This window comes from Arthrobacter sp. 05T444 (assembly GCF_056395905.1).
Map to the genome: position 1 here is coordinate 1 of NZ_JBFTKK010000003.1, position 57,671 is coordinate 57,671.

The 57,671-nt window shown below is 60.2% G+C and carries 46 protein-coding genes and 1 pseudogene (1 of these 47 running past the window's edge); 23 read left to right on the forward strand and 24 right to left on the reverse strand.

All coding sequences use genetic code 11. From position 1 onward, the window contains the following. Positions 1-136: 136 nt before the first annotated feature. The 10 genes from AC1DD3_RS04210 to AC1DD3_RS04255 all read left to right on the forward strand — a co-directional run bounded on the left by AC1DD3_RS04210 (position 137) and on the right by AC1DD3_RS04255 (position 10,933). Entirely contained in the window at positions 137-664 is a 528-nt protein-coding gene (locus AC1DD3_RS04210; RefSeq protein WP_476881127.1) for an ATP-binding cassette domain-containing protein, read from the forward strand. Then, positions 661-1,740: an ABC transporter permease gene (locus AC1DD3_RS04215; RefSeq protein WP_476881003.1), complete on the forward strand. Its 1,080-nt coding sequence runs from the start codon at positions 661-663 to the stop codon at positions 1,738-1,740. The genes AC1DD3_RS04210 and AC1DD3_RS04215 overlap by 4 nt, the downstream gene beginning before the upstream one ends. A 219-nt stretch (positions 1,741-1,959) precedes the next feature. Beyond that, on the forward strand, positions 1,960-2,358 hold the full coding sequence (locus tag AC1DD3_RS04220) for a carboxymuconolactone decarboxylase family protein (protein WP_476881004.1): 399 nt from the start codon (positions 1,960-1,962) through the stop codon (positions 2,356-2,358). Beyond that, complete coding sequence (locus AC1DD3_RS04225; RefSeq protein ID WP_476881005.1) at positions 2,351-3,238, forward strand: NAD(P)-dependent oxidoreductase; 888 nt, start codon at positions 2,351-2,353, stop codon at positions 3,236-3,238. The genes AC1DD3_RS04220 and AC1DD3_RS04225 overlap by 8 nt, the downstream gene beginning before the upstream one ends. 64 nt (positions 3,239-3,302) lie before the next feature. Then, complete coding sequence (locus tag AC1DD3_RS04230) at positions 3,303-4,622, forward strand: MFS transporter (protein ID WP_476881006.1); 1,320 nt, start codon at positions 3,303-3,305, stop codon at positions 4,620-4,622. Between the two features lie 13 nt (positions 4,623-4,635). After that, entirely contained in the window at positions 4,636-4,941 is a 306-nt protein-coding gene (locus tag AC1DD3_RS04235) for an EthD family reductase (protein WP_476881007.1), read from the forward strand. A 343-nt stretch (positions 4,942-5,284) separates the two neighbouring features. Further along, positions 5,285-6,721: an aldehyde dehydrogenase family protein gene (locus AC1DD3_RS04240; protein WP_476881008.1), complete on the forward strand. Its 1,437-nt coding sequence runs from the start codon at positions 5,285-5,287 to the stop codon at positions 6,719-6,721. A gap of 1,192 nt (positions 6,722-7,913) precedes the next feature. Next, on the forward strand, positions 7,914-8,999 hold the full coding sequence (locus AC1DD3_RS04245; protein ID WP_476881009.1) for an LLM class flavin-dependent oxidoreductase: 1,086 nt from the start codon (positions 7,914-7,916) through the stop codon (positions 8,997-8,999). Positions 9,000-9,344: 345 nt separating this feature from the next. Beyond that, the gene (locus tag AC1DD3_RS04250) at positions 9,345-9,911 is read left to right on the forward strand and encodes a flavin reductase family protein (RefSeq protein ID WP_476881010.1); all 567 of its coding nucleotides are present in this window, start codon (positions 9,345-9,347) and stop codon (positions 9,909-9,911) included. An 8-nt stretch (positions 9,912-9,919) separates the two neighbouring features. Further along, the gene (locus AC1DD3_RS04255) at positions 9,920-10,933 is read left to right on the forward strand and encodes an alpha/beta fold hydrolase (protein ID WP_476881011.1); all 1,014 of its coding nucleotides are present in this window, start codon (positions 9,920-9,922) and stop codon (positions 10,931-10,933) included. Positions 10,934-12,611: 1,678 nt separating this feature from the next. Here AC1DD3_RS04255 and AC1DD3_RS04260 read toward each other — a convergent pair. Continuing rightward, the gene (locus AC1DD3_RS04260) at positions 12,612-13,664 is read right to left on the reverse strand and encodes an AraC family transcriptional regulator (protein WP_476881012.1); all 1,053 of its coding nucleotides are present in this window, start codon (positions 13,662-13,664) and stop codon (positions 12,612-12,614) included. A 259-nt stretch (positions 13,665-13,923) separates the two neighbouring features. Between AC1DD3_RS04260 and AC1DD3_RS04265 the strand changes: the two genes are divergently transcribed. After that, complete coding sequence (locus AC1DD3_RS04265; protein WP_476881013.1) at positions 13,924-14,061, forward strand: hypothetical protein; 138 nt, start codon at positions 13,924-13,926, stop codon at positions 14,059-14,061. A 134-nt stretch (positions 14,062-14,195) separates the two neighbouring features. Here AC1DD3_RS04265 and AC1DD3_RS04270 read toward each other — a convergent pair whose 3' ends face one another. Both AC1DD3_RS04270 and AC1DD3_RS04275 read right to left on the reverse strand, forming a co-directional pair. Further along, positions 14,196-14,597 carry a nuclear transport factor 2 family protein gene (locus tag AC1DD3_RS04270; protein ID WP_476881014.1) on the reverse strand — a complete coding sequence of 134 codons (402 nt, stop codon included), beginning with the start codon at positions 14,595-14,597 and terminating at the stop codon, positions 14,196-14,198. A gap of 287 nt (positions 14,598-14,884) precedes the next feature. Then, positions 14,885-16,795, reverse strand: coding sequence for an FAD-binding monooxygenase (locus AC1DD3_RS04275; RefSeq protein ID WP_476881015.1), 1,911 nt, complete (start codon positions 16,793-16,795; stop codon positions 14,885-14,887). A gap of 223 nt (positions 16,796-17,018) precedes the next feature. Here AC1DD3_RS04275 and AC1DD3_RS04280 point away from each other — a divergent pair, with 223 nt between their 5' ends. The 8 genes and pseudogenes from AC1DD3_RS04280 to AC1DD3_RS04315 form a co-directional block, all read left to right on the forward strand. After that, complete coding sequence (locus AC1DD3_RS04280; protein ID WP_476881016.1) at positions 17,019-18,512, forward strand: fumarylacetoacetate hydrolase family protein; 1,494 nt, start codon at positions 17,019-17,021, stop codon at positions 18,510-18,512. Further along, positions 18,505-19,179, forward strand: coding sequence for a GntR family transcriptional regulator (locus AC1DD3_RS04285; protein WP_476881017.1), 675 nt, complete (start codon positions 18,505-18,507; stop codon positions 19,177-19,179). The genes AC1DD3_RS04280 and AC1DD3_RS04285 overlap by 8 nt, the downstream gene beginning before the upstream one ends. A gap of 28 nt (positions 19,180-19,207) precedes the next feature. Then, entirely contained in the window at positions 19,208-20,749 is a 1,542-nt protein-coding gene (gene hpaE, locus AC1DD3_RS04290) for a 5-carboxymethyl-2-hydroxymuconate semialdehyde dehydrogenase (protein ID WP_476881018.1), read from the forward strand. Between the two features lie 34 nt (positions 20,750-20,783). Beyond that, positions 20,784-21,869, forward strand: a complete 1,086-nt coding sequence (hpaD, locus tag AC1DD3_RS04295) for a 3,4-dihydroxyphenylacetate 2,3-dioxygenase (protein WP_476881019.1) — start codon at positions 20,784-20,786, stop codon at positions 21,867-21,869. Position 21,870: 1 nt separating this feature from the next. Next, the gene (hpaH, locus tag AC1DD3_RS04300; protein WP_476881020.1) at positions 21,871-22,656 is read left to right on the forward strand and encodes a 2-oxo-hept-4-ene-1,7-dioate hydratase; all 786 of its coding nucleotides are present in this window, start codon (positions 21,871-21,873) and stop codon (positions 22,654-22,656) included. Next, entirely contained in the window at positions 22,641-23,453 is an 813-nt protein-coding gene (locus tag AC1DD3_RS04305; protein ID WP_476881021.1) for an HpcH/HpaI aldolase family protein, read from the forward strand. Before hpaH ends, AC1DD3_RS04305 begins: the two co-directional genes overlap by 16 nt. A gap of 70 nt (positions 23,454-23,523) precedes the next feature. Beyond that, positions 23,524-25,029 (forward strand): NAD-dependent succinate-semialdehyde dehydrogenase, encoded by a 1,506-nt coding sequence (locus AC1DD3_RS04310; protein ID WP_476881022.1) that lies wholly within the window; start codon positions 23,524-23,526, stop codon positions 25,027-25,029. Positions 25,030-26,850: 1,821 nt separating this feature from the next. Further along, a pseudogene (locus AC1DD3_RS04315) lies at positions 26,851-26,994 on the forward strand (recombinase family protein); the annotation flags it as partial. A gap of 338 nt (positions 26,995-27,332) precedes the next feature. Here the strand turns inward: AC1DD3_RS04315 and AC1DD3_RS04320 are convergent. The 9 genes from AC1DD3_RS04320 to AC1DD3_RS04360 all read right to left on the reverse strand — a co-directional run bounded on the left by AC1DD3_RS04320 (position 27,333) and on the right by AC1DD3_RS04360 (position 36,659). Beyond that, positions 27,333-28,205, reverse strand: a complete 873-nt coding sequence (locus AC1DD3_RS04320) for a winged helix-turn-helix transcriptional regulator (protein ID WP_476881023.1) — start codon at positions 28,203-28,205, stop codon at positions 27,333-27,335. Between the two features lie 225 nt (positions 28,206-28,430). Continuing rightward, entirely contained in the window at positions 28,431-29,291 is an 861-nt protein-coding gene (purU, locus tag AC1DD3_RS04325) for a formyltetrahydrofolate deformylase (protein ID WP_476881024.1), read from the reverse strand. A gap of 135 nt (positions 29,292-29,426) precedes the next feature. After that, positions 29,427-30,785: a hypothetical protein gene (locus tag AC1DD3_RS04330; protein WP_476881025.1), complete on the reverse strand. Its 1,359-nt coding sequence runs from the start codon at positions 30,783-30,785 to the stop codon at positions 29,427-29,429. A gap of 98 nt (positions 30,786-30,883) precedes the next feature. Further along, positions 30,884-31,822, reverse strand: a complete 939-nt coding sequence (locus tag AC1DD3_RS04335) for an SDR family oxidoreductase (protein ID WP_476881026.1) — start codon at positions 31,820-31,822, stop codon at positions 30,884-30,886. 200 nt (positions 31,823-32,022) lie between these two features. Further along, positions 32,023-32,286: a hypothetical protein gene (locus AC1DD3_RS04340; protein ID WP_476881027.1), complete on the reverse strand. Its 264-nt coding sequence runs from the start codon at positions 32,284-32,286 to the stop codon at positions 32,023-32,025. A gap of 65 nt (positions 32,287-32,351) precedes the next feature. Beyond that, positions 32,352-33,560: a VOC family protein gene (locus AC1DD3_RS04345; RefSeq protein ID WP_476881028.1), complete on the reverse strand. Its 1,209-nt coding sequence runs from the start codon at positions 33,558-33,560 to the stop codon at positions 32,352-32,354. 74 nt (positions 33,561-33,634) lie between these two features. Next, complete coding sequence (locus AC1DD3_RS04350; protein ID WP_476881029.1) at positions 33,635-34,645, reverse strand: fumarylacetoacetate hydrolase family protein; 1,011 nt, start codon at positions 34,643-34,645, stop codon at positions 33,635-33,637. A gap of 93 nt (positions 34,646-34,738) precedes the next feature. After that, positions 34,739-35,113 carry a nuclear transport factor 2 family protein gene (locus tag AC1DD3_RS04355; RefSeq protein WP_476881030.1) on the reverse strand — a complete coding sequence of 125 codons (375 nt, stop codon included), beginning with the start codon at positions 35,111-35,113 and terminating at the stop codon, positions 34,739-34,741. A 67-nt stretch (positions 35,114-35,180) separates the two neighbouring features. Beyond that, the gene (locus tag AC1DD3_RS04360; RefSeq protein WP_476881031.1) at positions 35,181-36,659 is read right to left on the reverse strand and encodes an aldehyde dehydrogenase; all 1,479 of its coding nucleotides are present in this window, start codon (positions 36,657-36,659) and stop codon (positions 35,181-35,183) included. A 706-nt stretch (positions 36,660-37,365) separates the two neighbouring features. Here AC1DD3_RS04360 and AC1DD3_RS04365 point away from each other — a divergent pair. From AC1DD3_RS04365 to AC1DD3_RS04375, 3 genes are all read left to right on the forward strand, one after another. Next, on the forward strand, positions 37,366-39,816 hold the full coding sequence (locus tag AC1DD3_RS04365) for a LuxR C-terminal-related transcriptional regulator (protein ID WP_476881032.1): 2,451 nt from the start codon (positions 37,366-37,368) through the stop codon (positions 39,814-39,816). Positions 39,817-40,155: 339 nt separating this feature from the next. After that, a complete protein-coding gene (locus AC1DD3_RS04370) occupies positions 40,156-41,343 on the forward strand; it encodes an oxidoreductase (RefSeq protein ID WP_476881033.1) in 1,188 nt (395 codons plus the stop codon). A gap of 647 nt (positions 41,344-41,990) precedes the next feature. After that, on the forward strand, positions 41,991-43,400 hold the full coding sequence (locus AC1DD3_RS04375; protein ID WP_476881034.1) for an MFS transporter: 1,410 nt from the start codon (positions 41,991-41,993) through the stop codon (positions 43,398-43,400). 282 nt (positions 43,401-43,682) lie between these two features. On the opposite strand, the gene AC1DD3_RS04380 is transcribed toward AC1DD3_RS04375, so the two are convergent. From AC1DD3_RS04380 to AC1DD3_RS04390, 3 genes are all read right to left on the reverse strand, one after another. Further along, positions 43,683-44,624 carry an NAD(P)H-binding protein gene (locus tag AC1DD3_RS04380; RefSeq protein ID WP_476881035.1) on the reverse strand — a complete coding sequence of 314 codons (942 nt, stop codon included), beginning with the start codon at positions 44,622-44,624 and terminating at the stop codon, positions 43,683-43,685. 399 nt (positions 44,625-45,023) lie between these two features. After that, positions 45,024-45,533, reverse strand: coding sequence for a flavin reductase family protein (locus AC1DD3_RS04385; RefSeq protein ID WP_476881036.1), 510 nt, complete (start codon positions 45,531-45,533; stop codon positions 45,024-45,026). A gap of 11 nt (positions 45,534-45,544) precedes the next feature. Continuing rightward, complete coding sequence (locus tag AC1DD3_RS04390; protein ID WP_476881037.1) at positions 45,545-46,912, reverse strand: acyl-CoA dehydrogenase family protein; 1,368 nt, start codon at positions 46,910-46,912, stop codon at positions 45,545-45,547. A gap of 296 nt (positions 46,913-47,208) precedes the next feature. Here AC1DD3_RS04390 and AC1DD3_RS04395 point away from each other — a divergent pair, with 296 nt between their 5' ends. Further along, positions 47,209-49,620 (forward strand): LuxR C-terminal-related transcriptional regulator, encoded by a 2,412-nt coding sequence (locus AC1DD3_RS04395; protein ID WP_476881038.1) that lies wholly within the window; start codon positions 47,209-47,211, stop codon positions 49,618-49,620. A gap of 41 nt (positions 49,621-49,661) precedes the next feature. On the opposite strand, the gene AC1DD3_RS04400 is transcribed toward AC1DD3_RS04395, so the two are convergent. The 9 genes from AC1DD3_RS04400 to AC1DD3_RS04440 all read right to left on the reverse strand — a co-directional run. Continuing rightward, the gene (locus AC1DD3_RS04400) at positions 49,662-49,829 is read right to left on the reverse strand and encodes a hypothetical protein (RefSeq protein WP_476881039.1); all 168 of its coding nucleotides are present in this window, start codon (positions 49,827-49,829) and stop codon (positions 49,662-49,664) included. 241 nt (positions 49,830-50,070) lie between these two features. Next, positions 50,071-50,397, reverse strand: a complete 327-nt coding sequence (locus AC1DD3_RS04405; RefSeq protein WP_476881040.1) for an antibiotic biosynthesis monooxygenase family protein — start codon at positions 50,395-50,397, stop codon at positions 50,071-50,073. A gap of 198 nt (positions 50,398-50,595) precedes the next feature. Then, entirely contained in the window at positions 50,596-51,873 is a 1,278-nt protein-coding gene (locus AC1DD3_RS04410; RefSeq protein ID WP_476881041.1) for an MFS transporter, read from the reverse strand. 632 nt (positions 51,874-52,505) lie between these two features. Continuing rightward, a complete protein-coding gene (locus AC1DD3_RS04415; RefSeq protein ID WP_476881042.1) occupies positions 52,506-53,741 on the reverse strand; it encodes an NAD(P)/FAD-dependent oxidoreductase in 1,236 nt (411 codons plus the stop codon). 11 nt (positions 53,742-53,752) lie between these two features. Then, a complete protein-coding gene (locus AC1DD3_RS04420; protein ID WP_476881043.1) occupies positions 53,753-53,977 on the reverse strand; it encodes a ferredoxin in 225 nt (74 codons plus the stop codon). 383 nt (positions 53,978-54,360) lie between these two features. Further along, positions 54,361-55,089 (reverse strand): alpha/beta fold hydrolase, encoded by a 729-nt coding sequence (locus AC1DD3_RS04425; RefSeq protein ID WP_476881044.1) that lies wholly within the window; start codon positions 55,087-55,089, stop codon positions 54,361-54,363. A gap of 32 nt (positions 55,090-55,121) precedes the next feature. After that, positions 55,122-55,919 (reverse strand): SDR family NAD(P)-dependent oxidoreductase, encoded by a 798-nt coding sequence (locus AC1DD3_RS04430; RefSeq protein WP_476881045.1) that lies wholly within the window; start codon positions 55,917-55,919, stop codon positions 55,122-55,124. 85 nt (positions 55,920-56,004) lie between these two features. Then, positions 56,005-56,862 (reverse strand): HpcH/HpaI aldolase/citrate lyase family protein, encoded by an 858-nt coding sequence (locus AC1DD3_RS04435; RefSeq protein ID WP_476881046.1) that lies wholly within the window; start codon positions 56,860-56,862, stop codon positions 56,005-56,007. Further along, on the reverse strand, positions 56,859-57,671 hold the 3' portion of the coding sequence (locus AC1DD3_RS04440) for a CaiB/BaiF CoA transferase family protein (RefSeq protein WP_476881047.1). The gene runs 336 nt beyond the window's last position; 813 of the gene's 1,149 nt are visible here — the last part of the coding sequence; its start codon lies beyond the right edge, outside the window; it ends in the stop codon at positions 56,859-56,861. The genes AC1DD3_RS04435 and AC1DD3_RS04440 overlap by 4 nt, the downstream gene beginning before the upstream one ends.

Consider the following 57,671-nt stretch of genomic DNA (forward strand, 5'->3'; position numbering starts at 1 on the left):
TCCAGAATCGCGTGCTTCTGGTCGGTAGTGAAGTGCTTCCGGTTCGAAACACGAACAGGCATAACGAAATCCATGACGGACCTTCCCCCCGCCCTGAGCACCGGCTCCAGCAACAGGGAACCTGTCACACAACAGCCTGACACACAGGGCCAGAGCGGGGACCTCGGAGCATACCGCTCGCGAGAATATCACCCTTCCCAACCTACGCCCGCTGCGGGGCTGGCATGGGGGCATCTCAAGTTCTGAGGAAACCAATGAAGCGGAACGATGGATGAAGCGGGTGAACGCACTGCCGCTTGGGTCCTCAGGCCAGCGGCTCCGTGACTTCAGCGGCGGGAATCAGCAGAAGATTCTCCTGGCGAAATGGCTGCGACTTCAACCTTCGGTATTGCTCCTGGACGAGCCAACTCAAGGCGTCGACGTTGGGGCTCAAACCGAGATCCATGCGCTGCTGCGCGCTGCAGCTGATCAGGGCGCCGCGTTCTTGGTGGCGTCGAGCGACACTCATGAACTCGCCGGCCTCTGTGACCGGGTGCTCGTCATCAAAGATGGACAAATCGAGCGAGAACTGACCGGTTCGCAGCTTGACGAATCCGCAATTATCCATGCCATCCTCGACAGCCGAGACAATTTGACCGAATCGATCAAAGAGAATTCACAATGACAGATGTATTGACGCAAGAGCGGACACCAAAGCAGGCGCCGCCTCGTTTGAAATGGTCAAAGGTCGGACATGCACTAAGCTTTCGAAATTCGAGTGCGCTGTGGGTCCTCGCGATAATTTTCATAGCCTTCGCGCTCACAATTCCACGTACGTTCCTCGCGCCGGGAACCTGGGTGTCACTGCTCGATGCTCAAGTCATCATAGCGATCGTGGCCGTCGCTGCCGTGATTCCCCTTGCAGCAGGGGTCTTCAACCTCGCAATTGGGGTTCAAGTCGCAACAGCGTCCATCATGGTCGGTTGGCTGCTCGTTCCGCTAGGCCTTCCCGTCCTGGTCGCCGTGCCGGTGACTATTCTGGCATCTGCCCTGATAGGCCTTCTGACCGGAGTCATCATCGTCCGTTTCCGGATCGACTCCTTCATCGCTACCATGGGCGTCAGTTCCTTGTTGACCGCTTTTGTTGCCATCATGTCGGGTTCACGGCAGATCCTTGGTATGCCACTCCCCCTAGTCAACTTTGCCACTGAAAAAGTGTTCGGTGTGACGCTGCCTTTCCTTGTTATGGTTTTGCTCGCAGTGATCATCTGGTACCTGTTGGAGCGCACTCCGCTCGGCCGACGGGTCTATGCCGTTGGAGGAAACCCCGAAGCCGCCCGGCTCTCCGGAATCCGTGTCGGATTCGTCGTCATCGGAACCCTGACTGTCTCGGGGGCACTAATCGGCATAGCAGGAGTACTGCTAACTGCGAAACTTGGCAACGCCGATCCCACTATTGGCCCCTCCTACTTACTTCCGGTCTTTACCGCGGCGTTCCTTGGTTCGACTCAATTCCGGGGAGGCCGCTTCAACGTTTGGGGCACAGTCCTCTCGGTTTACGTCCTCGCAGTGGGGATCAAGGGACTGCAGCTTTCCGGTGCGCCAAGCTGGATCTCGGATGCTTTCAACGGCGTCGCCCTGCTTGTGGCGGTCGGCATGGCATCGTCTGCTCTGCTGGGAAATCGTCGTTCAATGATCGATCGACTCCTGAAGCGGTTGCATGCTTTGCAAAGAGGGAAGGCAAAAGACGATCGTGTTTGATCGTATCGTCCCCGACTAGCACTGGCCACTTGAGGTGATCTAGGCCGGGCTGTTCCGAGGGTTGAACCCCGAGCACGCGCCAGCCGCGTTCAACGAGCACTTTCGTCTCGCGCCAGGTGTACGAGGCTGGCGCCGTCCCTTGGCCATACTCCAATTAATAGCCCTTATGCCGGGAAGTAACGGGCTAGGGCGCATAGTCTCAATTGAAAGGAAGAACCCTTGTTAAAGGATGAACTATACGAAGCTGGACTAGAGTTGCGTCACCGTATGTTTGGGCCCGCAGCTGCTGAGGACCAGGTAGAGCACACGACGGAACTCACCGAGAAAATACAGGATGTTGTGACCCGCTATTGCTTTGGCGATATCTGGCAGCGGGGGGGCCTTGATAAGAAAACCCGTAGCTTGATCACACTGGCCATGCTGGTGGCGTTAGGTCGGCCGCACGAAATCCGCATCCATCTGCGTGGAGGCCTGGCAAACGGGCTCAGCGAGGAGGAAATCCGTGAATTGATGGTGCACTCGTTCCTGTACTGCGGGATCCCAGCAGCGATGGATGGGTTCCGTGCGATGGAGGAAATAATGGCCGAGATCGCCGGAGCGGAGACGGTCAATGTCTGAGCCGCGCAAAATCGGATTCATCGGTCTAGGAAATATGGGCGCACCGATGGTGCGCAACGTCGCGAAATCGGGATACGACGTCGTCCTCTATGACACGAATGCAGAGTTGTGTGGGCGGATTGCGACAGAAATCGGGGGCACCGCAGCCTCCTCACCGGCTGATTTTGCGGGCGCAGATACCGTTGTAACTATGCTGCCCACCAGCAAAATTGTCGCATCTGCGCTTTTGGACTGGGAAGATGGCGTACCCACACATCTGGCCCCTGGTGCTGTGATCATCGACATGAGTTCCTCAGATCCGACCGAAACGGTCAGCCTGGGTGCACGGCTTGCCGCCACCGGGGTCGCGCTAGTGGATGCGCCTGTTTCCGGCGGAATACCCAAGGCCGAGACCGGCGAACTATCAATCATGCTCGGCGGTGACGATGAGGACGCGCTCGCCCTCGCCGTGCCGGTAATCGAGGCCATGAGCGCCGCCATCTTCCGCACCGGCAAGCTCGGCAGTGGGCATGCGATGAAGGCACTCAACAACTTTGTTGCTGCAGCGGCAACCACTGCCGCCTGCGAGGCCCTGATTGTGGGAGAACGCTTCGGACTTGACCAGCAGACCATGGTAGATATCTTCAACGCTTCCACCGGACAGAGCTGGGTTACCGCCAATGTTCTGGGCCAGCACGTGGTAAGCCGCAACTTCGGGTCCGGATTCGCCTTGGGGCTGTACGCAAAGGACGTCGGAATCGCCAAGAATCTCGCCGGGGCCATGGAAGGGGCGGCACCGGTATGCCATGCCGTTTCCGCGACACTCAACGACGCCCTGTCTGATCTCGGGAATGTGGACCACACCGCAGCCATGACGTATTGGGAACGTCTGCGCGCCTGAAAAGCACCCCAGCTGTCCCGGCACACCGATGGGGTGCGCCGGTGACCGAACATGAGGAATTGAAATGCAGACCCAATCCCCCGCCCTCGTCGTCAGCATTGGCGACAAACAGAAGAAACGTGTTGCCTTGGCCAGCGCTGTCGGGACGAGCGTGGAATGGTACGACTACCATGTTTACTCCATCGCCTCAGCCCTTGTCATCGGCAAGCTCTTTTTCCCAAACGCATCGCCGCTGGCCGCCACAATGGCTGCGTTCGCCACATTTGCAGTCGGTTTCATTGCACGGCCACTTGGCGGGATACTTGCCGGGCATCTGGGCGACAAAATCGGCCGCAAGAAAGTCATGGTCATCACCCTGACCATGATGGGTATGGCCACCATGCTGATTGGACTACTGCCTACGTACAGCCAGATCGGCGTCGCCGCCCCGGTACTACTGGTGGTACTGCGGCTGATCCAGGGCCTGAGCGCCGGCGGCGAGTGGGGCAGCGCATCGCTGATGGCCGTGGAGCACGCCCCGGCCAACCAGCGCGGACGCTTTGGCAACTACGTCCAGCTGGGCACCCCCGCCGGCATGTTTCTGGCCAACGTCATCATCCTCGGAGCCACGTTCATGCTCACGGATGATCAGTTCGAGGTCTGGGGCTGGAGGGTCCCGTTCCTGCTCAGCGCACTGATGGTGGTGATCGGTTTCGGCATCCGCATGAAGGTTGACGAAAGTCCCGTGTTCAAGGAGCTGGAGCAGAGCTCGACGCTGGAAAAGATTCCGTTCGCTGAACTAATACGTACCCATAAAGCGCGCGTCGGATTGGCCGTGATTTCGTTCTTGGGCAATAATGCCGTCGGCTATATCTTTCTGGCCTTTATCACCTCCTACGGGACCAGTGCCCTCGGTCTCGACCGGAACTTCATGCTCAATGTGCTGCTCATCGGCTGTGTCACCTGGTTCGGTTCAATGATCATCTTTGCCCGCCTAAGTGACACCATTGGACGACGCAAGGTCTTCTTTATCGGCTACGGCATTCTGATCCTCTGGGCTTTCCCGTTCTTCGCCCTGTTCAATACGGCGAACGCGTCCCTGATCATCCTGAGCGTAGTTGTGCTGACCTTCGGGCTCGCGGCCACATACGGCCCGCAGGCTGCCCTGTTCGCGGAGCTGTTCCCCGCCCGACTGCGCGCCAGCGGTGTCTCACTGTCTTATGCCCTGGGCGCCTGCCTGGGCGGCGGATTCGCTCCACTCATTGCCACCGCGCTCTTCGGGGCCACCGGTACCGTCTACTCTGTCTCGGCATTCATGGTCTTGTTCTGCCTCCTCAGCATCCTCGGGCTGGCCGGTATGCGGCGCATTCCAAACTCATTCTCGACCACCGGCGAAGTTCTCTGAAAGGAACTACCCCATGCATAAACTTCTCGTCCTGTACCCTGAACCGACGGACCGCGCGGCATTTGAGGATTACTACGTCAACAAGCATTTGCCCCTGGCTGCGAAGCTGCCAGGGTTGAAAGCCTCCAGGTACTCGTTCGGCGTAACTGGCAGCAGGTCGCCGTACTTCGCGGTCTTTGAAGCTGACTTTGCCAGCCACGCCGACATGGTTGCCGCGATGACCTCACCGGAAGGTCAGTCCGTCGAAGCAGATGTCTCCAACTACGCTACCGGCGGTGCGGTGGTAATTGACTACCCCGTGTCACCGTTGATTGGCTAAGCAAATATAGGTCTGTCTCCGAGATGATCTTTCTCGGCTGGCCGCCGAACGAGGTCCTTCGCACACCTCTTGTTCGCCCGTGGGGAAAGTTGACGTCCGCCACGTGCAGCCTAGACACATCCTGGCCTTCAAAGCCTATGATCCCTTGCCCGCGCCCGGACCACAGTTCAAAACGGGCGGCGAATAACCGCACCTCCACGGGATCTCGGAACGGGCGCGCCGACACGACTTGTACTCGGTTCAACGCCGTATTGCCCACATAAATACACCGGCCGACGGCCGGAACAATGAGTCGCGGTCCGTCGGCAATGAGCGCTGACTGCACCGTAAAGGAAGAGAACCCATGACCACCGAATACGCCCTTGAGTCCACTTTCAAAGACGCTGAGGAGCTGTTGTCCACGATCCAACCGGCCGTCGGCGGCCGCGCCATCCTTGATCCCGCCACCGGAGACCTAGTGGGCCGCGCCCCAGAGCACACCGCTGCCGACCTGGAGCTGGCGGTTTCTGCCGCACGCGAGGCACAACCGGCATGGGCGGCGTTGGGCCACAGAGAGCGCTCCGCGTTCCTGAACCGCGCCGCGGACGCCATCGAGGCAAACGCCGAGGCGTTGGCCGTGCTGCTCTCACGCGAGCAGGGCAAGCCTCTGAACGGTCCCAACGCCCGCTTCGAGGTCGGCGCCTGCGCCGCCTGGCTGCGCGCCACCGCCGGGTTCCAGCTCGATCCCGAGATCCTGGTGGACGACGAGGGCGGGAGGGCTGAAATGCACTACCGGCCGCTGGGCGTCGTGGGTTCCATCGGCCCGTGGAACTGGCCCATGATGATCTCGGTCTGGCAGCTAGCCCCGGCCCTGCGGATGGGCAACACCGTGGTGCTCAAACCCAGCGAGTACACCCCGCTCTCGGTCCTCGGGCTAGTGAAGGTTATCAATACGGCGCTCCCGGCAGACGTGCTCCAAGTGGTTTCTGGAGGGCGGAGGGTCGGAGAGGCGCTCGCCAGTCACGTGGACATCGATAAGCTGATGTTCACGGGTTCCACTGCTACAGGAAAGGCAATAATCCGTTCCTCTGCGGACACCGTGAAGCGCCTAACCATGGAACTTGGCGGCAACGACGCAGGCATTGTGCTGCCGGACGCCGACCCGCGAAAGATCGCCACCGACCTCTTCTGGGGCGCCTTCATCAACACCGGCCAGACCTGCGCCGCACTGAAGCGCCTCTACGTCCACGAGGACATCTACGAGGATGTCTGCGTCGCCCTTACCGAAGTAGCCCGCGCGATGCCGATGGGCAACGGACTTGACGAGGCCAATGTGCTGGGCCCGCTGCAAAACAAGGCCCAATACGACATTGTCGCCGCCCTCGTCCGGGCCGCTAAGGACTCCGGCGCACGCGTACTGCTGGGAGCAAACCCCAAAGCAGGGCAGCCTGGCTACTTCTATCCCACAACGCTGGTTGCCGACATAGACAACGACAACCCTCTGGTAACCCAGGAACAATTCGGCCCGGCCCTGCCGATCATCAAGTACACCAGCGTCGACGAAGCAGTCGGGATGGCCAACGGGCTGGACGTCGGGCTTGGGGCTTCCGTCTGGTCCTCGGACACTGGGGCAGCCCGGAAGGTGGCCGCCCGCATCCAAGCCGGTACCGTGTGGATCAACAAGCACGGCGCGGTGGACCCGCGGGTGCCCTTCGGCGGGGCAAAGATGTCAGGCTACGGCCTGGAATTCGGAGTCGCGGGCCTCAAGCACCTGGGCCAGCCCCAGGTCATCAGCTACTGAACGGCTAAACAGAGCCATTCATCCCCCGAGCCGTTCCGCCACGGTACAGCTGGCCCAACGGTCTTATCAACGCTTGGATAGCCGCCAATTCTCGTTTTACCGGGGATTGGCGGCTTTCCTGGTTTCCAGAGCTACTGCTGACACCATGGTCACTGGTGGGGGTGCCGGCTTCCACGGTTCCCGGTGGTGTTCATTCATCGCGTCACGGCCAAAGGTCTCCCAGTTTCTCCAGAAGCCTGCAGGTCCGCGGATGTCGGCGTCCTGGCAGAGGAACATCCGTTGATGAACTCGTTGCCAGGGTTAGCTAGAGGGTCTACGAGCGGACGGGCACCAGGAACAGCTACGTCGCGTGGCAGAAAAACAACTGTTCGGCTCCGCTTGTCAACATCGGTCCCGCAGACCTGAGGCTGGCCGAGTCCGTGTTGCAGGGTTGGGGCCAGGAACGGATCACCAGCCACCGACTGCCGCCGGTCAAGGCGCTGAACCAGCACAAGACCAACATGCCGACATCCGCCGAATCGCCTGTGGCAGCAATCGGACCACCCAAGGGGGCGAGGAATGGGCCTCGCGCACCGGGCCGTGCACGCCAAATGTGGTTGACCGGATCCCTGAACTCACTGGACAACGAGAGCAAGCGGAGAATCTTGAAATGAACGCCACCAAACGCTCCAGGCCATCGAGGCCCATGCTGGAACTCTGAGTATGGCGCCATTTTTCGACGAGCGGGAGCGACTCACCGTCGACGACGCGAGGTCGGCGTTCATGGCTTCGAAGGTCGGCGGCCTAATCAGCCGCGCCAAGCTACGCTACCCAGTGTCGACGTGGGACAAGTGGACCAAGAAGATGTTCGCGTTAGGCATTTCTCGAAAATAGACCACCGTTTCTCGACAATCCAGTTCTCAAGGCACCGCTCGGCAGGCTACGTCTGGGCTAGGTAGCCTGCCGAGAATGGTTTGAAGATCGGTGGCTTCGTTAGCGCGTTATCGGCCCTGTCGACTGCCATCCAGACGTTCGTGTTCGCCAAGAATACGTACAGGAAACGGGCCGGTGACACGCGCGGTTTCACGAGGATGGTAGCGAAAGCGATTGAGGTCGCGTTCTGGATCAACTTGTCGTCCGATGGATTGGGACATTAACCAGACTCTCCTAGAGTGACGAGTATCACCAGACCAACTATTAGGGGACTCAGCAAATGACAACAATTAGCCAAGACAACGGCACCATTAAATTCGTTCACACCTACGGAGTGGGCTTGCATACGGCTGATCTTGAGCCCGATGTGCACAATCCGCTATGGCAGAAACGTCAGATCGACGACTTTGTGGAATTCGCAGTCCTCGCAGAAGAGCTTGGGTTCGATGGCCTGACGGTCACGGAGCATCATGCCCCGCTCATGACATGTCCGTCTCCGCACCTCTTGTTGGCCGCTGCAGCCGTCAAGACAAGCCGGATTCGGCTCGGTACCGCCGTCTCCATCTTGCCGCTCTATAATCCGATTCGGGTGGCAGAAGAGGCCGGGACTTTGGACCTCTTGAGCGGAGGGCGATTCGAGCTGGGTGTGGGTCGCGGCGCACCCGGTGAAGCTCAGATTGCGTTGGGACGCGAGTTGAGCGGTGAAGAACAGAGGGAAGCCTGGCTTGAGTCCCTTGAGCTCGTTCGACTGTTGCTCTCTGAACGCGATGTCACGTTTGACGGAAAGTATCATCAGCTCACGCGTCCCACCTCCATCGCCACACGTCCGATTCAAGATCCGCTGCCGATCTGGCTTGCCAGCGGCAGCTTGGAGAGCATGGGAGTGGCAGGCTCCTACGGCTGGAACGTGATGCGCAACTTTGGCACTGAACAGTCCCACAGCGAAGCACTGAATCACTATCTTCAAGTTGCCGCCCAGCACGGTCATGACCGATCCGGGGAAAACATGATGGTGGAGCGTTTCGTGTGTATCGGCGAAACCGAGGATGAGGCGGAGCGCAACCTGGACACGTTTACGCGGGCATTCAACAAGTTCATGTCCCACTACGCGTCCAATGGTCGGACCATTCCCAAGAACGACGGTGAATTCGCCACCGACAAAAAGAAGGATCGTCCCGCTCTTTCAGTGGTGGGCACGCCCGAGCAGATCATCGAGAGCCTGCAGCAGACCATCGATGCCACGGGTGCACGCAGACTCTTGGTGGAGACGTTCACGCCGGAGCAGGCCAGGCTATTCGCCCGTGAAGTAATGCCGGTCCTGAAGCAACACAATCAGCACAAGGTGAAAACGGCACTCACCGTCTAGCCGACGCTGCCCTTCGCCTAGACCCTGCGCCGGCGCGACCGGAGGTACACATGTTGGTTTCGACGAAACCGTAGCCAAGCTGTTGGGGAGGGATGGATTCGATCGGCGACGGTGCCAAACCCGCAATTCACAACCCCAAAATTGGGCCGGAAGAAGCGACCGTGACTATTTGGCAACTGAGTTAAGTAGTCCCCAAAAAGCCGCCACGCACTATGCCAGACAATATGTATCCCCAGCATTTCGGCGCAGAACTTATTTATTGAACAACGCTCTTCTGATAGAAGTAATTCCGATTCTGGCAATTTCGGAGCACCCAACATTGTATTTAAAGATGAAAGGATCATAATGTTAGTCAAAAATCGGACGGACGACATCCAAAAAATCCAGAATCATTTCAAACAGGCATTTGCGAGACATCCGGCAGGTGTTTCCGTGATCACGGCAAACACTACCAACGGCCCTGTCGGACTCACTGCGACCTCGGTCGCCTCTGTGTCCATGGATCCGCCTGCGCTGATGTTTTCGTTGTCCGCCAATTCGTCTACTGCTCCTGCCATTCTCGGCGCAGATTCCCTGGTTGTACACCTATTGGATTCAGGAGGGCAAGCGTTAGCCAAGCAGTTTGCGACCAGTGAAATTGACCGATTTGCTGGAGCCGACTGGAAGCTGCTCCCCTCGGGAGAGCCGCTTCTTACACAAGCCGCGTCATGGTTTCGTGGAACAGTGATCCATACTGTCGATATCGGGGGCTCGACAGTAGTCATAGTCCGAATCGAACAGGCCGGTCACAGCAAGAAACGCGACAGCAACCTGCTTGACCTTTCTGAACAATCGAGTGATGCACCGCTGGTCTACTGCAACCGCACGTGGCATGCACTGCATCAGAGTTCCATCATCAGAAACGCTATCTAGTAGGCATCTTGAAGAATCAAAAATCATCACCACATCAATTAGCAAAGCGTCGGAGTCCCTCGACCTTCAGGGGTAGTTTTTGGATTCCGGGAGACAGACTATCCACGCCAACCGGCGAAGTACAACGGGGCCCCATGTTTGTGCATTGGGAAGTAAAAGACCAAGACACCAGCAAACCGCCCCTCATCCTCATTCACGGGGGAGGGGGGCAAGGCACAGACTGGACCATTACCATTGATGGTCAGCCAAGCTGGACCGAAATATTCGTTGACGAAGGCTATCCAGTTTACGTGGTAGACCGTGTGGGCTTCGGCAGGTCGCCATACCACCCCGAAGTGCTGGGCGCCATGGGTCCTCAAATTACATACGAGGCAGCCTTCAACGTCTTTGCCCCATCTGACAATGCAACTACGCCAAATCAGTGGAGCGGTGCGCAAGATCCAGGGTCGCACGTAATGGAACAATTCGTGGCAGCACTTGGCCCGATGCCCAAGAACTTTGCTGGATCGCAAGAAATGGACGCCGATCGACTCGGAAAGTTGCTGGATCTCACTGGCCCAGCGGTTCTCATTACACATTCAGCAGGCGGCCCAGTGGGTTGGGTGACGAACGATAAGTATCCGGACAAGGTCATTTCAATTGTTGCTTTGGAACCCATGGGTCCTGCCTTCGCAGATTTTCCGGGCCTAGGCTCCCTCGAATGGGGGTTGACTGCTGCCCCCGTTAGGTATGCTCCAAAAATTGATTCACCCTGGCAAGCGCGCTCGGCCAATCCCGTTGATTTGAAGATGCCGTCCCTTCAAGAAAAGGATGTGTTGGTTGTCTACGGTGGAGCATCAGCCTTCATCGCCGACGCTCCAGAGGTACTTGGATTCTTGACTAATGCCGGGGCCGACGTCGACTATGTCTACTTGCCCGACCACGGCGTCCACGGGAACGGACATGCAATTCAGATGGAAGCGAACGCAGCACAAACGATCACTCCGGTTCTTTCTTGGCTTCAGAGCCACCTGGAGAACTAGGGAACTGGTAGTTCAAGGATGCACGCGGTGAATCCTTTGAAGGTTTCCATTTGTACATCGAGACATCTGCGCATGCCTCCGCCTAAGGCCCCTTGGCTCGGACGCGTTGCGCACCAATGATCGCTGGAACGGCTCGCTACCGCTCGGAGGTAAACTTTGGAGTCACGCGATGGAGCTTCGTTTCACTGGGGAATGAACTTTTCACAAAGCGATGGGCCGTCAGGTGGCTCCGGTGTCCGGAGACCGGCAGGCAGCGACCAAGAGAGTTCCATGGCGCCGCTGCAAGGACGACTATGGCAATGCCAATGGGGACAACGTCCCCTTCTCCGGCCCGGGTCCCAACTACCGGGAACCGGGCCGGAGAATAGATTCGAGTGCATTCACGAATACCAACCGGAGACTCAGAATCCTCCGATAGGACCTAGCGGTGAGTGCATGTCTTTTGGATCTTGAAGGGCATCAAGAATGGCCTGCTGCTCGTTGTGATGACAGGGGCGGATGTCGGGCTGGGGCCCGTTTGATGGCGATGGTTGCCGAGCGGTGTTTGCCTCGTGCAGCTCGCGCAGATGGCCTGCTAGAAGCATCTCCGCGTCGGAGATGGCGACCATATCAGTCAGTCAATGCCCGGATTGGAATTACTTGATGATCATGATGGTCGCTGTCTCGGCCCTTGTTGCCTACGGAGCAACGGGAAGCTGACGCGGTAATTGAGCAAACCGACAACGATCTGGGGGTCGACGCGGAAAGTCGGATACATCAACGAATGTCGCAGCCGGTCAACTTTCTCCGCCTCGGAATACAGTTTGGTGACGTCGTAGAGCACCAAGCGGTGTCACCGTCGGTGCTGGCGTGCTGAAAGCACCTGGTCGCGGTACTTGTCGGAGGCAGTCCGGCCGAGCGTGCCCATCATCGACGCGTATGCTGGCAGTGGCCGGCCGACGTCCCGCAGACCGCTGCCGACATCCAGAAGCGAGGTTGGTTCCGCGACCCGGGCGACCACCAGGTCCCGGAACACTCCGTCACCGAGCCGGATCGAATCTCCACACCGTGAACACCGGGCCAATCTATTGAATAGGACCCGTGAGTGTCCGTGCCCATAACGCGTCCCGGCCCGTCACGGTCGGCCGGCTGGCCGGCAGGCCCGAATTGGTCGCCTCGAACAACGCAGGAACGTGCGCTGGCAGGATCATCCTTTTCACCTGCGGCGTCGGTTCGACATCAAGATCAAAGACGCTCTGGGCGGGTCTCTCACACGCCCGTTCAAGCAGCACACTGTGTTCAGCGCCGGTGCGGGCTCAACACATATGCTCCACGATTCGCTGACGGCCGTGCACATACTGTTGAGCTCCAAGAAGCAACCGACGACTTCGTACTGCTCGACGCCTATGACGAATGTCCAATTGAACTAACAGTGGCAAGTCGAGTCCGATGGTAAAAGCTAGCCGGCCGAGATATCTACCGTTTCACAAAGCAGCAATTAGGGTCGCTCCACAGTTCACCAATGTGCTGCCTGGACATTGACAGTGACCCAGAATTTCTATCGGAACATCAAATCAATCCGTATCAAGTCGGTTGATCCCTGCCGGTCCTGTGCGGATCAGGCTCTGGGCTCGGCAGTACTGTCGGGCCCAGTCTCAATCCTGCTGACCTAGGAAATGGCCCGGGTTTCCCTTGAGCTCTACTGCCTGGGATCCACAGTTCTCCGTACATGGGACGGCACCACGCCGTAGCGTTCACGATAGCGCGCAGCGAATCGCGGGACGTGCCCAAACCCCCAGCGATAGGCGATATCAGCAATGCTGTCGTCGACATTTGCAGTAAGGTCTGCGTGGGCCCGAGCGAGTCGCACTCGTTCAATATATTGCCGCGGCGACATGCCGACATGGGTCTGAAAATCACGCTGCATTGAACGCGGGGATACCCCCATGATTACTGCCAGAGTGTCCAAGGAATACTCGTGCTCAGGGAACGCATCGATGTGGTCAGTGACCTTCCGCACCCGGAGAGGAAGGGGTCTTGGGCCGTATTTTCGTTGCAGATCCTCGCTGTAATTGTTCGGCTGGGTGTAAAGAAGCTTGGTAATGAGAAGCTGAGCCCACTCCTTGTGCAAGGCACGCTGTTCGCTCTCGTCTGCTAAATCGTCAATGAGCAATGCGACGGCGCGCACCCAGTTCCTTAAGGAAGTGGAGTCCAGGTTGATTCTGGGGTCAAAGCGCACTGGATCTAGTATTGGGCGCTGAAGAGCACTTTCAAGATAACTATCGATTGCTACGCGTTCGATTCTGACGTGGAATTGTTCGTACCCGTCAGCGACGTGCATCTCGGTCTTTACGTGAGGAGAAATGACCGCACCAGTCAGCTCGTTGAGGCATAGCTCAGCGTTTAGAGACCCAGAGGTATCGCTTTCCAGATGGAGTGAGCTCTCACCTGAAAGTGCGAAATGCACGTCAAAATAATCAGGTGTCGACGGTATGTGCGAATATAAGCTCGATCCGTGATGACGCATCTGAATGAGCGAGAGGGGGCCAAAATTGGCGATCGACGCATCAGCACCCCAATCGTGTTTGCTGTCGATCGCTTTCCATCGGAAAGGTGTGAGCACGCGCGAAGCAAACGACGACGCTTGAACGTTATCCCCTGAGCGAAGAACCGAGAATCGTTCGGGAAGTTTTGGCAGCAAGGTTTCGTACTCCGGTCGTGGGTCCCCGTTACTGCGGAGAGGGGGCGTCATTTATAAAGCAACTTTTGACATGAAGCGCACTACCGTGGCTACTGTCGACTCGACGATGAGGCCGTAGCCATACGCGGCGCCAGCTCGGCTCGCTGACGCTCCGATCCAGGAGCAGCAACTCGCGCTCTACATCTTACTCCATTTTTCATGCCGCACTATATCACGGCAACTACACTCGCACACACCGTGCATCAACTTTTCCACCTCCACCGCAGCTCCGACAACTTGCGACATCGGAAAAGGCCGGCCGAATGGAGTCGTGCTCCACGCCGACCGCGGGATCCGGAACACCTTCATCCAGCTCAACCAGGTCTGCACCCACGGCATCCAACAGTCCGTCGGCAGGAACCGGGTGTGCTGGGACAACGGCACGCAGGAATCCTTCAGTCCAGCCTAAAGACCGAGCTCTACAATCGGCGCCCCTCGTTTTCATCCTCAAAGACGTAAAAGCCGCGAAACATCTTTACTTTAGACGCAGATGCCGTAGCGGCTGTCCGCAATGGGCTTTCTGCGCCAATACCGCACGGCACATTAGGTGTCCTGGCTTGAGACCGGCTGCGGCGTGGGTTGATAGGCGAGGAACTTCCACTGCCCCGCCGTCTTAATCCATACCGCGAGGGCCGTGTTGTTCAGAACCTTTTTTATGCCGTTCACAGTGACGTCGGCGTTCATCCGTCCGGTGACCAGCGCGATGTTTTCTATAACCACTATGTTTTCCACGGGATGGTCAATGCGGTGGTACCGCAAAGATCCCTTGCGGAGTTTAGTAAGATAGGTCGCCAGAGAATCACGGTTTCCACCAGTGTGTCCGTAGACAAGTTGTGGATGGCAGAGTCGCTCGAAGGCTTCGAAATCCTGGTTTAGGACGGCGTCATAACGCTTGGCTTCAAGACCTTGGATCGCGACATGGTCTGCTGTGTTCGTCGAGTTCATATGTGCTTCCTTCGTGTATCTGGACGGTACGTGTGAATTCCGCGACCGGCGCAAACACGACCGGCGGTACGGTGTGATGCATGGGAACGGATTACGCCGTAACAGCATCCCCACATAGCGGGGCGGTGAGGGACCCTGCTGAGGCGTATTGGGTTAGGGCCCCGGATACCCGACCCTATGAAAAACATCCTGGCCGGCAACGATCACTTTGGGTATTGAATTTGCGCGTTCTTACGCCTTGACTAAGGCCTTAGAGGAAGAGAGTTCTCCCACCACACGTGCATCGGCTATCGGGCCGCGGCCAGCGCCACCTGACGCGGTTTCAACAGGCGGGCAAAGAACGCCCCGAGCTCAGCCGTCGCGGTCAGTGGCAGGACGTGGGCCACGTACTGGTCGGGCCTCACCACCACCACCACACCGTCACGACTTAGGCCGCGCAGCTCGAAAATATCCGCTGTGGGATCGGTGGCGTACACCTTTTCATAGTCGGTGAGCTTGAACGGTCCCACCTGCGGCTTGAACATGGCCGGAACCGTCCCGATGTCCAGGTCTGCGTGTGCCTGCTGGTAGATCACCTTTACATCGAACCACGCGTCCGGATCAAGGCCCGACGGCGTTGCGGCCAGCGGTGATTCCGGCGAGTTCGCGAGCCACTCGGCGAGCTTGTCCGCAGCTGAACCGGTTTCAGGCCGGGCGGCGTCGGCGAACACGTAGATGCGCCAGCGGCCGTCGGCCGTGGCGTGGTGGCCAAGGTGGATCGGGTTGGTATCGCCCACGCGCACAACAGGCGCTGACTTGAACCGCTTGCCCACAGGGAAACCCGTGGCCAGGTCCTGGTAATCGGCGGGGGCCACCAGCAGGGACGGCGCATACTCGGTCATGAATCCGGCGGGAAACTCGGCCGTGCTGACGTAGAAGTCTTCAAGCTCGGTGGGGTCCGCAAATTCCTCGGGTTTCTTCGCCATCATGGTGGACCACTCTTTGTCGAAGTCGATGAGGTTCTTCGCCACCACCTGCCGCTCTTCCGAGTAGGTGGAGAGCAAGGCCTCCGGGCTGCGGCCCTCAAGCACGTGCCCCAGCTTCCACGCGATGTTGAAGCCATCCTGCATGGAGACGTTCATGCCCTGGCCGGCTTTTGCGCTGTGCGTGTGGCAGGCATCCCCGGTAATGAACACGCGCGGGGTCCGCGTGCCGCGATCCTCCGGAAGGACGTCGTCGAACCGGTCCGTGAGGCGGTGCCCCACCTCGTACACGCTGTGCCAGGCGACGTTCCGCACGTCCAGGGTGTAGGGGTGAAGGATCTCGTTCGCCTTCTGAATAATTTCTTCGACGGTGGTGTTGCGCACCGCACCGTTGTCGTTCGGGTCCACTTCGCCGAGGTCAACGTACATCCGGAAGAGGTGGCCGCCTTCGCGCGGGATCAGGAGGATACTGCCGCCCGAGCCGGACTGGATGGCGCACTTGGTGCGGATATCGGGGAAGTCGGTGACAGCGAGTGCATCCATGACACCCCAGGCGTGGTTGGCTTGGTCACCGGAAAGGGCGCAGCCGATGGACTCGCGAACCTTGCTTCGGGCACCGTCTGCGCCGACGACGTATTTCGCCCTGACAGTGCGCTCCTGCCCTTCCTTTGGCCCGGCGGTGTAGAAAAGGGTTACCACGACGGGATACTCCCCCTCGTCGTTAACTTTCAGGTTGCGGTACTCGTAGCCGTAATCGGGCTTCATCCGGGTGGGTGAGTTGGCCATGTACTCAGCGAAGTAGTCCAGCACGCGGGCCTGGTTCACGATGAGGTGCGGAAATTCGCTGATCCCTGCTGGATCGTCCGGCGTGCGTGCTGTCCGAACGATGCGTGAGGGGTCAGCAACGTCGGGCTTCCAGAACGCCATCTCGGTGATAGCGTACGCCTCGGCGATGATCCGCTCGGCGAAGCCAAAGGCTTGGAAAGTCTCCACGCTGCGGGCCTGGATGCCGTCGGCCTGGCCGATGGCAAGCCGTCCCGGCCGACGCTCCACAATCCTGGTGGTCACACTCGGGAACTGCGACAGCTGTGCGGCCGCGAGCATCCCGGCAGGCCCGGTGCCGACGATCAGCACGTCAACTTCCTCCGGGAGCTCATCGGGGCGGTCAATGCCGACCCCTGCTGCGGGCTGGACCCGCGGGTCCCCGGATACGTAACCGTGGTGGTGGAACTGCATAGGGTTTCCTCACTTCACTGTGGGATGGCTGATCTGCTCCCGTGTTCTATATTAGAACTGGTGTTTCTATATTCGAAACGACTAATAGCCAGAAACAGTACGGCATGTGTGGAGCGGACGCCAAGAGCATTCGCGCAGCGGGGCCAAGATGTCGGCTTGACCAATACTCGGATACGCCGCATAGTAATTCGTATACGATTTCGTACTTGATGAGGAGACGGTTTTGGAGCAGGTCAACGGGGACATCCTGGCAGCGGCACGCAAGGTGATCGCAGTGCACATCAACTACCCCAGCCGGGCAGCCCAGCGGGGACGCACGCCGGCACAGCCGTCCTACTTCCTGAAGCCCTCGTCCTCCCTGGCGCTCGGCTCGGCGGATTCCCCCTCCGTGGTGGAACGCCCGGCGGGCTGCGAACTGCTCGGCTACGAGGGCGAGATCGCCCTGGTTATCGGCAAGGCCGCCCGTCGCGTCGGCATCGAGGACGCCTGGAGCCATGTTGCCGCGGTGACCGCCAGCAACGACCTGGGCGTCTATGACCTCCGGTACGCGGACAAGGGCTCCAACCTCCGGTCCAAGGGCGGTGACGGTTTCACCCCGGTGGGCCCGGCTCTGATCCCGGCGGATGCCGTGGACCCCGCGAACCTGCGCATCCGCACCTGGCACAACGGCGAACTCGTCCAGGACGACACCACCGAGGACCTGCTCTTCCCCTTCGCGCGGCTGGTGGCGGACCTGTCCCAGCTGCTCACCCTCGAAGAAGGGGACATCATCCTCACCGGCACCCCGGCCGGCGCCTCCGTAGCCAAGCCCGGCGACGTGCTCGAAGTCGAGGTCAGCACTGCTGACGGCCGCCTCACCACCGGGCGCCTGCGCACAGCGGTGGAGGAAGGCACGACGGCGTTCGCTGACTTTGGTGCCGCACCCAAGGTTGATGACCTGCAGCGCGAAGAGGCCTACGGTTCACGCGAAGCGGCGGGTTTGGCACCCGCGGAAGCGGCCGCCGTCGGGCCCGTCCTCTCCCCCGAACTGAAGGCCAAGCTGGAAAGCGTCGCCACCGCCACCCTGTCCTCCCAGCTGCGCAAACGCGGCCTCAACAACGTCAGCATCGACGGCCTGCAGGCAACCCGCCCCGACCGGCGCGTTGTGGGCCTGGCCCGGACCCTCCGCTACGTCCCCAACCGGGAGGACCTCTTCAAAACCTACGGCGGCGGCTTCAACGCCCAGAAACGCGCCATCGATTCCGTCAACGAAGGCGAAATCCTGGTGATGGAGGCCCGCGGCGAGAAGGGCACAGGGACGGTGGGTGACATCCTGGCCCTCCGCGCCCAGGTCCGTGGGGCGGCTGCCATCATCACCGACGGCGGCGTCCGCGACTACTCTGCCGTGGCCGGCCTGGAGATGCCCACGTACTTTGCCAACCCCCACCCCGCAGTGCTGGGCCGCCGCCACATCCCGTGGGACACGGACATCACCATCGCCTGCGGCGGTGCAACGGTTCAGCCCGGCGACATCATCGTGGCCGACTCCGACGGCATCCTGGTGATCCCGCCGGCCATCGCCGATGAACTGGTGGAGGACTGCATCCAGCAGGAAAAGGAAGAAACCTTCATCTTCGAAATGGTCCAGCAGGGCAACAGCGTCGACGGTCTCTACCCCATGAACGCCGAGTGGCAGGGCCGGTACAAGGAATGGGAAGCAGGCCATGCCAATGACTGAGACTGCAGTGACTGGAACAGCAGTGCCTGCCGGCAGCAAGTCCCAACAGGCCTACGAAGCGGTGAAAGCCCGGATTGTGGGAGGCACCTACAGCCCCGGCTACCGGCTGGTCCTGGCGGTCATCGCCAAGGACCTGGGCTTCAGTGTGGTCCCGGTCCGGGAGGCCATCCGCCGGCTCGAAGCCGAAGGGCTGGTGAAGTTCGAGCGGAACGTCGGCGCCACCGTGGCCGGGATCGACCCCACCGAATACCTCTACACAATGCAGACCCTCAGCATCGTGGAAGGCGCCGCCACCGCGCTCTCCGCTCCACTGATCGGCGAGGCGGATGTAGCCCGCGCCCGCGCCGTGAACGAGGAAATGCGCGAATGCCTGCAGCACTTCGACCCCGTCCGCTTCACGCAGCTCAACCAGGACTTCCACAGCGTCCTCTTTGAACACTGCCCCAACCCGCACATCCTGGACCTGGTCCACCGGGGCTGGAACCGGCTGGCCTCGCTGCGATCCTCGACGTTCCGCTTCGTCCCCGGCCGCGCCCACGATTCCGTGGACGAACACGAAGCGCTGCTTCAGCTCATCGAATCCGGTGCCGACACCGGCACCATCGAAAAAGCTGCCCGGCTCCACCGTTCCGCCACCCTGGACGCCTACCTCGCCCAATCCAACTAGCACCCAGATCACAGTTAGGACCTCAACGATGACGACCTCAGTAGAAACCACCCAGCACCACATTCCGGAAAATCTGCCCACGCATCTCCAGCACTTCATCGACGGTAAGTTTGTTGACTCGATCGGCGGCAAGACCTTTGACGTGCAGGATCCGGTCTCCAACGAGAACTACGCGACAGTCGCGTCAGCCCAGCCGGAAGACGTCGACCTCGCTGTCGCCGCCGCCCGCGAAGCATTCACCAACGGTCCGTGGCCGAAGATGCTGCCCCGCGAACGTGCCCGGGTGCTGCACAAGATCGCCGACATCGTCGAAGCGCGCGACGACGAACTCGCCCTTCTCGAGAGCTACGACTCCGGCCTGCCCATCACCCAGGCCAAGGGCCAGGCCCGCCGCGCCGCCGAGAACTTCCGCTTCTTCGCCGACCTCATCGTCGGGCAGGAGGACAACGCCTTTAAGGTACCCGGCCGGCAGATCAACTACGTGAACCGCAAGCCGATCGGCGTTGCCGCCCTCATCACACCGTGGAACGTCCCCTTCATGCAGGAGTCGTGGAAGCTCGCCCCGGCAATCGCGACCGGCAACACCGTCGTCATGAAGCCCGCCAGCTACACCCCGCTCTCCGCCGTGCTGTGGCCCGAGATCTTCCGTGAGGCAGGCCTGCCCGACGGAGTCTTCAACCTGATCTTCGGATCCGGCGGCGTCGCGGGCGACTACCTTGTCAAGCACCCTGACGTGCCAATCGTGTCCTTCACCGGCGACAGTTCGACCGGTGCCACCATCTCAACCGCAGCCGCCCCCCAGTTCAAGAGCCTCTCGCTCGAGCTCGGCGGCAAGAGCCCCGCCATCGTCTTCGCCGACGCCGACATCGAAGCCGCCCTCGACGCCACTGTCTTTGGTGTCTTCAGCCTGAACGGTGAGCGTTGCACCGCCGGGTCCCGCGTGCTCGTCCAGCGCGACATCTACGACGACTTCGTGGCCCGCTTCGCCGGGCGCGCGAAGAACATCAAGGTGGGCCTCCCGAGCGATCCCGCAACCGAGGTCGGCTCGCTCGTGCACCCGAATCACTTCGACAAGGTCATGAGCTACATCGAGATCGGCAAGACCGAGGGCCGGCTCCTCGCCGGCGGCGGTCGTGCCGAAGGCTTCCCCACAGGCAACTACGTTGCACCGACCGTGTTCGCCGACGTGGCGCCCGACGCCCGGATCTTCCAGGAGGAAATCTTCGGCCCGGTTGTGGCCATCACCCCCTTCGACACCGACGAAGAAGCCCTCGCACTCGCCAACAACACCAAGTACGGCCTCGCCGCCTACGTCTGGACCACGAACCTGAAGCGAGCCCACAACTTCGCACACGCCATCGAAGCCGGCATGGTGTGGCTGAACTCGAACAACGTGCGCGACCTCCGCACCCCGTTCGGCGGCGTGAAAGCCTCAGGCCTCGGCCGCGAGGGCGGCTACCGCTCAGTCGACTTCTACACTACGCAGCAGTCGGTACAGATCACCCTCAACGAGGCCCACTCCCCCAAGTTCGGCAACGTCGAAGACGCTGCAGCAACCAGCGACAGCTAGCCCCTCCCCAAACTTTCAAAGAAGAGAGCACACCATGACCAACTTCGTTCCCACCCCCACCGTCCCTGCTCCGGACATCGTCCGCTGCGCCTACATGGAGATCGTGGTCACCGACCTCGCCAAGTCCCGCGCGTTCTACGTTGACCTCCTGGGCCTGCACGTCACCGAGGAAGACGAGAACAACATCTACCTGCGCTCCCTCGAGGAGTTCATCCACCACAACCTGGTGCTCCGCAAGGGACCCATCGCCGCCGTCGCCGCATTCGCTTACCGGGTGAAGTCTCCTGCCGAAGTGGATGCCGCCGAGGCGTACTACAAGGAACTGGGCTGCCGCACCGAACGCCGTAAAGAGGGCTTCACCAAGGGAATCGGCGACTCCGTCCGCGTTGAGGACCCGCTGGGCTTCCCCTACGAGTTCTTCTACGACGTGGAGCACGTCGAACGCCTCACCCAGCGTTACGACCTCTACTCCGCCGGCGAACTGGTGCGCCTGGACCACTTCAACCAGGTCACCCCGGACGTCCCCCGCGGCCGCAAATACCTCGAGGACCTCGGCTTCCGCGTCTCCGAGGACATCCAGGATTCCGACGGCGTCACCTACGCCGCGTGGATGCACCGCAAGCAGACCGTCCACGACACCGCCCTGACCGGCGGCAACGGCCCGCGCATGCACCACGTTGCATTCGCCACCCACGAAAAGCACAACATCATCCAGATCTGCGACAAGATGGGCGCCCTGCGCATCAGCGACCGGATCGAACGCGGCCCCGGCCGGCACGGCGTCTCCAACGCCTTCTACCTCTACATCCTGGATCCGGACGGCCACCGCATCGAGATCTACACCCAGGACTACTACACCGGCGACCCGGACAACCCCACCATCACCTGGGACGTGCACGACAACCAGCGCCGCGACTGGTGGGGCAACCCCGTGGTCCCGTCCTGGTACACCGAGGCCTCCCTGGTCCTGGACCTCGACGGCAACCCCCAGCCGGTCATCATCCGCGAGGAAAAGAGCGAAATGGCCGTGACCGTGGGCGCCGACGGCTTCTCCTACACCCGCAAGGACGGCTCCCCTGAAGGGGACCGGACAGGCTTCAAACTGGGAGCGCAGCTCTAGCATGCTTGACCCGACGACGATTGAGACGATCGCGGACGAACTGGTGGAGGCCGGCCGGAACCGCAAGCCGATCCCCCGGCTGACGGCCCGCTACCCGGACATGACCGTGGAGGACTCCTACGCCGTCCAGCAGCTGTGGCGCCGCAGGAACGAGGAAGCCGGGCGGACTTTGGTGGGGCGCAAGATCGGTCTCACGTCCCGGGCGATGCAGGCCGCCACCGGCATCACCGAACCGGACTACGGCGCGATCTTCGATGACATGGTGCTGGAGACAGGCTGCTCGGTGGCATGGGACAAGTACACCCATCCGCGGGTGGAGGTGGAGCTCGCGTTCGTCCTCAAGGACGCGCTCAAAGGCCCCGGCTGCACCATCTTCGATGTCCTGAACGCCACCGACTACGTGGTTCCGGCCCTTGAGATCCTGGACTCCAGGATCGAAATGGAGGGCCGGACCATCGTGGATACCATCGCGGACAACGCCGCAATGGGCGCCATGGTGATCGGCGGCAACCCGGTCAAACCCGACGCCGTGGACCTCCGCTGGGTCTCCGCGATCCTCTACAAAAACCAGACAGTCGAGGAGACCGGCGTGGCCGCGGGCGTCCTGGACCACCCCGCCAACGGCGTCCACTGGCTCGCCAACAAGATCGCAGCCCACGGGGATTCGATGAAGGCCGGAGACATCATCCTCGCCGGCTCCTTCACCCGCCCGATGTGGGTCTACAAGGGCGACACCGTGCACGCAGACTACGGACCCCTGGGGAGCATCACATGCCGCTTCGAGTAGAACCGGACACCACCTTCCGCGACGCCCTCACTGCGGCAGGCCGGCCTCTTGCCGGGATGTGGGTGTGCTCCGGCAGCCCGCTGATCGCGGAACTGTGCGCCGGGTCCGGCTTGGACTGGCTGCTGATCGACGCCGAGCACAGCCCCAACGGGCTCGAATCCATCCTCGCCCAGCTCCAGGCTATCCACGGTTACCCGGTCCACACCCTGGTCCGCCCGCCGGTCAATGACACCGTGGTGATCAAGCAGTACCTGGACCTGGGGGTGCAGAACCTGCTGGTTCCAATGGTCAATTCCGTGGCGGAGGCGGAAGCCGCCGTGGCCGCCACCCGGTATCCGCCCCAGGGCGTGCGCGGCGTGGGCTCTGCCCTCGCCCGCGCCGCCCGCTGGAACCGGGTCCCGGATTACCTCGCCCGGGCGTCGGAGACCATCAGCGTCACCGTCCAGATCGAATCGACCACTGCAGTGGAGGCCGTGGAAGACATCCTGAAGGTGGACGGCGTGGACGCCATTTTCCTGGGCCCCTCGGACCTTGCCGCTTCCATGGGCTTGCTGGGCCAGCAGGAACACCCGGAGGTTCGCGCCGCCGTCGAGCACTGCCTTAGGGCTGCGGCGGCGGCCGGGAAGCCGGCCGGGGTGAACGCTTTCAACCCCGACACTGCCCGCCACTACCTGGACGGCGGCGCCAACTTCATCCTGGTGGGAGCCGACGTCGCCATCCTTGCCCGCGGCTCAGAAGCCCTCGCCGCAGCGTTCATCCCTGCAGTAGAACCGGCCGAAACCAAAGCCAGCTACTGACAAACCCCGCCCCGGTGGTTGAGCCTGTCGAAACCGCCTGACGATACCCCAAACTTTCCTGAGGAACACCATGACTGTTGCCCCCGTACTTTCCCCTGCCATCTCGCCGGAACGTGAAGCCGCGCTCCTGGCCTCCGTTCCGACCGGTCTGCTCATTGGCGGGCAGTGGCGGAACGCGTCCGACGGCGGCACCTTCGACGTGCACGACCCCGCCACCGGGGAGGTGCTCGCCACCCTCGCCTCCGCCACGAGCGCGGACGCGGTCGCGGCGTTGGACGCGGCGGATGCCGCGCAGGCGTCCTGGGCGCGGACCGCGCCGCGGGTGCGGGCGGAGATCCTGCGCCGTGCTTTCGATTTGGTGACCGAACGGGTCGAGGACTTCGCGCTGCTGATGACGCTGGAGATGGGCAAGCCGCTGGCCGAGGCCCGTGGCGAGGTGGCCTATGGTGCGGAGTTCCTGCGTTGGTTCTCCGAGGAAACCGTCCGTGACTACGGCCGCTACCTCACCACCCCCGAGGGCAAAAACAAGATCCTGGTCCAGCACAAACCGGTCGGTCCGTGCCTGTTCATCACCCCCTGGAATTTCCCGCTGGCGATGGCCACCCGCAAGGTCGCCCCCGCCGTCGCGGCAGGCTGCACCATGGTCCTGAAACCCGCCAAACTCACGCCGCTGACCGCGCAGTACTTCGCGCAAACCATGCTCGACGCCGGCCTGCCCGCCGGGGTCCTCAACGTCGTCGCCTCCGCCTCCGCCTCCGGGATCTCCGGGCCGCTGCTGAAGGATTCCCGGCTCCGGAAGGTCTCCTTCACCGGTTCCACCCCGGTGGGCAAACGGCTCATGGCCGACGCCGCCCAGAACGTCCTGCGGACCTCCATGGAGCTCGGCGGGAACGCACCCTTTATCGTCTTCGAGGACGCAGACCTCGATGCCGCCGTCGACGGCGCCATGGCCGCGAAGATGCGGAACATGGGCGAGGCCTGCACCGCCGCGAATCGGTTCCTCGTCCAGGAATCCGTGGCCCAGGAATTCACCCGCAAATTCGCAACCGCCATGGCCGCCCTCACCACCGGCCGTGGCACCGACCCCGCCACCCAGGTCGGCCCGCTCATCGACGCGGGTGCCCGCGATGACGTGCACGCCCTCGTGGCCGCCGCGGTCGATGCCGGGGCCACCGCCATCACCGGCGGCGCCCCCGTGGACGGGCCCGGCTACTTCTACCCGCCCACCGTCCTCGGTGGTGTCCCGAATGATGCCGAGATCCTCCACCAGGAAATCTTCGGCCCCGTCGCCCCCATCACCACCTTCACAACCGAAGAAGACGCGATCCGGCTCGCCAACGCCAGCGAATACGGCCTCGCGTCCTACCTCTACAGCCAAGACTTCAACAAACTCCTGCGCGTGGCCGAACAGATCGAATTCGGCATGGTCGGCTTCAACGCCGGCGTCATCTCCAACGCCGCCGCACCCTTCGGCGGCGTCAAACAATCCGGCCTCGGCCGCGAAGGCGGCTCCGAAGGCATCGCCGAATACACCACCACCCAATACATCGGCATCAACGACCCCTACGCTCATTGACATGCCTACTCACCCTGAAGGCAAATTCTTTCAGGGTGAGTAGGCCCGGTTATTGGGAGCAACGCGTGGCCGATGACCACCGCCCAGCACCTGTCAGTCATAAATAGGGACTTATTATTCCTGTCGTCCAAATCGGCGGCAGGTGCATCCTAAGGAAAACCATGGCCCATCGTCGAACCTTGCTAGCGTTCCCTATGCACGCCCCGGTAGAGAAGCACCAGTTGGAGTTTGAACCGTCGAGAGAGGCTGACGATGTTCAAGACTGGACGATGCTGGCTGCAGGTGACAAAATCCGTTTCCTTCCAAAAGACGGTGGGGAGTTGTCTGGCTGGGTCGACACAGTGACAGAGGATGGCGAAGTTCTCTGGATTCATTTGGCGGCTGGTGGTGGGCGTAGATTACTTCTCTGCACAGAAGGCAGTGTCGTTCAGTGCATCCTCTAATTTCCAGTCTCCACTAGTGTGAGGCAGCAGAGGAATACCTTGACGAACCCAGCAACCAGACACTGCGAACCTCCCAGAGACAACCCACATGCGCCCCGCTCGGACGAACGAACGAGTCAGCATTGTGTTGAAGGTTTGAGCTCACCCTCACTAAGAAGCGACCGGACTTTGGGAACCAGAGCTCCTGTGTCGTCTTCGGCTCCAGGTGTTCGGATCACGATGTCCCTGCACTTACGGAATTGATGAGAGTGTCCAATAAGGACATCTCCCCCATTCCCGCACCAACGCACGAACCGCAACGAACGGTGACCGGCCCAATTGCAGGCAGATCATTTTTGGCGCTTCAACGCGTAGACACGCCCTTACATCCGATAAGAGCAGACGCATAGTTCCCAAGGAATCATCATGAGTATCCAGTCTTCGAAAGGTCACAAATGCTTCACCCCTTAGCCCCAACCCACTCCGAATTCCGCTTAGACATCCTTGTCGATGATCCACAGGATCTGGATCGGCTCCTGGATCAGGCAGTACAGCAGTTGATTCCAGCAGCCCTAGAACGCAGGCAGGGTATTCTCGTCACCCGAGTCTTCCCGGACAAGTACACGGTAGAAGTCGAGGAAGGTGTTTTGTGTGGGGTGGTCCAGGAAAGACGAATCGAGCCAGACGCGCAGGAGCCTCAGTTGCAGACCAACAGCATGAGTTGAAAGGACTCGCGGGACCTTCGTGCAGGCGGCTATAACGGCTGGAGGCTTAGCCTACGGCAGCTCAACATCGCGCTCGGATCGACGCTAGTGGCGACGTTGGCGGGCAGCAAGGATCCCAAAATCAGCTCCCGATGGGCCCGAACTGACGGCCCGGCGCCCCGTCCCGAAGCGCAGGCCCGGCTCCAGCTGGCCCATCGCATGTAGCGCGGCTGTGGTTTGTCGGTGCCAATCCCCTGGCTGGACGAGATCTCACCCATCGAGGCCATCAAAGACGTGCGGGCCAAGGGCGTCCTGGCTGCCGCGGCCGCCATGAGGGAAGACAGGTTCTCCGGTTGACCGAAGTTTGCTCCAAGACCGGCCTAGCCTACGTGGAGGGTCCGGTCAGGGGTTACCGCATCGCAAAATCGTCGTACGGACCTCTGAATCCCCTGCCCCGAAGCTCGGGACGGCTGACCGTTCCTCCTGATCGCGCTACAACACCCCCGGTAGCACCGTGTATCTAGCCGGGGGACCGGCCCACGGCGTACCCGGAAACGCTCGCTATGGCCCAGGCTCCCTCTCCGGGCTGGAGTGCCGGTAACGCCGGCCCACCCGCCGAATACCCCATCCCGTGAGGCCCGTACCAGCAGCCCGATGCGGCGGCACGATCTCCCGGTAACCAATTTTCCGGACTCCCCATGGCCAACCTCATGCTCTCCGGCGTGGGCACCTTCCCTGAATTCGAAAGCTCGCTCATCAGGGAACGCCAGCGGGAAAGCATCGCTCTGGCCAAGCAGTGCGGCGCCAACGAAGGACGGAAAAGGCCCTCACGCCGCGCCAGGCCAACCTGGAGTGAGCCGTTCCTCTGCCATCGCCGTCGATGTCCAATAGTCCGCGGGCCGTCGGTTGACGGGAGGTCCCTTATCGGCGTTTTAAAGCACGGGACTAGAAGTAAGCGTGCGCAGGTACTGATAGGTGATCTCCCGGCTAATCCCGTAGTCACGGCAAGTGGGGCTTTCGGGGCACCCCGGAGGGCGCGCAGAACCAGCTAGGCAGCCCGTTCCGCACGTGTCGTCCGCTCGCCCTTATCGCGTAAAATTCCTCACTCTGCGAACTGCCGGATCTGGGCAAACTAAATCGCGTACGAGGTCACGCAGAAGCTCAAACCTGTGACAGGTTATTCCGTGAATGCGGCATTGGAAGCCTCAATTTCATCGGCATGTTGGTCCACCCAATTGATCAGTGACAGGAGCTGGTCAGAAAGACCGTGTCCAAGGGCGGTCAAGGAGTACTCCACGTGCCTGCGTTCGTCGTTGATAACATCGCGTGCTATAAGGCCGTCTCGCTCTAGCATTCTGAGGTTGAGAGTCAGCATGCGTTGTGAGATGGGATGGGACGGATCCAGAGCGGCTAGCAATTTCCGCAGTGTAGAAGGACGGTAAGGACCTGTGCGAGTTATCATCAAAAGCCAGTTGCGCCAATAATTGCCTACATGGTCCACGACGCTCACGATGGGATTGCTGCGGGTAGATTCGTATCGGGCGAGTTGGCGACAAAAATATCTGAAGTTCTCGGCTTCTGTTGGATTCAGATGGCCTTCACCCAGGGAGCTCAGAACCTCTCGAACTCGAGACAGAGCCGGGGCGGCCCACGTTCCCTCGCCATTCGCTGCCTGCTTTGCGTGGATGGCGTCTTTGCCTGACTTTACGGCCTCTCGCTGATCTGCTCCCGGGACTAACGGCACCGCCGGTGGCATGCGATGGGTGGTCATTATCCCGGGGAACACCCTCGCTGGTAGATGGCTTGGAAGCGCTTCAGGGCGATCCTCCGCCCTCTCCCAGCCTAAACGGATCAGATATCTCCCGGGGTTATCTACACTTTGAAAGAGTTCTGCCGTTTGGCATTTGGCAGAGGCCCGCAACAAGTGTCTAGTCGCCATAAAGAAAGCATCCGCATGCCCTGAGATTTCATGGCCGACCTGAAATTCAACGTGTTCATAGATCATTTTGGCCTCGTAGTTACTCCCATGGACGATGGGTGCCGCGCCCATCTCTGGAGTGCTCCCCACTCGTCTAGGGGATTAAGTGGGCATGGTAGGCAGGAAGCGTTGATTACCAAGCCGTTCCCGCGCCCAAGGCCACCTTGGCTTTGGTTCCAGTAACTTTGCCCCGGGGAGTGTGCCGGCAAAGTGATTTKCCGGCACACTCCCCGGGGGGCTCAGTCACTCGATTGGCGTGGATGTTGTTCGTTCTGTCCGCATGAAGACCGACCGGGATCAGAAGACCACGGTGTCGTTACCGTGCCGGAGTATGCGGTCGTCGCAGTGCCAGGCTACGGCTCTGGTAAGCACACGCCGTTCGACGTCAGCGCCCTTCCGCATCAGCTCTTGAGCGGAATCTGCATGGTCAACACGGATGGCGTCCTGCTCGATGATGGGTCCTTCGTCGAGATCAGCCGTGACGTAGTGCGCAGTTGCGCCGATCATTTTCACCCCGCGGTCTTTCGCCTTCTGGTAGGGTCCGGCGCCGATGAAGGCTGGAAGGAAGGAGTGATGAATGTTGATCATTGGGACGCCGACTTCTTGTAGAAAGTTGTCGGAGATGATCTGCATGTACCGGGCGAGTACTATGAGGTCGACGTTTCCGCGAAGTAGATCCAGTTGCGTCCGCTCCATGGCGCTCTTGTCCTGGGGGTTCGAAGGGACGTGAACGAAAGGGATCCCGAAGTAGCGAACGTCCTCGGCAAGGTCTGAGTGGTTTGACACAACCATCGCAATGTCAATCTGGAGTTCACCTCGTCGTTGCTTCCACAGCAGGTCAAGGAGGCAATGGTCGGTCTTGGACACGAAAATCGCGACGCGTTTTCGGTGTGCGGCGCTAGCCAGCTGCCACTGCGCGCCGTACGGAGTCTCAATTTTCGCTCGTATCTTTTCTTCCAGCTCAGCCCGCTTAGCGTTGAAATGCTCCAGGTGGAACTCGGTGCGTTGGAAGAACACCCCGCCGGTCGGGTCGGTGGAATGCTGGTCCAGTGAGACGATGTTCGCCCCGAAGTCCGACAGGATACTGCTGACGGCGCTGACTATTCCAGGTCGATCGGGGCACTGTATCAGGAGGCGTCCAATCGTCTCCTTTTTCATGAAAGTTGCGTCAGACGTTGATCGGGTCTCGGGCTGGCGACTGATGGGCAAGGTTGTCATTGTTTTGCTTCTACCTTCTGTGCAGCAGGTAATTGCTAGGGTTTGTCGTCTGGAAGCCGGGGTTCATTGGCCTGTTCATGGGACGGGGACGCCGGCCGGAATCGCGTCGATGTCGTAGTCCTTGTTGGTAGGCAGGTCGAGGTATGGGAAGCGTTCGACCGTTGCACGGACTGCTTTGATCCGGGACCCATAATCACCCCAGTGCACGATGACTTCATTGCCGATGTGTGCCTGGTCCAGGTCCAGAGTGGTGTGCGAGATCATTTCGCGGTAGTAGTACGAATAGACGGCCAGGGATGAGACTCCCACCGGCTTACCGTCTTTGGTGACGAGGTCAGCGTGCCCCCCTGCGGGGGACTGGGGTGTTGTTGGGAACTCGAAGTGTTTGTACTCTTCCCCGGCCTCAAATTGGGAGGCGAAAACATCGAGGATATCTTCTTTGTTCCACTTGAGCACTACGGTTTTGCGGTGGGGATTCGCCGCTTCGGTCTCCAAGGCTTCACGGCCGATGAAATCGTGATCGAACTTGGCCATCCAGCCCCAGTTCACTTCATATGGAGTCCTCAGCCGCGCCCTCATATCCGAGGGACTGAGGCTGCCTGGCAGGCCTCCGGGGGTATTTGAAACTGGTGTTCCGGCACCGAATACTGGGTGGGCGATAAATGCGGGATCCGCGTAGGCGGCCGGTAAGAAGGTGCACCCTTGCTGTGGGAACCCTCCTTCTGTGTGGTTGACGACGTAGGTCCGCCAGCCAAGGCGCTTGAGTCCGAAATCCTTACCCGCTTGGTAGACGGCGTCGAAGATGGCCGGGCCGTGCTCGAGTGGGCCCCTCAATTCATAGGCAAGGGTGCCGGACATTCCGATTCTAGACAGCTCGATTTCCCCGGCCGCATCTATGCCTGGGACACTGACTTTTTTGACGTCCAGAAAGTTGAGGCTTCGTACCTGGTCGCCCAGAAGCTGTTCCAGAACCTGCAGCGACGTGGGGCCGGCAACTTGGAACAGGAAGATGTTCCTGAGGCTGATATCGACGTCGATACCCAGATCAGGAGCCTTGAACATGGGCCAGGGCATGGAAGCGAATTGGCGGAAGGACTCCTCGCTGTCCCGGACTGTGAGGGCGTGATTGGCGATGCATCCGTTCTTATCGAGCATAACAAGGTGCTTTGAGGTGCCGATCGGCCACTTGTACACGTTGTTGATGCTGAGTCGTGAAAGGAACTCCTGGGCGTGGGGGCCACTGAAGGTGATTTCGGGGAGGCCGCTGAGGTTGGAGGCAATGTAGGCGCCCTTTTTCCATGACAGCGATTCAGCCTTCCACCCGTCTCCTTCCCAGATGTGCAGGCTCCCGAGGACATTCAGATAGGTTGGAACGTCCGGGTATGCCGGCACGTCGTTGACGGCTACGCCCTGCGTTGCGTTGGTGTCTCCCATGATGAAACTTCTTTCTGTATTTTGAGCGGTCGGCCTGGCGCGTAGCCTGTTGTTGTCGATCCCGCCCTGGTTATTGGGGTACTAGCGGGAAATCGCGCTTAGACCGGTTCTTCGATGAGGTCGTAGCGCGTTGACTTCACGCGCTCCATGACTGACCGCAGGGTCTCAGGCTCCTGTCCTGTAATCTGCTTCACGTGGTGGGACAGGACGGCCTGATATCCCTGGGCAACTGCCATGTCTGCTGTTACGAGTTCGTCGCTGGCCCACAGGTGACCGTCTGGATTTAGGGGCATGTTCGGATCGTAGGTTCGGGGCATCCCTATGGAGTCGAAAAATGCCTGTCGCTCTTCCGGGGTAACGGGCGTATATGCGATCGGAGTGTCGTAGATTTCTGCTCCGATACGGGCAATGTCTTCGTAGTTCAGCAGCTGGGGCCCCGTGATTTCATAGACAGCTCCTTCATGTTCCTGGGGGTCCTGAAGTACGGCGGCCGCTGCCCTTGCCACATCTGCCTTTGCTGCGGGAGCGAGGCTGCCGGTGCCGGTGGCCATTTCCAACCGTCCGGATGCAGCTGCCGGTGCGATTTGGATGCTGCTGACAATTTCCGAGTACAGCGCGTTGCGGAGAAAAGTGAATTTCAAGCCGGATGCGCGCAGGTCTAGTTCAGTTTGGTAGTGGTCCTTGGCCGACATCGCTGGATTATTGGGTTGGACACCGCTCACCGAGGTGTAGACAATGTGGCGGATACCGGCCCGCTGTGCAGCGGCGATGGCATTGCGGTGCTCGGTGATTCTGCGTCCGAGGTTGAGCCCGCTGATGAGAAACAGCGTGTCAGCGCCGAGGTACGCTGCGTCGAGTGATTCGCGGTCCTGATATTCCCCCTGTAGGACACGAATGCCCAGCGCTGCCCGACCGGACAGCTTCCCAGGCGTGCGTGTGACGAGAGTGAGGTCTTCGTGCGGTGTGTTCTTCAATAGAAGCTTCGTGACGCGGCGGCCCAGGTCTCCTGAGGCTCCGCTAATTACTATCCGGCTCATGCCGTTCCTTTCAAGGGCACCTTGGACGGCCCGCCAAGGTGGATGTCTTTCGAAATTTTCAGGGTCCTCCTCCGCTGTTAGAAGCGGTCCGGGAAGCCTGTCCTGCGAGTTTGGGACTGATATCCGGGCGGTGTCAGGGGACTGTGCTCACAAGGCCCAGTCTCCTGACTCCGGGATAGCAGTGGACGGCTACCCGAGTGTCAAGGCGTCTGCGGGTAGAGCTGGAGTGTAGTCATGCGATAGCTGGCTTCGCCACTCAGCTGTTGCGGTTCGACCCAAACGGAGTAGCCGTCGGCCGCTTCGTACATCGTCCGCCGGTTAATGCCGTCGGCCGCGAGCCAGACGATTGAGGAATCCGGCATGGCATCGTCTACGACGCCATGCCTGACTAGTTGCTGCTGGCGGCGGACTTCGACATTTGCTCCGATAAGCCGCTTCCAGTCTGGATAGTGTTCCAAGATCACACCTTCCTGCCGCAGGTTTTCAGCCGCGCCGTGATGGCGCAGCAGCGCAAGGACGCCTTGAAGGCTTATCCGAGGGGTCCCCAGAACGTCTCTCCCCCGTATGTGTCGGATAGCGGCTCCAGTGCCTCAGGCCAATTGTCTGGGTCCACGGTCCGCCGCTGGGCCGCCGGCTTGACCTGGCCGTCCCATCCAATCTGCTCCATGTAGTAGTGCAGCTGCATAACGTGCCCGTCCGGATCGACCGCATGGATGACGTAGTCGATGCCCGGGTGGACTTCCTGTGGCAGATCAATGATCTTCACACCGCGCTCTTCGAGAAAAGTTCGCGCTGCTCGGAGCTGTTCGTAGGACCCTAGCTGGATGCCGAAGGCCAGCAAGGTGCTATGTTCGCTGACCCCCAACACCTTGCGGAGCTCCAGGGGAAATAAACCGAGGCTGTGGTGTTCCGTGTTGGCGCGCAGGAACACGACCCGGTGACCCTCAACGGTGGTCTCTTCGCTTTTGACCAATCCCAGCCGCTCTGTATAGAACCGCTCAGCAGCGGCCACGTCTTCAACGAAGATGCTGACAGGGCCGATGCGAACGGGTTTAAACGGACGGGAAAGCAGGACGCCGCCGACGTCAAAGGTCTTGGGCAGTTCGTCCATCCAGCGGTAGCCGGAAGTCAGATCAACTCCGTCAGATTCAGCGGCGGCCAGCTCGGTTGCCTCCGAGCTGGTGGGCAGTGAGGGGTGCTCGTTGGCCCAGGGCCACAGGACTTCGGGTTTGCTGCGACCGTCCCAGCCGACCTGTTCAATCCCGTATTCCAGTTCATTGGTGTGCCCGGTGGGATCGGGAAAGTATGTGTGCCAGTTGGATCCCGGGTCACGACCGTACCGTTCAATTTTGTTGCCCAACGACTCGAGCCACAGGCGGGCCTCGACAACTTCACGGAGGCTCCCTACCTGCCAGGTGATCTGGTTGATGGTGAGGTCGCCACGTGCCGGAGAGTCCATGTGCTCAACCCAAGGCCGCGGCATCAGGACGAACGTGTGGTGATCGCTGTTGTGGCGCAGGAAATAGATGTTGGTGTCAGACAGACCGTCCAGCCACACTCCCGGGTCGTACTTTTGAAGGTCGAGGGCATCCGCCTGATAAAACCCCAGGAGCTCGGTGTAGTACGCGAGCGAGGCGGCGGTGTCCTCCACGCTGATGCCGAAGTGGTTGAGCCGGCGGATTTTGAATGGTCGGTCGTAGAGGATGCCGCCGACCGAATGTTGTTTCTTCTGGGTCATTTCTTGTCTTCCTTCATCTGTAGGGGTCACGTCGGCTTGCCTGCCCGTGCCGGCACTTTGCGTCAACTGAAGATTTAGTTGGCCGCCTTGACGACCCGGTTCCGGAGAGTCCCGATGAGGCTTGACGACACTTCCACAACATCGTCTGGCTTTACGAACAGTGTTTCCGGGTGAGATCCGTCCGGCTGCTGTTGGCTGGAATCGATAGCTGTCCCCTTCGGCGTGCCGCTGCTGACAAGATCGCCCGGGTACAGTGTGGTGTCCGCCGACAAATGCTGAATAAACGCAGCGAAATCGTGCACCATCGACTTCGTGTTGCCGCTCTGCCGGATCTCGCCGTTGACACGGCACTCGATCGGGATGTTCTGGGGGTCAAGCTCTTCCCCCACCACAATCCAGGGACCAATGGTGGCGGAGGTATCAAAATTCTTTGAGTGCATGAAGTCGGGGCCGAAAGAGACGTTGTCTCGGACAGACCAGTCATTGTGCAGGGTGTAACCCCAGATGTACGGGAGGGCATCATCACTGCGGATGTTCCGCCCGCGCTTGCCAATGATGATGGCAACTTCCGCTTCGTAATCCAGGCGCTTTGTCCGCTCGGGGTAGCGTACTTCTTGTCCGTCAGCGGAAACCGCGCGGTGATCCTTGAGGAAGTACTTCGGCCCGCCCTGGACAAGGCGCTCCAGGACTTCAGAAGTGTCTCCGGCCGAGCTGTTTTTGCTCGCCGCTTCCATGTGGTCGTAAAAGTTCGCCAGGGCGCAGAAAATACGGGCCTCCTTGGCGACAGGGGGGTGAAGTTCCACCTCGCCCAACTTGAAGCAGAGCTGCTCGCCCAGAAGACCGCGGTCGTCCTCTGCTGTGGACCATAGATACTCCACGGCGGTTTGTGCTTCCTCAAGGGCCCGCGTTCCCTCCGAGATGAAGGCACTTAGCTCGTGCGGGACCACAGCGTCGGCTTGTGCCTGCGCCCGCGCCGCCCCGGTTGTCTCTGCAAGATACTTTGCATAGGTGGCATTGACATCGACCACGGATTCGTTCCGTATGATGCCAACTCTGCGTTCAGGGCCAAAAATTGCGACCTTCATGTGTTCTCCTCGTCTATGTTGCTGAAACTGCTCTGGAAGCTATCGGCAGCTGGACCTGCTGGTTTTCCAGTGAAAGCGTGTGTCCGCCTTCGGTTACTGGGCCGGGTCGACTCCCACCTTGTCGAACAGGCTGGCGTCAGTGGGGGTGAGGCTGTAAATGGTCAAAGTCTGGATCTTGCCGTCTGTAATGGTGAAAAAATCGCCAAGTTTGAGAGGGACCCCGTTCGCATCCAGGTCTATTTCAACCGCGACGTGGTCGCCGTTGACGACTGGCGGCCGTGGGCTTGGCGTCATCGCCCCTGGAGCTAGTCCGTTTTCGTACATCCTCTTTATTGCGTCTGCGCCCCGGAGGGTTCCTTTGGCGTTGATCAGCTGGGCATCAGGTGCAAACAGTGCTGCAACGGCGCTGGCGTCCCCGGCTTTCACTCCCGCAAAGTAGGCGTCGACAATTTTGGTCGGACTTGTCATCAAGATTCGAACTCCCTAATTTGACCTTGTGCCCGCAGCGCACGACAGGTCTTTGATGGATGTCTGTTCAGGCAGACAGGTAATTGGAAGAGCCATAGATCGATTTGTATTCGAGGTAGGCGTTGATCCCTTCCGGGCCCAGCTCCCGGCCAATGCCGGAGTCTTTGAATCCACCGAAGGGGGCACCGAGGTCAAGGGTGTAGTAATTCAGGCCGATCGTTCCGGTGCGCACCCTTCGTGCTACCGACAAGGCCCGATCTTCGTCGGCGCTCCACACCGACCCGCCGAGGCCATAGTTGCTGTCATTGGCCATTCGCACGGCATCCTCGTCATCATCGAACGGGATGAGCGCCATAACCGGCCCAAAGACTTCCTCCCGGGCGAGACGGTCATTGTTATCAACGTCGGCGAACACGGTGGGCTGGACAAACCAACCCCGGTCCAGCGCGGCCGGGCGCCCGCCGCCAGCAACAAGCCGGGCAGTGGAACTTTTTGCTGTTTCGATATGGCCCAAAACCCGTTCAAGGTGCCCTTGGGTGGCCATCGGGCCCATTGTCACGGATGGATCAAGGGGGTTCCCGAGCTTGTACGAGTCGGCGAAACTGGCAACGGCATCCACAACCTCCTCATACCGTGAGCGCGCGATCAGGATGCGGGATTGGGTGGTGCACGTCTGGCTGTTGTTCAGGAACGAGGCATTGTCGAGCCCGGACAGGAAGGTCTCGATACTGCCGTCCTCGAGGAAAACAGCTGCCGATTTTCCACCGAGTTCCAGTGTGCAGCGGCGGATAAGGCGTCCGCATTCTGCGCCGATGATCCTGCCCGCTTCGGTTGATCCGGTGAATGCGATCTTGTCAACGAGTGGGTGTGAAACGAGTGCGGCGCCGGCATCACGATCGCCGAGGACAATGTTGAGCACCCCGTCGGGCAGTCCTGCCTCCCGGGCTGCCTCAGCGAATACATAAGAGTCCAGCGCGGTTTCCGGGGATGGTTTGAGAACGACAGTGCAGCCGGCGGCCAGGGCTGGGGCAATCTTGAACATCGCCAATGCCTGCGGGAAGTTCCAGGGTGCTATGGCACCGACCACGCCCACTGGTTCGCGACGGACGATTGTTGAACCTGCCTGGCTTGGACGTACTTCTTCCAACGGGAGGGCTTCTATTACATCGGCATAGATTCTCAGAAGGGCGGAGGGGGCACCGCCGTTGAGCATCTGCGACAAGCCGATGGGCATGCCGTTTTCCCTGCTGACGAGCTTTGACGTATCAGTGGCACGGCGTTCGAGCGCCTCGGCAAATTTGCGGAGCGTTGCGGCCCGTTCGGCGGCGGTTGACCTGCCCCAGGGACCGTTGTCGAGGGCACCCCGCGCAGCCTTCACGGCCGCATCAATATCGGCTTCCGAGCCTAACGCTGCGACACCGATGACCTCGCCTGTGGCTGCCTCTATCTGGTGCTGGATGCGGACAGTGCTGGGTTCGGCCCACTCTCCGTTGATGAAGAAGCGCATTCGATCGAGCTCATTTGGTCGCTCAATAGTGACTGACATGGGTTCTCCTAGCTCGTAGAAAAATTTGGGGATAAAGCGTTCCGGGGAATTAGATGGCGGCGCGAGCAGCGGCTTGGGTCGTTTTACAGTGGATCGGGCCGGTCCTGTTGTTCGCGCTGCTGTCGCCGGACGTGGGGACGCCTCACCAGTTCGCGGATGATGAACACATCGAACAAGTGCCCCGGTGCGGGAGACATTTATAGGTGATCGATAATTCGAGGTTGAGCGCTCACGCGACTCCGATCAGGGGCCTGCAAGGATCTCTCCCCTGTCCAGGTCTTCGGCGTGAACTGGCTTCGAGTGCTTTGGCTTTGGACGTCGTCGCTGTCATGATCATCCGGCAACGTCCCGGGAACTGCGCTCAGCGATATGCCGAGTGCCTGCCCGAACCTTCAGGCAATTCCGCAGCATGGGGCTGTGCTCCGTAGGGCCGGACGTGTGCTGCAACAGAGTACCCAGGGGTTGCCTGGTGAGAGCGGGTTGCATCTTTCCCGCAATGTGCCCGTGCTGTGTGGCATCCCGTCGCTGGGAGGTGTACTCGGCTTGGGCATTGGCGCTTAAGGGTCCCTACGTGTTTCATCATTCTTCCCATCGAGGCCTTGTTGCATCCTTGCAACTGTTCCAGTGTGGCCTTTTTTGGTGGAGCAGTAACGGGTCAGATGACCCCATCTGATACCTGTATTGTTTTGTGCATCACAGGAGGAACATGAGTACCGACGCACTTGTCGGCCGTTCACACGAGGGCCATCATCTGACGAGCTTCATCGGACGGCGTCGCGAGCTAGCTGAAGCCCGTGAGCTGATGTCACGCTCCCGGCTTCTGACTCTGGCGGGTCCTGGCGGCGTTGGTAAGACGCGTCTGTCGCTGGAGTTGGTCTCTCGGGTCCGCAAGGCATTCAGCGATGGTGTCTGCATCGTGGAGCTCGCCGAGGTAGAGGACGGCGCAATGGTCGGATCTCACATAGCCGCTGCCCTGCGGCTGCCGGACCAGTCCAACCGGTCATCCCTGCAGAGGATCGCAGACTATGTCCAGGACCGGCAGCTGCTTCTCGTTCTCGATAACTGCGAACATCTACTTGAAGCAGTGTCCGTCCTGGCCGCTCGGCTCCTTGATCGAGCTGCGAGATTGAGGATTGTGGCCACGAGCCGGGAGCCTCTGGGCGTCTTTGGGGAGCAGGTCTACAACGTGCCTCCTCTTGCAGCTCCCGTCCATACAGCCGCGGAAGGTATGACAATCGAGTCTTTCGACGCGGTCCGCCTGCTCATAGACCGGGCTCGTAGCGTGGATCCTACCTTCGAAGTTACCGAGGCTAATCGGCTGGCTGTGGCACAACTGTGCCAGAGACTTGACGGGATCCCTTTGGCGATTGAACTTGCGGCGACACGGCTGCGTTCAGTGTCAGTTGTTCAACTCATCGAGCGGCTTGACAAGCGGTTCGATATTCTCACTGGCGGCAGCCGCGCGGCATTACCAAGGCAGCAGACCCTCAGGGCACTGATCGATTGGAGCCACGAACTCTGCAGTTCAGATGAGCGGCTGCTGTGGGCGCGCCTCTCAGTCTTCCCGGGCGGCTTCGAGGTAGAGGCTGCCGAAGAGGTTTGCGGATTTGGTCAGCTGACACGCGAAGGTGTGCTCGATCTGATTGACCACCTTGTCGCTAAGTCGCTTGTCGTCGCCGAGAACGTTTACGGCACGCAAATAGGAGGCAGCGTCCGGGTTCGGTACCGCCAGCTCATGACCTTTCGCGAGTATGGTGCCGAGCTTCTTGAATCAATCGGGGAGTCCACGGACATGCGGCGCCGCCAGCGGGACCACTACCTGACCCGGGCGGCTGCCACAGTGAAGAATTGGTGCGGCCCGCACCAGGCCGAACGACTGATGGCGGCGCGGCGTGACCATCCGAACCTTGTGTCTGCGCTGGAGTGGTCGGCCTCGACTCCGGGGGAGGAACGCGCGGGGTTGCACCTTGCCGCCCTGCTCAGGTACCACTGGACGGCTGGCGGGAACCTTGCCGAGGGCAGGCGATGGCTGGACCGCCTACTTCAGTTAGCAACCGAACCGGGCCCTGAACGAGGAGCCGCACTGTGGGTTGGAGCCTGGATCTGCCTCGTACAGGGTGACAGGGAACAAGCGCGGGAGCATGTGGCCGAATGCCGGCTGATCGCAGAGAGCCTCAATGACAGGGCACTGGCGGCCCATGCAGATCATTGGGAGGCCCTTTGCGAGGTATTCGACGATCACTTGGAGCGGGCCATGGGGCTTTTTACCGCAGCTGTTGGCGTTCACCGCCAAGTTGGCGATACCGCGTCGGCCCTCTACGCCTTATTTCTGCTGGCTTGGACGCAAATGTATGCCGGTCGGACGGGGGATGCCCTGGCCACCTGCCGGGAGGTCTTGAAGGTAAGCGATAGTTACGGAGAACGATGGGCCCGTGCCTACGCTGATGCCGTGATGGGGCTGTGCCAGTGGCATGTTGGGGAACTGGATGCTGCGAGGCAATCACAGATCGCAGCGCTTGAAATACAACGAGATTTCCCCGATGGCCTTTGCATTGCTCTGACAATTGAACAGATGTCCTGGACAGCTGCCTCGGGCGGACACTACGAATCCGCAGCCGTTCTCTACCATGCAGCCCGGGCCGTATGGAGTGGGATAGGAACCACTATCTCCGCGTTCGGCCCTCTGGAGAAGGACTTCGAGCAGATGGCGGCCCAGGTGCGAAGTAAGCTCGGGGAAAGGGAGTTCAAGGTCCTCACCGCACGCCCTGACCCCTCTCAGGAGCAAGCCATCGAGCTTGCACTAGGCGCAGCCCGGACAGGGTACGCCTCTGCGGGTCCCCCACAGCCTCCCGTCACCAAAGCAAGTACCAGACGCCGTAACGGCTCGGCTGGGACCCCGGACGGCTATGGGAAGCATGGAGCTGCCGCGCTCACTCAGCGAGAAGCTCAAATCGCGGGCCTGGTTTCCCAGGGGCTCAGCAATAAGGAGATCGCAGCCCAACTCGTGGTGTCACCCCGAACGGTTGGGGGGCATATTGAGCGTATTTTGGCGAAACTTGGTTTCAACTCACGCACTCAAATTGCATCGTTGATGTCTGGTCCGGCCGGGGCGGGACTGACAGGCCGAAAGAATGGTTCATCAAACGGTCAAACGTAGGTGCACCGCGATTAAACGGAGCGCGTTCGTCTGGGCCTCACGCGGGGTCCGGCCCGCGATGGTGCTGGACCACCCCCAAGGTCTCCGTTATAAAGCAGTGTTTGCAGTTGGCGCCGTAAAAAACCGGCCTGTCCAAGACATACAGCCATGGGACAACCCGCCCCGCGGTCCTGAAGGTAGAGGACATAACCTCCGGTAGGCGAGCAGAGGAACGGGGTGGGAGCTGCTACAAAACAGTCTTGCATCGCATGGGAACAAAAATGTGCCTAATTGTGGACCAATTAAGCCGTGAGTAGAGTGTGAGGAATTCGAGCAACACTCAACGGAGAGGTGCCATAAATGTCAGAAAAATACAATCCGGATCCACTATTCTCACCCTTACTGGTAAATGGGAAGAGGATTCGTAATCGTTTTGTACTGCCGGCGATGCAACGAAAAACGCGTGATTATGCGCCGACACATGGCATGGCAGAAACCCTGCGAAAGTGTGCCGAAGATGGCGCAGGTCTAATAATCGCCGAAGGGGCAGCACCCGACCATCCTGCGGCCTACTGGCAGCCCGTTTTCGGCATCATCGGCCGGGAGACCGCGGAGGGTTGGCGTCGCGTCGCGAAGGCCGTAACGGCAACGGGCGCGGTATTTCTTATGCAACTATGGCATCCCGGCTCTTTGCGGCTAGTAGTCGATGGAGTCCAAAATCCTTTTCCGGATTACCCCTCACTGAGCCCCTCCGGCTTAGTCCAGGAGGGTCGCGTTAACGGCTTAGCAATGACCAGTCAGGACCTCGAAGACACAAAGGCAGCGTACGTGCAGAGCGCCATTATCGCCCAAGAGGTTGGAGCGGACGGCGTCGAAGTCCATGGCGCCCACGGATACCTACTGGACCTCTTTCTTTGGCATGAAACGAATAAGCGCGATGATGAATATGGCGGGGCGACCTTAGACGAGCGCGCACGCTTTCCTGAAGAGATCGTAGCTGCCATTCGTGAGGCAACAGGGCCAAACTTCATCATTTCATTCCGGTTCTCACAGTGGAAGGAAGTGGACTACGGTGCCAGGATCGCTGATCATCCAGATGACCTCCGTCCATTCATCAAACGCCTTGAGCGAGCCGGAGTGAACCTGTTCCACGTATCCACACGCCGGTTTGATGCGCCGGCATGGCCTGAATTAGACCCAGAGCGCAGCCTGGCGTCGTGGGTGAAGACTATGACTACCGTCCCGGTCATCGCCATCGGCAGTGTCGGCCTAAGTACGGATCTCGCTCAGGACATTTTCGATGATCAGGAACCCGAGCTTCAGGTCGAGCAGGACCTGGCTCGGGTCCGACGCGGCCTCACAGCGGCTGACTTCGACTTTATCGGCGTGGGCCGGGCGCAAATCGCGAATACTGACTTCGTTGCTCGCGTTCGTAACAACCAGTTGTCTGACCTACGGAATTTTCGCAAGTATGTCGATCTCAGCGAAGCATATGAGTCCTACGTGCACGAAGGTCAACTCGTGGACCAGTCGAGAAAGACCGTCTAAGGCATAGCCGTTCGCGACGGCGGGCATCGTAAGCCGTGGCAACGTCTGAGCGTTCGTGATGGGTAACTTCGAAGAACCGCTGCACGCTCTTCATCCGCACTGACCGGTCTACCAAGCCATACAAATACCGGCACCGATGTGGTAGGTGCTCTCCCGAAGGTTTCCTTCACGTGTCCGCGCCAAGGCGCCTTTTCGTAACGCCGGCATTCGAGGGTGGCCCACCCCACCCGGGTCCAGCGCAGATATGGATAGCAGTGGCTTGGCTGACACAAACACCGTTCAAGGACAACACCGACTATCTGCCGGCCAGCTTCAGGCTATCGCCGAGCTCACCGGATCACAGATCGCACTGTCATCCCTGATCACCAGTTTCCGGACCCGAGCAGCAACTTCACCGCACCGACAGCATCCGCTCGCCTACGGCACCACCGCCCAGTCCCGGCAGCTCGGGGATACGCTCACTTCTTGAGCGAGCAACTCCGTGGAGCAGGCAAACCTTCCGGACTTGAAGCTGGTGTTCCTAGACCAAGGCAAGCTCTCAGGGCGCTTGCCCACTCGTGGTGCCAATTTTCAGGTAGGTCCGGACATCGCAATATTCAGCGGCTTGTTGCCGCACGCCGGATCCCCGGCATCACAAAGGAGTTTATGTGAACGTCTCAACCACAGGTCCCAGCACAAGTTCTGAACAACATAAAATCGACGGCTGGCGTGCGACAAGGTTGATTTCAACCCTGATCGTGGCCACGGTGACCTTTCAGCTGACTGCCAGCATGGTCACGCCGGCACTTCCTCAGATGGCCGCCGCCTTCGGTGAGGGACCGGCCGGCGCGGCACCCCTTCAATCGATGTTCTTTCTCTCCGCTGCAATTGCTGTGCCCATCATCGGACGTTGGAGCGACTTCATCGGTCGCCGTGCCGCCATGCTTGCAGCCCTCGGCACCGTTGTTGCAGGCACCATCCTGTGCATAGTGGCTCCGACGTTGCCCCTGCTTGTTATGGGAAGAATCCTGCAGGGAGCAGGCGGTGCCATGTTCACCCTGGCCTACATCGTCCTCAACGAAAACCTGAACGCGAGAGTCTTTGGGGTATCGCTGGGTATTGTGGCGGCGATCAGCGGTGGAGTCGGCGGTCTGGACGGCTTCGCCGGTGGACTCCTGACCGAAGCCCTCGGCTTCAGATCAATTTTCGTCGTGGTGCTGGTCGTGGCAGCGATCGCTGCCGTGTTCATCCTGAAGGTTGTCCCCCAAGGCCGGCCTGAAGGCGTGAGCGGCAGCATGGATTGGTGGGGGGCCGGCTCCCTCTCCGTGTTCCTTATATTCCTGACATATTTCGTTTCTGAAGGTTCCTCCGCGGGATGGACATCTCCGATCTCACTGGCACTTCTCGCCGGAACAGTGGTCACTTTCGCGGCTTTCTGGGCTATTGAAAAGAAGCGCAGTCACCCCCTTATCGCCGTCCACTACCTGCGTTCCCGGAAGTTTTGGCCTGTTATCGCCACCAGCCTGCTCGCCCTCGCCGGCATGTTCGCCATGCTTAATTTCACCGTGGTGGTTCTTAGCCAGGACCTCCAACATGGCTTCGGACTAAATCCCTCCCTCGCGGCCTTGCTGTTCCTGGCCCCACCAGCTCTGCTCGGCGTTTGCACAGCCCCTCTGGCCGGTTGGATCGCCGACCGCCGCGGGTGGCTCCTAACCCTGCGGCTCGGCGCAGGGTTCAGTCTGGCCTTCGGCATTGTCGCAGCGGCTTTCTCCGACAATCTCATAGTGATTATTTTCGCTGTTGCCGCCCTTGGCATTTCCTACACAGGATTTCTCTTTACAAGTCTTAACGGGCTCTCTGTCGTTTTGTCCCCCAAGGACGCCCCCGCGGCACTGCCTGGCCTTAGCGGTGCCAGTTTCGGCACTGGCGCCGGTCTCGGCGTCGTGCTCGTGCAACCATTCGCCGCCCAGGCGACTTCCGTCGGCTATGCTCCCGCGTTGTGGGTTTCCGTCGGCATTACAGCCGCAGCCTGCATCATCTCCTTCTTGGTGCCGGCACCCAACAGCGAAAAGCTCTGAGACCTTACAGCATTGGGGACAGCGGCGGGGAAGTGCGGTTTCCCCAGGTTATAGAAGTGGACCAACTGGTAGTTCAGACCGCATTTCTTAAAGTACATCTGCGCGCCGAAATATCTAATGTGCTCGATCGAATCTGTACCGCGACTTCCCAAGACAATTGCGATGCGCGCTAACTCCACCGAAACTGCATGTACCCAAGCACGTCTACAAGCATGGAAACGGCTTCGCCCCTAATTTGCTTGGGGCGAAGCCGTCGTTGCGCACAAGGTCATTATTGATCGTCTATGAAACCTCTGCTGGGATCTGGTCATAGGGAACGGACTTGACGCTTTCCATCACGGACCGGAGGTGTTCGGGATTACGCCCAGTTATCAGCTTCACGTGGCCTGAGAGAACCGTCTGGTAACCCTCAGCAATGGCGACTTCGGCCGTGACCAACTCATCGCTTGCCCACATGTGCCCATCGGCGCTTGGCGGCATGCTTGGGTCGTACGTCCTTGGAATACCAATGGAGTCAAAAAAGGCGAGACGCTCATCAGCTGATATTGGTACATATTTGATGGGAGTGTCATGCACCTCCGAACCGATGAGGGCGATTTCTTCAAAGGTCAACAGTTCGGGTCCGGTGATTTCATAGACAGCACCGACATGCTTCGCGGACTCAAGCAGGACCTTGGCGGCGCTGCGGGCGACGTCGGCTTTAGCCGCCGGTGCCAAGCGCCCTTCGGCTGTTGCCTGTGAGATGACACCGCTGGCTGTGGCAGGAGCAACTAGGATGTTGCTAATGATCTCGGAGTAGAGCGCGTTACGGAGGAATGTGTAGTCCACGCCGGAAGCCCTGAGATCCAGTTCACTCTGGTAGTGATCCCTTGCTGAAAGAGCGGGATTGTTGGGGTGTATACCACCGACCGAGGTGTACACAATGTGGCGGATCCCGGCATGTTTAGCTGCGGCGATTGCGTTTCGCGTTTCGGATACTCGGTGGCCAAGATTCAGGCCGCTGATGAGGAAGAGGACTTCCCCGCCAGCGTATGCAGCGTTGAGGGTGTCGGGCTCCTGGTAGTCGCCGCGCATCACGCGAATCCCATGTGTTTGGTGCTTGCGGAGCTTTTCTGGTGTGCGCGACACAAGCGTTAATTCGATGTCCGGGTCAGCCGCCAGAAGTATCTCTGTGACTCTGCGGCCAAGATCCCCTGATGCTCCACTGATGATGATACGGCCCAATTCAGGGCCTCCTTTCTAGTGTTTGTTCCCGGCCTCTTTGGCAGGAACCGTCTTGCAAGTGAACTCGGGTCAGCTGAGCGGGTCCCAGAAGGGTTCTCCCGCAGACGCGTTGGACAGGGTGGCCAGCGTTTAGGGCCAGACCTCGGGTCGACCCGCATCGCTGGACTGGTGCCCTCGTGGTTCGGTCCAGGTCGCACACGCTCATAAGTGGTGGACGAAAGTGGTGAAATCGTCCACCATCGATTGGGTGATGCCTTCTCCGGCTTCGCAGCTTGTCCAATCCAACTAACATGTTCATTTGGATACCCCGTGCTACAGGCCATTGGCTTGCTGGCCGTGCTTTGCCGGCCCTTTGGTCCATATTCGCGCGGCGGTACCCTCCCGGCGCCGTCCATGCCGCTAAACCGTGAGGTTGAGAAAATTGCCTTGGAGGAAGATCAGAGGTGGGTTGGTGGCGCGTAGTTCAAGGGATTCGACGCGTCCGACGACTTGGTAATGGTCGCCGATGAGATCGATTTTGTAGCGAGTGCATTCAAGGGTGACGATGGCGTCGTTCAATAATGGGACTCCGCGGTCCGAGGGGGTCCAGTCGACTTCATCGAAGCGGTCTTCGGAGCGGCGGGCGAATGCTTTGCACAGCGCCGTTTGGTCCTGGCCGAGAATGCTGACGCCAAAGTGGCTCGCTTCATAGAGGCGAGGCCATGTTTTGGAGGCCTTGTCAACGAAGAACGCCACCAGGGGTGGTTCCAGTGAGACCGAAGTGAAGGAGCCTACGGTCATGCCGACAGGCCCGGACCTGGTGCCGGCGGTGACGACCGCGACGCTGGTTGGGACATGTCCGAGGACGCGCCGGTAAGTTCGAGCCGGGTCTTCAGCTTCAGCGGGTAGGGGGATCGTGGGGGTGGACATTGTGGCCTGCCTTAGAGGTTGATGGTTGGCTCCAGGCCCATCAGGACCCGGCCGTAGGCTTCTTTCCCGATTTCTGGGGTGACAAAGGCGTGCCGGGCGGCGATTTCGGAGTCGCACCAGATCTGGTTCAGCACGTTGGCCTCGGCGAACGAGCCGGCACCGTTGGCCGTCATCAGCGCATCGATGGCATGCCCGATCAGTTCAGCGATTATGCCGGTGTCATTGCGGATCCGGGCCCGGGTGGGCAGGTCAAGCTGATGGCCGGCGTCGGCTGCCGTGTCGATGTCAAGGCACATCCGGTTCAGCAGCAGTTCGGAGATGTGCAGGTTCGTGGCTGCTTTAGCAACGGCGAGCTGATGGGTGGGGGAATTCTTGGCGTTGTCGTACATGGTGTATGCGACCGGTTTGCCGGGCAGCTTCGCCAAGGTGATTTCCAGCGCGTGCCGGGCCAGGCCGATCTGCGGAGCAATGAGGATTGCGGCTGCGACGGCATTGAAAGCAACGTTGGCCATGCGGTCGTCTTTGAACGGGGTGAGGAAATTTGAGCTCAGCATGTTACTGAGGCGTTGTACGCGGTGCTCGGGCACAAAATGATTTTCGACCACGATCGTGTCGCTGCCGGTGCCCTTCATCCCGGCGACGAACCAAGTCGGCTCGATGCTCCAAGCCTCAGCCGGGACCAGGGCCAGCGCCATCGGGTCATCACCGTCAAGCAGGACACCAAGCGTTGCCCAATCAGCAGCAAAGGAACCGGAGGAATACGGCCACCTGCCACTGATCAGATAGCCCCCTTCAACCCGCTCACTCTTGCTGCCCGGACTGAAGGTGCCGGCCACCTTCGCCAACGGGTTGCTCCCGAACACATCCTGCTGGGCCTGCCGGGAAAAGGTCGAGGCGAAACCGGTCCCGACCATCATCAGCGTCGTAACCCACCCAGTGGAACCATCCCCGCGGGAAATTTCCTTCGTTACCTCCACAGCAGTACGCAACGAAGCACCCATGCCGCCGTACCGCTTAGGGACCAGCATCCGGAACAGCCCTGCACCTTCCAAGGCCGACACCACCTCCGGAGCCACGCGCCGGGCTTCAGAACCTTGGCGGGCGAACTCCCGGATCAACGGCACCAAATCAGTGGCACGAGCCACCAACCCAGCATTCGGAACATTGATATCTGACAATTCGGCGAGCGACGTCGCTGTCATGGTGGCCTCTTTCGTAGTGGGATGTGTTGATGGTGGACCTAGGATCTTGGCGGCGAAACACAATTTCGCCCTGTCCTCCATTAGGTGCAGGGCAGATAAGCCACAGAAACCGGGTTTGGTGTCAAGAATTGCTGTACTCAGCGGGGAAGATCGCAGATGATCCGCTGGCTTGTGCATCAACGCAGTCTGGCCAGAGATCCTTCGCGGTCCAGTGATCCGAAACAGCAAAGGAATCGCTGCAACCCTGGCCCGAATCAGAAATGCGGGCTGCGGGGCATATGTCCGCCCTGGTCCCGTCGGCGTCAGGCCGGCACGTGGTTGTCGCTGCTACTCTGCGCCTCATCGCGCCTGGCCTTCCGCTTGCTTCAAAGTATCGTTCTGACTGCACCCAGTCTGGTCCCTTTGACCGGATCTAAAACGGGTCAGATGACCCAACCCGCTACGTGTATTGTTTCCTGCATCACAGGAGGGTTATGAGCACCGAAGCAGTGGCTTTTGGATCCAACGGGGGGCATAATCTGACGAGCTTCATTGGACGACGGCGAGAACTTGCCGACGCGCGCGAGCTGATGTCACGCTCCCGCCTCCTAACGCTTGCCGGTCCCGGCGGCGTCGGCAAGACCCGCCTCGCTGCGGAGCTGTCCTCACGCATACGTAAGGCCTTTCGCGACGGAGTTTGGATCGTTGAACTCGCGGCCCTGGATGACACCGCCTTGGTCGATTCCCAGATCGCTGCCGCACTCCGACTCCCCGACCAGTCAAACCGCTCTCCAATGGAGAGGATTTCGGACTACGTCCAGGAACGACAGCTGCTCCTGGTCCTCGACAACTGCGAACATCTTCTGGATGCAGTATCAGCCCTGGCAGCCAGGTTGTTGGACTTTGCACCAGGATTGCGTGTCATTGCAACGAGCAGGGAACCCTTGAGGATCTTTGGCGAGCAGGTTTACCAAGTGCCACCCCTCAGTGTCCCCGCTGTGTCAAACGGGCATGCGGGTGCGATTGAGGCCTTTGAATCTGTTCGGTTGCTGGTGGATCGGACTCGAAGTGTGAACGCCGGGTTTGAAATCACTGACGGCAACCGGCTCGCCGTGGCCCAGCTATGCCAAATGCTCGACGGAATCCCGCTCGCAATCGAACTTGCTGCCGCGCGGCTGCGCTCCGTATCGGTTAGTCAGCTTGTCGAACGGTTGGACCGGCGCTTCGATATCCTCACCGGCGGAAGCCGGGCAGGGATTCCTCGGCAGCAAACGCTGCGGGCGCTCATCGATTGGAGCTATGAACTCTGCACGCGGGACGAGCAGCTGCTGTGGGCCAGGCTGGCAGTCTTTCCTGCTGGCTTCGATGTCGAGGCCGTGGAGGAGGTTTGCGGTTTCGGCGAACTCAACAAACGGGATGTTCTTGACCTGTTGGATCATCTCGTCGCGAAGTCCCTGGTCGTTGCCGAAATCGTCATTGACGAACCCGTTGCTGGCGATCAGCGCAGACGGTACCGCCAGCTGATGACCTTCTGGGAGTACGGTGCAGAACTGCTTGAAAGCATCGGGGAATCTTCTGACTTGCGTCGTCGCCAGCGGGACCACTACCTCGGCAAGGCGTCTGAAACGGTAGCGCTCTGGTGTGGACCGGACCAGGCAACCCGCCTCGCCGCTGCCAGACTCGATCATACGAATATTCTCTCAGCGCTGGAATGGTCAGCAACCACGCCGGGAGAGGAACTAGCAGGGATGAACCTTGCGGCTCTGCTCAGGTACCACTGGATCGCCGGCGGCAACCTCAGCGAGGGCCGCCGATGGCTCGACCGAATGCTTAGCCTGGACGTGCGCCGCACACCTGAACGTGGGGGTGCGCTGTGGGTAGCCGCCTGGGTAGCCCTGATTCAGGGCGACCGTGAATCGGCGCAACGATATCTTACGGAGTGCCGCGGCATCGCTCGTGATCTGGACCTTCAGGTGCTGGCTGCTCATGTTGATCATTGGGAAGCCCTCAGTGAAGTCTTCGGGGGACGACTTGAGCACGCCATTGATCTCTTTCGTAACGCCGCTGCCGTCCAACACCGGGAAGGGGATGGTGCATCAGAACTGACCGCGCTTTTCCTTTTGGCCTGGGCGCAAATGTACGCCGGCCGGATAGAGGCGGCCCTCGCAACGTGCCGGGAGGTCCTGGTCGAAAGCGGCAAACAAGGCGAGCGGTGGACCCAAGCTTACGGGCACGCAGTCATGGGCCTCTGCCAGTGGCACCTGGGCCAACTCGATGAAGCCCGCCAATCCCAGATCGCGGCGCTGGAAATTCAACGCGACTTCCATGACGGGCTCTGCATTGCACTGACCATTGAGCAGATGTCATGGACCGCTGCCTCGAACAGGCGCTATGAATCCGCAGCAATTCTTTTTCACACGGCACAGTCGGTATGGAAAGGAATTGGCACCACAATTTCGGCATTTGGTCCCCTTGAAAACGACTTCGAGCAGACTGCGGCCCAAGTACTGAACGAACTCGGGGAAGCTCGGTACCTGTCCATCCTCGACGACAGGCCCGCGCTATCAATGGACCAGGCCGTGGAGTTCGCGTTGAACTCGGCGCGCGCCGCATATGTTTCACCGCAGGCAGAAGCCTCCGCGGGTCACAAAAATTCGGCAGCCCGCCGTGCACCCAAATCGGTGATTGTGGATCCTTACACCCAAGGCGCAACGCAACTTACCGAACGGGAAGCGCAAGTTGCCGAGCTCGTTGCCCAAGGGCTGAGCAATAAGGAAATCGCCGCCGAGCTAGTGCTATCGCACAGGACAATCGGTCGACACATCGAGCGGATATTGGCCAAGCTGGGCTTCAACTCACGCACCCAAATCGCGTCCTGGGTCGCCAGCCTGACTAGGGCGGGGTGAACAAACCTACCTTGCTGGGCATCACCCGATTGTTATAGTCCTCAGGACAGGCTAAGCACTTCCTCGATGTGCAATCCCACCCATGGGTACGCCACCAGGTGCAGCGATGCCTCATAGGGGTGAAAGTGTGGCGAGGGCGGAGCTGGGCTGTTCGGCGGACCCGCCCGCAGGTGGAGGATGTTTTCGAGATACATGCCGATCTTGCCCATTTGGTACTCCTCATTGAGCGGGCGGATTGTTGTGGCTCGCCACGTCGCGGGGAGCGTCCTCGGTTAGGAGCGGGTGACTCAAGAAGAGAACTGCGTCCTGAGCCCCTGCAAGCGAGACTAGGTTCAACTTGAGCCCTTCCGACTCGTCTCGTGCCCTTACGGGATCGGGCGGGGATTCTTGCAGTCCATATTGCTCCTTCAGAAAATGGTGTGTGAGAGGGCAGATGCTTCTTAGGTTGGTTCATGCCCCACCAAGGGATTCGACTGGCGTGACCGATACCTCCTGACCGTTGTAATGGATGACGTTAGGCGGAGTTGCGCAGTGAGCCATCAGCACTCTGCCCAGTTCGTTGGCTTGACGAGTGCCAGGAAAAGTGTCTGTATGGTCTTCGATTCTTTCCCAACCCACTCGAAGCAGATACGCAGCTGGGGTGTCGACACTTACCAGAAGCTCAACGGAAAGGCATCCTTCTGCGTCAAGCAGCAAACGCCTGGCAGCCGCAAAGTCCATGAGGAACTCGGGTTCGGTTTCTGGATTTATCCGGAGGTCAGCATGTTCGTAGATCATTAGGTCCTCTCATCAAATCAATCATCTGCAAGCGGTATATTCAGATTCGGCCTGCATTTAGGGCCCATTTCCCGAGCCTCGACGCAATGGCCGCCCTCGCCGCCACACCCCCTGGCCGGGCCCCGGCACTGGCGTCTCAGCCATCTGAAGTGTGGGCTGCGCGGCACCGGCGTAGTTTCAGCGGGGACGCACTGCCTGTCACGACTCCACGGATACCGCGGCTTTGGCCCCTTCTTGATTCTTGTCCTTGTAGCCCCGACCAGGCGCGAACAGTGCGAGGAGGCTGATCAGTCCGATGGCAATGACCAAAGCCGACACATATACCGGGTCATTTCCTCCACGGGCGGCGAGCAGGGCGGTGGCCGCGAGAGGGACGAGACCGCCGCCCAAAGTCGAGGACAACTGATAGGCCAAGGAGGCACCGGTGTAGCGGGATTCGGCGTCGAACATTTCAGAGATGTATGCGGCCGTGGGCCCGTAAACCATAGCTTGGAGCACGGGGTTGCCAATCAGGAATGCCAGGAAGAGCAGCAGGAGGTTATCTGAGGCGACCATCAACCAGATGGGGTGAATCATGAGGGTCATGCCGATCACGCCTGCCGCCATGACCTTGCGACGGCCGATCCTGTCAGAAAGGGCTGCGAACATCGGAATCGTGAATACATGGATCACCTGGGTCGCGAGGCTGATCCATAGGACTTCGGAGCGGCTGTGGCCTGAAGCGATGGCGTACGGCACCGCAAACGTAGCCAGCAGAGACTGGACGGCGAAGGCCATGATTGTTGCCAGGCAAGCGATGATGACGGCGCGCGGATACTTGGTGACCACCTCGAGGATCGGGTTTCGCCGGCGCGCCTGAGACGAGGCTGCATGCTGCTGAGCTTCGAGAAAGACCGGTGATTCGGCGACCTTGAGGCGAACGAACAGCCCCATGGCGACAAGGGCTGCGCTGAGGAGGAACGGCACCCGCCAACCCCAGCTCATGAACGCTTCGTCGGGCATCATGCTGCACAGGCTGAACACGGCCGTTGCCAAGGCGGCGCCCGCGGGGCCACCCATGTTGGCGAAACTGGCGGAAAACCCTCGGCGTTCCCGCGTCGAATGCTCCATGGCCATCAGTGCTGCTCCGCCCCACTCGCCACCGACGGCTATGCCCTGGATCACGCGCAGGACGATCAGCAGCAGGGGTGCCAGCTGACCTATGGCCGCCTGAGTGGGGATCAGCCCGATGCAGAAGCTCGCACCACCCATCATGAGCATGGTCAGGACGAGCATCTTCTTTCGTCCGAGGCGGTCTCCGAAGGGGCCGAAGATCAGCCCGCCCAACGGCCTGGCCAGATATCCAACGGCCAACGTCGCGAAGGATGCGATTATCCCCATTGCCGGAGACAGGTTTGCGAAGTAGAGAGGGGCGAACACTACGCTGGCGGCCAGGCCGTAGAGCAGGAAATCGTAAAATTCGATCGCGCTTCCCATAAAACTCGAAAAGAGTACCGATTTCATTCGGCCGCTTGTGGGTGTGTTGGCTGACATTAAGACTCCTGAATTTGTCGCTGTATCGCGGGACTGATGCGATGGCTTATTGATCTAGAACTTTCATTGAAAAGACTTCAAGGACCGCTTCAATATCGGATTAGTGGCTTTTCAGCCACTCGCCGACTCGGCTTGGAACCCACGGGATGTGGCAGTTATGTATGCAGGTTCCAAAAGGAGATTTCGTTTGAAGGCCCGGACGAGGTCGTTGTGACAGACACGGTTCGACGCCCATTCTGGCTTTTGGCCCCACTATGGCTCGGCACGTGATGGACCGCGCTTTTCTTTAATGCCGGCTGCCACACTCCGCGGGCTCTGAAAGTACGTTCCGGGTCGTTATCGCCCCGTCTGCTTCAGAAGCCGCCGTACAGGCGGACTGCCGACGCGGCGCGAGCGTTCCTCGAGTCCGTCTCCCGGCGGTCAGTAGGCCATGAGTAGGATTTGGTCCCGGTCGTAGTCCAATCCTGGATGTACTTCGCTCAGGTGTGTACGGACCGAGCTGACGAGCTCGTCATCATCGGCGCCTTCCAGGAGAGACCCACACGGGCAGGAAACATAGCGGCGTCTTTGGACAGTCACGGCACGGGCACCTCTCGGGCCGCGGACTCGAATCCCGAAGCAATACCGAGGGCGACGTCCCACGCGAGGGGCTGGCGGAGCTTCGCGCGCAATTGCACGAACTCTTGGCGCCGTTCGAAGGCCAGGACACCGGTGACGACATCACCCGTGCGGAAGAGAAATAGCTCGCCGCCCTCGTTCCGGCTGGATACCACTTGCTCGCCTCCCAGCTGGTGACCGGCCCACTGGATTCTTTGACCGTGTTGATCCGACCAGAAGAAGGGCACGTTCACGAAGGGAACGAGCGGCTCATCCTTGAGGTACTTCACGGCATTCAGCCCGGCTCCGCGCCCCTGCTCGGCGGCGGTGGTCCAGTGCTCGATGCGCATGGTGGCGTTAAATCGGGCGTTGGGCCAGCAGACGGCGTCGCCTGCGGCGAACACGCCGTCAACGGTATGGAGATACTCATCGGCGATGATGCCGTTATCCAGCGGGATTCCCGAGGAATTCAGCCAGGAAACGGCTGGCCGCACCCCGACTCCCACGACAATCACATCAGCTGCGACCTCGTGACCATCGCTGAGCTGCAAGAACCGGCTGCCATCTCGTTCGATCGTCCCAGTCGCTCCCACCCCGAAAAACGTTGCGACTCCCTTGTAACGGTGGAGCTCTTCGTAAACGCCGGAGACCTCTTCACCGAAGCGGATCAAGGGGTGCACAGACAGGTCGATTAGCGAGACCTCGCGACCATCGCTGATCAACGTCGAAGCGAATTCGCCACCGATGAAGCCGGCGCCGACGATGGCCACGGAGCGCTGACGCTCGTCGAGGGCTTGGCGCAGCGCCACCGAGTCGTCGAACCGGCGCAACACGTACACGTCCTGCTGGCCTCGGAACATCGGAGGCACGATCGGTTCGCAACCTGTCGTGATGATAGCGGCCCGGTAGCTGACCTGGCCGGTATCAGTGGTGACGATCCGGCGCGCCGGATCGATGGCTGTCGCACGTTCTCCGAGACGGTAATGGACACCCTTCTCCCGCAGCTCACGGGCGACCGGGTAGACGAGAGACTCGATATCGATGTGATCCTTCAAGGGAATCTTTGACAACGGCGGCAGCTCATAGGGCAGGTGCGCCTCATCGCTGATGATGGTGACGTCCAGTTCCGGGGCCTGCCGAATAGCGGTTTCGGCAGCACGCAGTGCTGCCGTGGATCCACCTATGATGACAACGTCGGTAGCGGTATGGGGCATAGCCGTACTTCCTAACTGGATTCTGAGAGTTGAGAGTGGGTGGTCATGATCGCAAGATCGCGCCCATCGGGCCAGCAGAGGATCACTTCTTCGAGGTCGCCCTCGCGCTCCTCCTCGACCTCGGACCGCAGCTGTTCGAGCGTGCCGTCCTGGTCGATCCGGAATACGTCGGGCATCAAGGCAGCGCAGGTGCCGTTGGCATCGCAACGCTGCAGGTCCACGTGGAGTTTGATCATGGGATAAGCGCCTTCGTCAGGATTATCAGGCCGAGGCAGCCCTTACTTCTGCAAAGGAATGCGGCGACCATGTCGGTGCTTCCTCTCCACCTTGCGACCGCATGAGACATTTCACAAATACCAATATTTTGCCCTACCCATCTATTTGATATATGCCTTGGCAGACCGCCTTGTACCCATGCGGACCTGTCCCCTGCACACGAGGGTTGAAATTGACCACTGGCAAGCATGGTCCATAGCGCCCAGTGCAACACCGGAGAACATCTAGGCGGCTGGGGAAACCGCCTGGCGGTTCCCCAGCCGAGAGGGCGGGTGGCCGCTGACCGGCCCCGGGATATCCGTGATCCAAGCGTTGCCGGGGACGCCGGGGCGGGCGACTAAACTCATGTGATCGCAATCTTTTGATCATTCTGGGCTGCATGTTCGGTTTGAGCGCGAATGAAATCCGCCAGCGCAGCCGCGGTCTCGGCCGGCTTCTCCAGCGGGGTGAAGTGCCCACTGCCCTGGATGAGGACAAGCCGCGCACCAGGGAGCCGGTGTGCCAGGTCTTCGCTCAGCTTCGGTGGGGTGATGGTGTCCTCGGTGCTGCCGACGACCAGGTTGGGGCATGTGATGGTCTTGAGTTCCGCACGTCGGTCCGAACGGCCAAGGACGGCGCGTTGCTGGTCGATGAACACCCGTGGGCCGAGTTCATTGGTCATCGCTGCCGCGAGGCGCTGGATCTCGGGAATGGCCCGTGATACTACCGGAGTCGTGCGATCGATTGCCGTCTGGAAACCGCCGGATTCGACGAGCGAGATCAGGTCGATCGAGTTTTGTCGGCGGTCCTCAGGTGCGGCGATGGCCGAGGTGTTGAACAACGCCAGCGCCTTCACTCTGCCGGTGTTCCGCAGTGCGATTTCAAGGGCGAGGTATCCGCCCATCGAGATCCCGACGAGGATGAATTCCTTGGGCGCTTTGGACAGGACATGGTCTGCCATTGCCTCAATGGTTTTCCCTTCACCCCGAATGACAGTGCAGTCGAACTCGGTGCCGAGTTTGTCAATGACCGGCTGCCACAGGCGGGAATCGGCACCCAGGGCCGGAAGCATAACTAGCGGGGGGTGTGTCACGGGGATTCTCCGTTTCGATTGCTTGGTGGTGGTCAGGATGCGGCGCCGTCGACGTGCAGCACCGTGCCGGAGGTGAATGCGGCCGCCTCGGAGACGAGGTAGGCAACGGCTGCGGCAATCTCGTGTCCGGTTCCGGGTCTGCCCAGGGGGATGGCGGCGGCGGTGGCCGTTCTGTCTTCTTCACCCATGGATTCGAACGAGTCACGCACCCGGCCCGTGGTCGGGAGGATGAGGCCCGGGGCGATGGCGTTGACGGTGATTCCGGTACTGCCGAGGTCTTTGCCGAGCTGCTTGGTGAGGCTGACGATGCCTCCCTTGGAGGCAGCGTAAGCCAGACGGGCCCCTACGGTTCCGGAAGGGCCGTCGAGGCCGTCGGCGACGAGTGAAGAGAAGTTTACGATGCGCCCATAGCCGCGCTTCAGCATGATCGGGACGGCCTGCTGGGCGCACAGGAACGTGCTGGTCAGGTTGCTTTCCACCACGGAGCGCCAGATTTCCGCGCTGAGTTGGGATAGATCGCGCACGATGGCGGTGCCGCTGCCTCCAGCTGCGCTGACGAGTGCATCGATTCGCCCGTACTCGTCTTCGATACGTTTGAATGCTCTGTTGACGACGGATTCGTCGGACAGGTTCCCGGCTAGGGTAAGGACTTTGAGTCCGGGGGATCTGGCACCAAGCCGGGCAGCTGCGGTTTCCAGTGCCGCCTTGGAAACGTCAAGCAGTGCAAGGTCGAATCCGTCGTCCGCGAGATGATTCGCGATGTCGTTGCCGAGACCACCCCCACCGCCTGTGATCACGGCGACTGGTCGCGCGTTTACGTGCCTACTCATCTGTCCTCCTTCGCCGTGATCCTCACGGCGTTTTTCTCGATTTACCTTCGAGGTTTTTGATTGCATGCATGCCGTTAACGGCAGGTCACGGTGTCCCGGCAAAGCTGCTGGTGGAGGCCGTGCTTACGCTTTCAGGCCGTCGCGCGAGAATGGCTTGTGCACGAAGCAGCACAGGGGCATCGACCATCAGTCCGTCGACTTTGGCCACAGCTTCTCCCCCCTCGGTGGACTCCACGACGCGCCGTGCCCATGTGACTTCTTCAGCGCTCGGACGGAAAGCGTCGTGTGCCACCGCCACCTGACGCGGGTGGATGAGCAGCTTCCCGGACATCCCCAACTCCAGAGCGGCGTGCAGGTCATCCTTTAGCAAGGAGTCGTCGTCGATTTTTGCGGTCACGCCGTCCAACGGACCGGGGAGGCCCTGGGCGCGGGAGGCAAGGACCAACAGCGATCGAGCCATCAACATTGCGCGCTGGTTCGGCCGGGCTGCGATGTCTGCGGCCAGGTCAAGCTCTCCAAACGCCAACCGGGCCACTCCGGGGACACTTGCCAAAGAATTGGCCGCCAGGACTCCGGAAGCCGATTCGATCAGTGCGATTACGGGCCGCTCCACCGCCTCGGAAATCCTGGACAGAGCTTCTGGGTTCTCGGCCTTCGGGACCATCACTCCGAGTAGACCAGGAAGCCCCCTCAAAGCCTCGACGTCTTCGTCCCGTCCGATCCGTACCAGAGCATGACCTGTTTCTGACAGCCAGGCACTGACCGCTTGCCGGGCCGCGCCCTTGTTCTCTGCGCTGACGGCGTCTTCCAGGTCGAGGACGACCACGTCGGTCCCGGAGGCCACGGCCTTCAAGAACCGCTCGGGCCGGTCTCCAGGAACGAAGAGAAACGAACGAGCGCTTTGAAGTGTGACCACAGGATCCTGAATGCTGAGCGGTCTCATGTCGTTTCCAGCACCCCGAACTCGGTCAAGATCCGCTCAGTATCCTCTCCCACGTCGGGGACACGGTTCATCACCGGTTCCTGCCCCACGAAGGTCGCCGGCGGAATCAGTGCCCGCAAGGGTCCGGCTGGTGAGTCATATTGCCGCCACCTGTTGCGTGCCGCCAGCTGGGGGTGGTCCGCAAACCCCTGCATGTCGCGTAGCAAGGCGTTCGCGATGCCGGCGTCCTCGAGCAAGTCCACGACCTCATCTGCAGTGTGCCGGGCCAGCGCCTGCTCGATCACCGAGGTAAGGTCCGTAGAGTGCTCAACCCTCAGGGAATTGCGGACGAAGCGTTCGTCCTCAGCCACTTCTCGACGACCGAGGACCCGATCACAAAAAGTAGCCCACTCACGTTCGTTTTGGATGCCCAAGAAAACCTGCTTCGAGTCGCCGCAAGTGAACGGACCGTATGGGGCGATGGCAGCGTGCGAGGCACCTGTACGCTTCGGCGCGGCCCCACCGTACATGGCATAGTTCATCGGGAAGCCCATCCACTCCCCCAACGCTTCGAGCATGGATAACTCGATCGTGGCTCCCTCCCCGGTCTGCTGGCGTTGGATCAGCGCCGTGAGGATGCCTGAGTATGCATACATGCCAGACGCAATATCCGCAATCGAAATCCCGACCTTGGACGGGGTTGCGTCGGTGCCGGTGATGGAGACCAGGCCGGCTTCGCACTGCACAAGCAGGTCGTAAGCCTTCTTCGATGAATACGGGCCGTCGGCGCCATAACCGGAGATCGAAACGTGAATCAGCTCAGGACGCTC

Excerpts from the sequence above, each read along its gene's own strand:
- AC1DD3_RS04215 (WP_476881003.1), top strand. The coding sequence starts at position 661 with ATGACAGATGTATTGACGCAAGAGCGGACACCAAAGCAGGCGCCGCCT.
- AC1DD3_RS04225 (WP_476881005.1), top strand. The coding sequence starts at position 2,351 with ATGTCTGAGCCGCGCAAAATCGGATTCATCGGTCTAGGAAATATGGGC.
- AC1DD3_RS04230 (WP_476881006.1), top strand. The coding sequence starts at position 3,303 with ATGCAGACCCAATCCCCCGCCCTCGTCGTCAGCATTGGCGACAAACAG.
- AC1DD3_RS04235 (WP_476881007.1), top strand. The coding sequence starts at position 4,636 with ATGCATAAACTTCTCGTCCTGTACCCTGAACCGACGGACCGCGCGGCA.
- AC1DD3_RS04240 (WP_476881008.1), top strand. The coding sequence starts at position 5,285 with ATGACCACCGAATACGCCCTTGAGTCCACTTTCAAAGACGCTGAGGAG.
- AC1DD3_RS04245 (WP_476881009.1), top strand. The coding sequence starts at position 7,914 with ATGACAACAATTAGCCAAGACAACGGCACCATTAAATTCGTTCACACC.
- AC1DD3_RS04250 (WP_476881010.1), top strand. The coding sequence starts at position 9,345 with ATGTTAGTCAAAAATCGGACGGACGACATCCAAAAAATCCAGAATCAT.
- AC1DD3_RS04260 (WP_476881012.1), bottom strand. The coding sequence starts at position 13,664 with ATGACGCCCCCTCTCCGCAGTAACGGGGACCCACGACCGGAGTACGAA.
- AC1DD3_RS04270 (WP_476881014.1), bottom strand. The coding sequence starts at position 14,597 with ATGAACTCGACGAACACAGCAGACCATGTCGCGATCCAAGGTCTTGAA.
- AC1DD3_RS04275 (WP_476881015.1), bottom strand. The coding sequence starts at position 16,795 with ATGCAGTTCCACCACCACGGTTACGTATCCGGGGACCCGCGGGTCCAG.
- AC1DD3_RS04285 (WP_476881017.1), top strand. The coding sequence starts at position 18,505 with ATGACTGAGACTGCAGTGACTGGAACAGCAGTGCCTGCCGGCAGCAAG.
- hpaE (WP_476881018.1), top strand. The coding sequence starts at position 19,208 with ATGACGACCTCAGTAGAAACCACCCAGCACCACATTCCGGAAAATCTG.
- hpaD (WP_476881019.1), top strand. The coding sequence starts at position 20,784 with ATGACCAACTTCGTTCCCACCCCCACCGTCCCTGCTCCGGACATCGTC.
- hpaH (WP_476881020.1), top strand. The coding sequence starts at position 21,871 with ATGCTTGACCCGACGACGATTGAGACGATCGCGGACGAACTGGTGGAG.
- AC1DD3_RS04305 (WP_476881021.1), top strand. The coding sequence starts at position 22,641 with ATGCCGCTTCGAGTAGAACCGGACACCACCTTCCGCGACGCCCTCACT.
- AC1DD3_RS04310 (WP_476881022.1), top strand. The coding sequence starts at position 23,524 with ATGACTGTTGCCCCCGTACTTTCCCCTGCCATCTCGCCGGAACGTGAA.
- AC1DD3_RS04320 (WP_476881023.1), bottom strand. The coding sequence starts at position 28,205 with ATGGGCGCGGCACCCATCGTCCATGGGAGTAACTACGAGGCCAAAATG.
- purU (WP_476881024.1), bottom strand. The coding sequence starts at position 29,291 with ATGAAAAAGGAGACGATTGGACGCCTCCTGATACAGTGCCCCGATCGA.
- AC1DD3_RS04330 (WP_476881025.1), bottom strand. The coding sequence starts at position 30,785 with ATGGGAGACACCAACGCAACGCAGGGCGTAGCCGTCAACGACGTGCCG.
- AC1DD3_RS04335 (WP_476881026.1), bottom strand. The coding sequence starts at position 31,822 with ATGAGCCGGATAGTAATTAGCGGAGCCTCAGGAGACCTGGGCCGCCGC.
- AC1DD3_RS04345 (WP_476881028.1), bottom strand. The coding sequence starts at position 33,560 with ATGACCCAGAAGAAACAACATTCGGTCGGCGGCATCCTCTACGACCGA.
- AC1DD3_RS04350 (WP_476881029.1), bottom strand. The coding sequence starts at position 34,645 with ATGAAGGTCGCAATTTTTGGCCCTGAACGCAGAGTTGGCATCATACGG.
- AC1DD3_RS04355 (WP_476881030.1), bottom strand. The coding sequence starts at position 35,113 with ATGACAAGTCCGACCAAAATTGTCGACGCCTACTTTGCGGGAGTGAAA.
- AC1DD3_RS04360 (WP_476881031.1), bottom strand. The coding sequence starts at position 36,659 with ATGTCAGTCACTATTGAGCGACCAAATGAGCTCGATCGAATGCGCTTC.
- AC1DD3_RS04365 (WP_476881032.1), top strand. The coding sequence starts at position 37,366 with ATGAGTACCGACGCACTTGTCGGCCGTTCACACGAGGGCCATCATCTG.
- AC1DD3_RS04370 (WP_476881033.1), top strand. The coding sequence starts at position 40,156 with ATGTCAGAAAAATACAATCCGGATCCACTATTCTCACCCTTACTGGTA.
- AC1DD3_RS04385 (WP_476881036.1), bottom strand. The coding sequence starts at position 45,533 with ATGTCCACCCCCACGATCCCCCTACCCGCTGAAGCTGAAGACCCGGCT.
- AC1DD3_RS04390 (WP_476881037.1), bottom strand. The coding sequence starts at position 46,912 with ATGCACAAGCCAGCGGATCATCTGCGATCTTCCCCGCTGAGTACAGCA.
- AC1DD3_RS04395 (WP_476881038.1), top strand. The coding sequence starts at position 47,209 with ATGAGCACCGAAGCAGTGGCTTTTGGATCCAACGGGGGGCATAATCTG.
- AC1DD3_RS04400 (WP_476881039.1), bottom strand. The coding sequence starts at position 49,829 with ATGGGCAAGATCGGCATGTATCTCGAAAACATCCTCCACCTGCGGGCG.
- AC1DD3_RS04405 (WP_476881040.1), bottom strand. The coding sequence starts at position 50,397 with ATGATCTACGAACATGCTGACCTCCGGATAAATCCAGAAACCGAACCC.
- AC1DD3_RS04410 (WP_476881041.1), bottom strand. The coding sequence starts at position 51,873 with ATGGGAAGCGCGATCGAATTTTACGATTTCCTGCTCTACGGCCTGGCC.
- AC1DD3_RS04415 (WP_476881042.1), bottom strand. The coding sequence starts at position 53,741 with ATGCCCCATACCGCTACCGACGTTGTCATCATAGGTGGATCCACGGCA.
- AC1DD3_RS04420 (WP_476881043.1), bottom strand. The coding sequence starts at position 53,977 with ATGATCAAACTCCACGTGGACCTGCAGCGTTGCGATGCCAACGGCACC.
- AC1DD3_RS04430 (WP_476881045.1), bottom strand. The coding sequence starts at position 55,919 with ATGAGTAGGCACGTAAACGCGCGACCAGTCGCCGTGATCACAGGCGGT.
- AC1DD3_RS04435 (WP_476881046.1), bottom strand. The coding sequence starts at position 56,862 with ATGAGACCGCTCAGCATTCAGGATCCTGTGGTCACACTTCAAAGCGCT.